60 protein-coding genes and 1 tRNA gene (1 of these 61 only partly in view) are annotated in these 53,739 nt (G+C 62.0%); 33 read left to right on the forward strand and 28 right to left on the reverse strand.

Annotated elements, in window-relative coordinates; all coding sequences use genetic code 11:
* Positions 1–173 precede the first annotated feature (173 nt).
* The 4 genes from dnaN to purF all read left to right on the forward strand — a co-directional run bounded on the left by dnaN (position 174) and on the right by purF (position 5,939).
* Complete coding sequence (gene dnaN, locus SynTAK9802_RS00005) at positions 174–1,331, forward strand: DNA polymerase III subunit beta (protein ID WP_186496578.1); 1,158 nt, start codon at positions 174–176, stop codon at positions 1,329–1,331.
* A 1-nt stretch (position 1,332) separates the two neighbouring features.
* Positions 1,333–2,088 (forward strand): RNA methyltransferase, encoded by a 756-nt coding sequence (locus SynTAK9802_RS00010; RefSeq protein ID WP_186496580.1) that lies wholly within the window; start codon positions 1,333–1,335, stop codon positions 2,086–2,088.
* Between the two features lie 40 nt (positions 2,089–2,128).
* Positions 2,129–4,435, forward strand: a complete 2,307-nt coding sequence (gene purL, locus SynTAK9802_RS00015) for a phosphoribosylformylglycinamidine synthase subunit PurL (protein ID WP_186496582.1) — start codon at positions 2,129–2,131, stop codon at positions 4,433–4,435.
* A 61-nt stretch (positions 4,436–4,496) separates the two neighbouring features.
* Positions 4,497–5,939: an amidophosphoribosyltransferase gene (purF, locus tag SynTAK9802_RS00020; RefSeq protein ID WP_186496584.1), complete on the forward strand. Its 1,443-nt coding sequence runs from the start codon at positions 4,497–4,499 to the stop codon at positions 5,937–5,939.
* A 22-nt stretch (positions 5,940–5,961) separates the two neighbouring features.
* On the opposite strand, the gene SynTAK9802_RS00025 is transcribed toward purF, so the two are convergent.
* From SynTAK9802_RS00025 to queG, 3 genes are read right to left on the reverse strand one after another with little or no spacing between them, the layout of a single operon-like run.
* Positions 5,962–8,430, reverse strand: a complete 2,469-nt coding sequence (locus SynTAK9802_RS00025; RefSeq protein ID WP_186496586.1) for a DNA topoisomerase (ATP-hydrolyzing) subunit A — start codon at positions 8,428–8,430, stop codon at positions 5,962–5,964.
* A 45-nt stretch (positions 8,431–8,475) separates the two neighbouring features.
* Positions 8,476–9,357, reverse strand: a complete 882-nt coding sequence (locus SynTAK9802_RS00030; RefSeq protein WP_186496588.1) for a tetratricopeptide repeat protein — start codon at positions 9,355–9,357, stop codon at positions 8,476–8,478.
* Positions 9,358–9,376: 19 nt separating this feature from the next.
* The gene (queG, locus tag SynTAK9802_RS00035; RefSeq protein WP_186496590.1) at positions 9,377–10,342 is read right to left on the reverse strand and encodes a tRNA epoxyqueuosine(34) reductase QueG; all 966 of its coding nucleotides are present in this window, start codon (positions 10,340–10,342) and stop codon (positions 9,377–9,379) included.
* A 36-nt stretch (positions 10,343–10,378) separates the two neighbouring features.
* On the opposite strand from queG, the gene SynTAK9802_RS00040 reads away from it, so the two are divergent.
* The 7 genes from SynTAK9802_RS00040 to SynTAK9802_RS00070 all read left to right on the forward strand — a co-directional run bounded on the left by SynTAK9802_RS00040 (position 10,379) and on the right by SynTAK9802_RS00070 (position 17,528).
* Positions 10,379–11,026, forward strand: coding sequence for an HpsJ family protein (locus tag SynTAK9802_RS00040; RefSeq protein WP_115009725.1), 648 nt, complete (start codon positions 10,379–10,381; stop codon positions 11,024–11,026).
* A 50-nt stretch (positions 11,027–11,076) separates the two neighbouring features.
* Positions 11,077–11,811: a DUF502 domain-containing protein gene (locus tag SynTAK9802_RS00045; RefSeq protein WP_006849770.1), complete on the forward strand. Its 735-nt coding sequence runs from the start codon at positions 11,077–11,079 to the stop codon at positions 11,809–11,811.
* Between the two features lie 3 nt (positions 11,812–11,814).
* Positions 11,815–12,450, forward strand: a complete 636-nt coding sequence (nusB, locus tag SynTAK9802_RS00050; RefSeq protein ID WP_186496592.1) for a transcription antitermination factor NusB — start codon at positions 11,815–11,817, stop codon at positions 12,448–12,450.
* Positions 12,450–13,976, forward strand: coding sequence for a signal recognition particle-docking protein FtsY (gene ftsY, locus SynTAK9802_RS00055; protein WP_186496594.1), 1,527 nt, complete (start codon positions 12,450–12,452; stop codon positions 13,974–13,976). The genes nusB and ftsY overlap by 1 nt, the downstream gene beginning before the upstream one ends.
* 35 nt (positions 13,977–14,011) lie before the next feature.
* Positions 14,012–15,424: a PP2C family protein-serine/threonine phosphatase gene (locus tag SynTAK9802_RS00060; protein WP_186496596.1), complete on the forward strand. Its 1,413-nt coding sequence runs from the start codon at positions 14,012–14,014 to the stop codon at positions 15,422–15,424.
* Between the two features lie 28 nt (positions 15,425–15,452).
* Complete coding sequence (gene argH / locus SynTAK9802_RS00065; protein ID WP_186496598.1) at positions 15,453–16,871, forward strand: argininosuccinate lyase; 1,419 nt, start codon at positions 15,453–15,455, stop codon at positions 16,869–16,871.
* A 126-nt stretch (positions 16,872–16,997) separates the two neighbouring features.
* Positions 16,998–17,528: an RNA-binding protein gene (locus tag SynTAK9802_RS00070; RefSeq protein ID WP_186496600.1), complete on the forward strand. Its 531-nt coding sequence runs from the start codon at positions 16,998–17,000 to the stop codon at positions 17,526–17,528.
* A 13-nt stretch (positions 17,529–17,541) separates the two neighbouring features.
* On the opposite strand, the gene dusA is transcribed toward SynTAK9802_RS00070, so the two are convergent.
* Complete coding sequence (gene dusA / locus SynTAK9802_RS00075; protein ID WP_186496602.1) at positions 17,542–18,537, reverse strand: tRNA dihydrouridine(20/20a) synthase DusA; 996 nt, start codon at positions 18,535–18,537, stop codon at positions 17,542–17,544.
* A 40-nt stretch (positions 18,538–18,577) separates the two neighbouring features.
* Here dusA and msrB point away from each other — a divergent pair, with 40 nt between their 5' ends.
* Both msrB and SynTAK9802_RS00085 read left to right on the forward strand, forming a co-directional pair.
* Positions 18,578–19,081: a peptide-methionine (R)-S-oxide reductase MsrB gene (gene msrB, locus SynTAK9802_RS00080; RefSeq protein WP_115131434.1), complete on the forward strand. Its 504-nt coding sequence runs from the start codon at positions 18,578–18,580 to the stop codon at positions 19,079–19,081.
* Positions 19,053–20,321 carry an NAD(P)/FAD-dependent oxidoreductase gene (locus SynTAK9802_RS00085; protein WP_186496604.1) on the forward strand — a complete coding sequence of 423 codons (1,269 nt, stop codon included), beginning with the start codon at positions 19,053–19,055 and terminating at the stop codon, positions 20,319–20,321. Before msrB ends, SynTAK9802_RS00085 begins: the two co-directional genes overlap by 29 nt.
* Here SynTAK9802_RS00085 and SynTAK9802_RS00090 read toward each other — a convergent pair.
* From SynTAK9802_RS00090 to SynTAK9802_RS00100, 3 genes are read right to left on the reverse strand one after another with little or no spacing between them, the layout of a single operon-like run.
* Positions 20,296–21,555 carry a type II secretion system F family protein gene (locus tag SynTAK9802_RS00090; protein ID WP_186496606.1) on the reverse strand — a complete coding sequence of 420 codons (1,260 nt, stop codon included), beginning with the start codon at positions 21,553–21,555 and terminating at the stop codon, positions 20,296–20,298. The genes SynTAK9802_RS00085 and SynTAK9802_RS00090 overlap by 26 nt on opposite strands.
* Positions 21,556–21,574: 19 nt before the next feature.
* Positions 21,575–22,651, reverse strand: coding sequence for a type IV pilus twitching motility protein PilT (locus SynTAK9802_RS00095; protein ID WP_186496608.1), 1,077 nt, complete (start codon positions 22,649–22,651; stop codon positions 21,575–21,577).
* Positions 22,652–22,661: 10 nt separating this feature from the next.
* On the reverse strand, positions 22,662–24,524 hold the full coding sequence (locus SynTAK9802_RS00100; protein WP_186496610.1) for a GspE/PulE family protein: 1,863 nt from the start codon (positions 24,522–24,524) through the stop codon (positions 22,662–22,664).
* Positions 24,525–24,614: 90 nt separating this feature from the next.
* Here SynTAK9802_RS00100 and grpE point away from each other — a divergent pair, with 90 nt between their 5' ends.
* The 4 genes from grpE to rsgA are packed head-to-tail and all read left to right on the forward strand — an operon-like array spanning position 24,615 to position 27,559.
* Positions 24,615–25,292: a nucleotide exchange factor GrpE gene (grpE, locus tag SynTAK9802_RS00105; protein ID WP_186496612.1), complete on the forward strand. Its 678-nt coding sequence runs from the start codon at positions 24,615–24,617 to the stop codon at positions 25,290–25,292.
* Positions 25,292–26,428, forward strand: a complete 1,137-nt coding sequence (dnaJ, locus tag SynTAK9802_RS00110) for a molecular chaperone DnaJ (RefSeq protein ID WP_186496614.1) — start codon at positions 25,292–25,294, stop codon at positions 26,426–26,428. The genes grpE and dnaJ overlap by 1 nt, the downstream gene beginning before the upstream one ends.
* Positions 26,425–26,652: a sulfurtransferase TusA family protein gene (locus tag SynTAK9802_RS00115; protein ID WP_186496616.1), complete on the forward strand. Its 228-nt coding sequence runs from the start codon at positions 26,425–26,427 to the stop codon at positions 26,650–26,652. Before dnaJ ends, SynTAK9802_RS00115 begins: the two co-directional genes overlap by 4 nt.
* A 25-nt stretch (positions 26,653–26,677) precedes the next feature.
* Positions 26,678–27,559, forward strand: coding sequence for a ribosome small subunit-dependent GTPase A (gene rsgA, locus SynTAK9802_RS00120; RefSeq protein WP_186497896.1), 882 nt, complete (start codon positions 26,678–26,680; stop codon positions 27,557–27,559).
* On the opposite strand, the gene SynTAK9802_RS00125 is transcribed toward rsgA, so the two are convergent.
* From SynTAK9802_RS00125 to SynTAK9802_RS00140, 4 genes are read right to left on the reverse strand one after another with little or no spacing between them, the layout of a single operon-like run.
* Positions 27,534–27,875 (reverse strand): YbaB/EbfC family nucleoid-associated protein, encoded by a 342-nt coding sequence (locus tag SynTAK9802_RS00125; RefSeq protein WP_011363068.1) that lies wholly within the window; start codon positions 27,873–27,875, stop codon positions 27,534–27,536. The genes rsgA and SynTAK9802_RS00125 overlap by 26 nt on opposite strands.
* 24 nt (positions 27,876–27,899) lie before the next feature.
* Positions 27,900–28,802 (reverse strand): UDP-N-acetylmuramate dehydrogenase, encoded by a 903-nt coding sequence (gene murB / locus SynTAK9802_RS00130; protein WP_186496618.1) that lies wholly within the window; start codon positions 28,800–28,802, stop codon positions 27,900–27,902.
* A complete protein-coding gene (gene murC / locus SynTAK9802_RS00135; protein ID WP_186496620.1) occupies positions 28,799–30,208 on the reverse strand; it encodes a UDP-N-acetylmuramate--L-alanine ligase in 1,410 nt (469 codons plus the stop codon). Before murC ends, murB begins: the two co-directional genes overlap by 4 nt.
* Positions 30,209–30,217: 9 nt before the next feature.
* Positions 30,218–30,370 carry a hypothetical protein gene (locus SynTAK9802_RS00140; RefSeq protein ID WP_170951323.1) on the reverse strand — a complete coding sequence of 51 codons (153 nt, stop codon included), beginning with the start codon at positions 30,368–30,370 and terminating at the stop codon, positions 30,218–30,220.
* Here SynTAK9802_RS00140 and gap point away from each other — a divergent pair.
* Complete coding sequence (gap, locus tag SynTAK9802_RS00145) at positions 30,369–31,394, forward strand: type I glyceraldehyde-3-phosphate dehydrogenase (RefSeq protein ID WP_038556735.1); 1,026 nt, start codon at positions 30,369–30,371, stop codon at positions 31,392–31,394. The two genes, SynTAK9802_RS00140 and gap, sit on opposite strands and share 2 nt — an antisense overlap.
* A gap of 90 nt (positions 31,395–31,484) precedes the next feature.
* On the opposite strand, the gene thiL is transcribed toward gap, so the two are convergent.
* Together thiL and SynTAK9802_RS00155 are read right to left on the reverse strand one after the other, a co-directional pair.
* Positions 31,485–32,471: a thiamine-phosphate kinase gene (gene thiL / locus SynTAK9802_RS00150; protein WP_186496622.1), complete on the reverse strand. Its 987-nt coding sequence runs from the start codon at positions 32,469–32,471 to the stop codon at positions 31,485–31,487.
* Positions 32,468–33,544: a peptidylprolyl isomerase gene (locus SynTAK9802_RS00155; protein WP_186496624.1), complete on the reverse strand. Its 1,077-nt coding sequence runs from the start codon at positions 33,542–33,544 to the stop codon at positions 32,468–32,470. The genes thiL and SynTAK9802_RS00155 overlap by 4 nt, the downstream gene beginning before the upstream one ends.
* Positions 33,545–33,608: 64 nt before the next feature.
* Between SynTAK9802_RS00155 and efp the strand changes: the two genes are divergently transcribed.
* Positions 33,609–34,172 carry an elongation factor P gene (gene efp, locus SynTAK9802_RS00160; RefSeq protein WP_011363074.1) on the forward strand — a complete coding sequence of 188 codons (564 nt, stop codon included), beginning with the start codon at positions 33,609–33,611 and terminating at the stop codon, positions 34,170–34,172.
* Complete coding sequence (gene accB / locus SynTAK9802_RS00165; protein WP_114988838.1) at positions 34,169–34,645, forward strand: acetyl-CoA carboxylase biotin carboxyl carrier protein; 477 nt, start codon at positions 34,169–34,171, stop codon at positions 34,643–34,645. The genes efp and accB overlap by 4 nt, the downstream gene beginning before the upstream one ends.
* Position 34,646: 1 nt before the next feature.
* On the opposite strand, the gene pdxA is transcribed toward accB, so the two are convergent.
* Entirely contained in the window at positions 34,647–35,663 is a 1,017-nt protein-coding gene (gene pdxA / locus SynTAK9802_RS00170; RefSeq protein ID WP_186496626.1) for a 4-hydroxythreonine-4-phosphate dehydrogenase PdxA, read from the reverse strand.
* Here pdxA and SynTAK9802_RS00175 point away from each other — a divergent pair.
* The gene (locus SynTAK9802_RS00175; RefSeq protein ID WP_255487782.1) at positions 35,644–35,853 is read left to right on the forward strand and encodes a hypothetical protein; all 210 of its coding nucleotides are present in this window, start codon (positions 35,644–35,646) and stop codon (positions 35,851–35,853) included. The two genes, pdxA and SynTAK9802_RS00175, sit on opposite strands and share 20 nt — an antisense overlap.
* On the opposite strand, the gene SynTAK9802_RS00180 is transcribed toward SynTAK9802_RS00175, so the two are convergent.
* Entirely contained in the window at positions 35,807–36,760 is a 954-nt protein-coding gene (locus tag SynTAK9802_RS00180) for an SDR family oxidoreductase (protein WP_186496628.1), read from the reverse strand. The genes SynTAK9802_RS00175 and SynTAK9802_RS00180 overlap by 47 nt on opposite strands.
* A gap of 32 nt (positions 36,761–36,792) precedes the next feature.
* Here SynTAK9802_RS00180 and SynTAK9802_RS00185 point away from each other — a divergent pair, with 32 nt between their 5' ends.
* Positions 36,793–36,960: a hypothetical protein gene (locus SynTAK9802_RS00185; RefSeq protein WP_170950894.1), complete on the forward strand. Its 168-nt coding sequence runs from the start codon at positions 36,793–36,795 to the stop codon at positions 36,958–36,960.
* 3 nt (positions 36,961–36,963) lie between these two features.
* Here the strand turns inward: SynTAK9802_RS00185 and SynTAK9802_RS00190 are convergent, their stop codons facing one another.
* Positions 36,964–37,359: an HNH endonuclease gene (locus SynTAK9802_RS00190; RefSeq protein ID WP_186496630.1), complete on the reverse strand. Its 396-nt coding sequence runs from the start codon at positions 37,357–37,359 to the stop codon at positions 36,964–36,966.
* A gap of 179 nt (positions 37,360–37,538) precedes the next feature.
* Between SynTAK9802_RS00190 and SynTAK9802_RS00195 the strand changes: the two genes are divergently transcribed.
* On the forward strand, positions 37,539–39,125 hold the full coding sequence (locus tag SynTAK9802_RS00195) for a DEAD/DEAH box helicase (protein ID WP_255487783.1): 1,587 nt from the start codon (positions 37,539–37,541) through the stop codon (positions 39,123–39,125).
* Here SynTAK9802_RS00195 and SynTAK9802_RS00200 read toward each other — a convergent pair.
* The 3 genes from SynTAK9802_RS00200 to SynTAK9802_RS00210 are packed head-to-tail and all read right to left on the reverse strand — an operon-like array spanning position 39,080 to position 40,418.
* On the reverse strand, positions 39,080–39,439 hold the full coding sequence (locus SynTAK9802_RS00200) for a hypothetical protein (RefSeq protein ID WP_255487784.1): 360 nt from the start codon (positions 39,437–39,439) through the stop codon (positions 39,080–39,082). The two genes, SynTAK9802_RS00195 and SynTAK9802_RS00200, sit on opposite strands and share 46 nt — an antisense overlap.
* A 22-nt stretch (positions 39,440–39,461) precedes the next feature.
* The gene (locus SynTAK9802_RS00205) at positions 39,462–39,872 is read right to left on the reverse strand and encodes a DUF6554 family protein (protein ID WP_186496634.1); all 411 of its coding nucleotides are present in this window, start codon (positions 39,870–39,872) and stop codon (positions 39,462–39,464) included.
* 33 nt (positions 39,873–39,905) lie between these two features.
* A complete protein-coding gene (locus tag SynTAK9802_RS00210; protein ID WP_186497902.1) occupies positions 39,906–40,418 on the reverse strand; it encodes an AbrB family transcriptional regulator in 513 nt (170 codons plus the stop codon).
* An 83-nt stretch (positions 40,419–40,501) separates the two neighbouring features.
* On the opposite strand from SynTAK9802_RS00210, the gene SynTAK9802_RS00215 reads away from it, so the two are divergent.
* From SynTAK9802_RS00215 to SynTAK9802_RS00225, 3 genes are all read left to right on the forward strand, one after another.
* A complete protein-coding gene (locus tag SynTAK9802_RS00215; RefSeq protein WP_186496636.1) occupies positions 40,502–40,825 on the forward strand; it encodes a chemotaxis protein in 324 nt (107 codons plus the stop codon).
* 38 nt (positions 40,826–40,863) lie between these two features.
* Entirely contained in the window at positions 40,864–41,082 is a 219-nt protein-coding gene (locus tag SynTAK9802_RS00220) for a hypothetical protein (protein WP_038551887.1), read from the forward strand.
* Positions 41,083–41,190: 108 nt separating this feature from the next.
* Positions 41,191–41,412, forward strand: a complete 222-nt coding sequence (locus SynTAK9802_RS00225) for a hypothetical protein (RefSeq protein ID WP_186496638.1) — start codon at positions 41,191–41,193, stop codon at positions 41,410–41,412.
* A 21-nt stretch (positions 41,413–41,433) separates the two neighbouring features.
* Here the strand turns inward: SynTAK9802_RS00225 and SynTAK9802_RS00230 are convergent.
* Both SynTAK9802_RS00230 and SynTAK9802_RS00235 read right to left on the reverse strand, forming a co-directional pair.
* Positions 41,434–41,505 (reverse strand) — tRNA-Gly (locus SynTAK9802_RS00230).
* A gap of 32 nt (positions 41,506–41,537) precedes the next feature.
* Positions 41,538–42,686 (reverse strand): alanine--glyoxylate aminotransferase family protein, encoded by a 1,149-nt coding sequence (locus SynTAK9802_RS00235; RefSeq protein ID WP_186496640.1) that lies wholly within the window; start codon positions 42,684–42,686, stop codon positions 41,538–41,540.
* Between the two features lie 38 nt (positions 42,687–42,724).
* On the opposite strand from SynTAK9802_RS00235, the gene cbiD reads away from it, so the two are divergent.
* From cbiD to mrdA, 5 genes are all read left to right on the forward strand, one after another.
* A complete protein-coding gene (gene cbiD / locus SynTAK9802_RS00240; protein WP_186496642.1) occupies positions 42,725–43,831 on the forward strand; it encodes a cobalt-precorrin-5B (C(1))-methyltransferase CbiD in 1,107 nt (368 codons plus the stop codon).
* Between the two features lie 32 nt (positions 43,832–43,863).
* Positions 43,864–45,450 (forward strand): glutamine-hydrolyzing GMP synthase, encoded by a 1,587-nt coding sequence (guaA, locus tag SynTAK9802_RS00245; protein ID WP_186496644.1) that lies wholly within the window; start codon positions 43,864–43,866, stop codon positions 45,448–45,450.
* Positions 45,451–45,528: 78 nt separating this feature from the next.
* Complete coding sequence (locus tag SynTAK9802_RS00250) at positions 45,529–46,140, forward strand: hypothetical protein (protein ID WP_114988848.1); 612 nt, start codon at positions 45,529–45,531, stop codon at positions 46,138–46,140.
* 9 nt (positions 46,141–46,149) lie between these two features.
* Entirely contained in the window at positions 46,150–46,539 is a 390-nt protein-coding gene (locus tag SynTAK9802_RS00255; protein WP_186496646.1) for a hypothetical protein, read from the forward strand.
* Positions 46,536–48,323 (forward strand): penicillin-binding protein 2, encoded by a 1,788-nt coding sequence (mrdA, locus tag SynTAK9802_RS00260; RefSeq protein ID WP_186496648.1) that lies wholly within the window; start codon positions 46,536–46,538, stop codon positions 48,321–48,323. Before SynTAK9802_RS00255 ends, mrdA begins: the two co-directional genes overlap by 4 nt.
* On the opposite strand, the gene SynTAK9802_RS00265 is transcribed toward mrdA, so the two are convergent.
* The 4 genes from SynTAK9802_RS00265 to SynTAK9802_RS00280 form a co-directional block, all read right to left on the reverse strand.
* On the reverse strand, positions 48,320–49,465 hold the full coding sequence (locus tag SynTAK9802_RS00265; RefSeq protein WP_115009694.1) for a glycosyltransferase family 1 protein: 1,146 nt from the start codon (positions 49,463–49,465) through the stop codon (positions 48,320–48,322). The genes mrdA and SynTAK9802_RS00265 overlap by 4 nt on opposite strands.
* Positions 49,466–49,478: 13 nt before the next feature.
* Positions 49,479–50,675 (reverse strand): NAD-dependent epimerase/dehydratase family protein, encoded by a 1,197-nt coding sequence (locus SynTAK9802_RS00270; protein WP_186496650.1) that lies wholly within the window; start codon positions 50,673–50,675, stop codon positions 49,479–49,481.
* Between the two features lie 74 nt (positions 50,676–50,749).
* The gene (gene psb34, locus SynTAK9802_RS00275; RefSeq protein ID WP_114988853.1) at positions 50,750–50,923 is read right to left on the reverse strand and encodes a photosystem II assembly protein Psb34; all 174 of its coding nucleotides are present in this window, start codon (positions 50,921–50,923) and stop codon (positions 50,750–50,752) included.
* A gap of 77 nt (positions 50,924–51,000) precedes the next feature.
* Positions 51,001–51,834, reverse strand: coding sequence for a thiazole synthase (locus SynTAK9802_RS00280; RefSeq protein WP_186496652.1), 834 nt, complete (start codon positions 51,832–51,834; stop codon positions 51,001–51,003).
* A gap of 51 nt (positions 51,835–51,885) precedes the next feature.
* On the opposite strand from SynTAK9802_RS00280, the gene SynTAK9802_RS00285 reads away from it, so the two are divergent.
* Positions 51,886–52,431 carry a hypothetical protein gene (locus SynTAK9802_RS00285; protein ID WP_186496654.1) on the forward strand — a complete coding sequence of 182 codons (546 nt, stop codon included), beginning with the start codon at positions 51,886–51,888 and terminating at the stop codon, positions 52,429–52,431.
* Positions 52,432–52,473: 42 nt separating this feature from the next.
* Here the strand turns inward: SynTAK9802_RS00285 and SynTAK9802_RS00290 are convergent, their stop codons facing one another.
* Genes SynTAK9802_RS00290 through rpmI form a run of 3 tightly spaced genes read right to left on the reverse strand, consistent with a single transcriptional unit; the run spans position 52,474 to position 53,605 of the window.
* Positions 52,474–52,992: a hypothetical protein gene (locus SynTAK9802_RS00290; protein WP_186496656.1), complete on the reverse strand. Its 519-nt coding sequence runs from the start codon at positions 52,990–52,992 to the stop codon at positions 52,474–52,476.
* Between the two features lie 11 nt (positions 52,993–53,003).
* On the reverse strand, positions 53,004–53,351 hold the full coding sequence (rplT, locus tag SynTAK9802_RS00295; protein ID WP_011363098.1) for a 50S ribosomal protein L20: 348 nt from the start codon (positions 53,349–53,351) through the stop codon (positions 53,004–53,006).
* 56 nt (positions 53,352–53,407) lie between these two features.
* A complete protein-coding gene (gene rpmI / locus SynTAK9802_RS00300; RefSeq protein ID WP_006852081.1) occupies positions 53,408–53,605 on the reverse strand; it encodes a 50S ribosomal protein L35 in 198 nt (65 codons plus the stop codon).
* A gap of 57 nt (positions 53,606–53,662) precedes the next feature.
* Here rpmI and SynTAK9802_RS00305 point away from each other — a divergent pair, with 57 nt between their 5' ends.
* Positions 53,663–53,739, forward strand: the 5' end (the start) of a protein-coding gene (locus SynTAK9802_RS00305; RefSeq protein ID WP_186496657.1) for a SpoIID/LytB domain-containing protein. It continues 1,483 nt past the right edge of the window; the window shows 77 of its 1,560 coding nt (coding positions 1–77); it begins with the start codon at positions 53,663–53,665; the stop codon falls past the right edge of the window.

A 53,739-nucleotide genomic window follows, 5' to 3' on the forward strand; every position in this document is an offset into this window, starting at 1 on the left:
TCTGAGCTCCTTTCCCCCTTTTCCCCAGGCCCTACGACGGCTGTTTTTGTTTTTTATTTTTAAATCCATAAAAACCAAACAGCCGAACAGAGGCTCCCAAGGCGTTGGCCATTGCACTTCCCCTCAGCCTGTGAAACCGTGGGACACCTCAGCGCGCTCAGGTCTTCAGGACGATGAAGGTGGTCTGTTCACAGTCCGAACTGAATAGCGCTCTGCAATTGGTGAGCCGTGCAGTCGCCACACGCCCCACGCACCCGGTTTTGGCCAATGTGTTGCTCACCGCCGATGCCGGCAGCAACCGCCTCAGCCTGACCGGTTTTGACCTGAGCCTGGGAATTCAGACGTCCCTCGCCGCCAGTGTGGAAACCAGCGGGGCCATCACACTGCCGGCCCGGCTGCTGGGAGAGATCGTGTCCCGCTTGTCCAGCGATTCTCCGGTCACCCTCGCCGTAGACGATTCCGGTGATCAGGTTCAGCTCACCAGCCTCAGCGGCAGCTATCAGATGCGCGGCATGAGCGCTGACGACTACCCCGATCTTCCGATGGTGGAGAGCGGCATGACGCTCAAGCTGCAACCTGAACGGTTGGTGCAGGCGCTCAAAGGCACCCTGTTTGCCAGCAGTGCTGATGAAGCGAAGCAACTGCTCACCGGCGTGCATCTCAAGTTCAACCAGCGGGCTCTGGAAGCGGCTGCCACCGATGGTCACCGCCTTGCCGTGCTGAATGTTGAGGATGCCCTGCAGGATGCGGCCGTGACCGATGCGGTGGACGACGAGGGGTTCGCTGTGACACTTCCATCGCGCTCACTGCGGGAAGTGGAGCGGCTGATGGCCTCCTGGCGGTCCGATGAACCGGTCAGTTTGTTCTGTGATCGCGGCCAGGTGGTGTTTCTTGCGGCCGACCAAATGGTCACCAGCCGCACCTTGGAAGGCACCTATCCCAATTACGGCCAGCTGATCCCCGATGGTTTCACCCGCACCTTTGGAATGGACCGTCGCGCCCTGATTGCTGCTTTGGAGCGGATTGCTGTGCTCGCTGATCAACACAACAACGTTGTGAAATTCAGCAGTCAGCCCGAGGACGGTGTTGTCCAGATCAGTGCTGATGCGCAGGATGTGGGCAGTGGCTCTGAATCGCTTCCCTCCAACTTGGAGGGTGACGCCATGCAGATTGCCTTCAATGTTCGCTATCTGCTGGATGGCCTGAAAGCCATGGGCTCTGATCGGATTGTTCTGCACTGCAACGCGCCCACCACGCCGGCTGTGCTCCGTTCCGAGGAAGCGTCCGAAGCCTTCACCTATCTGGTGATGCCTGTTCAGATTCGTTCCTGATGTGTCGCTACCGGATCAGCTGCTTCTCAGTGATCTTCTGAGTCATACGGTTCGTTGTGATCTGGGTCTGGATCACGGGCCTGGGGTCATGGCCTGGATGCATCCGCCGGTGCATCGTCTTCTGGGCTGGGTCAGCCGTCCTTCGGCCCTGCGCATGTCACGGGATGTCTGGCGTTTGAACCAGTGTTGTGGTTTGAGCGATCAACAAGTGTTTGTACGTGGCGAGCCAGCGGTCACCGATCAGGTGACCCTGGAGCGCTTGCCCACGCTGATGGACGCAGCCTTGCTGGGCCGTGACGGTGAGCGGATCGGCAGCGTTGTGGACCTTGATTTTCGACCTGCCGATGGCGCGATTCTTCACTACCTGATTGCCCGCAGCGACCCGCGTTTGCCGGGGAGTTCCCGATGGCGTTTGGCTCCCGATCGCATCCTTGATCAACAACCGGGTCAGATCCAAACCGGCCTGATGGGATTGGACGATCTGCCCATGGCCCGCGCCAGCGTTCGGCACGATCTACTCCAACGCACCCAACACTGGCGGGACCAGTTGCGTTCCATGGGTGATCGGGCCAGCGATCGCCTGGAGGGTTGGTTGGACGACTCGCCCATCGATGAGCTGCGACCGGAAAGCGTGCGCTTCAGATCCGACGTCGAGGACGAACCAAGAGAGGTGTCGGCACCTGAGGTCTGGGACGACGAAAGTTGGGATGAGACCCCCTCTCGCCGCCGTCGTGAGGACGAAGATCCCTGGGTCTGACGGGCGGTCGGCAACACTGGGGGGAGGTGCTCCGCGATTCGTGGTTTCCTCCCCTGCGTACGACATAGCTGCAGCCCTGAAGCAGGAAGGGCTCAAGCCCAGTGACTGGGATGAGATCTGTCGGCGTCTCGGCCGCGAGCCGAATCGAGCCGAACTGGGCATGTTCGGTGTGATGTGGTCCGAACACTGCTGTTATCGCAATTCCCGGCCTCTGCTGAGTGGCTTCCCCACGGAGGGACCACGCATCCTTGTTGGACCCGGCGAAAACGCTGGTGTGGTGGATCTCGGTGGGGGCCATCGGTTGGCCTTCAAGATCGAAAGCCATAACCACCCCTCCGCCGTCGAACCCTTTCAGGGGGCGGCCACAGGGGTGGGCGGCATCCTGCGTGACATCTTCACGATGGGGGCCCGTCCGATCGCGCTGCTGAACGCTCTGCGCTTCGGCCCTCTTGAGGATCCCGCCAACGTAGGCCTGATGGAAGGCGTTGTGGCCGGCATTGCCCATTACGGCAACTGCGTTGGGGTGCCGACGGTGGGTGGCGAGGTGGCTTTTGATCCCTCGTATTCCGGCAATCCGCTGGTGAATGCCATGGCCCTTGGCCTGATGGAGACCGAGGAGATCGTCAAATCCGGTGCGATCGGCGTCGGTAATCCTGTGGTGTACGTGGGCAGCACCACCGGTCGGGATGGCATGGGGGGAGCCAGCTTTGCCAGTGCTGAGCTCAGTGCCGATTCCTTGGACGATCGCCCTGCCGTTCAAGTGGGCGATCCGTTTCTGGAGAAAGGGCTGATCGAAGCCTGCCTTGAGGCCTTCGCCAGTGGTGATGTGGTGGCCGCTCAGGACATGGGCGCCGCTGGTCTCACCTGCAGCTGTTCGGAAATGGCTGCCAAAGGGGGCCTGGGGGTGGAACTGGATCTGGACCGTGTTCCGGCCCGTGAAACCGGGATGACGGCTTACGAGTTCCTGTTGTCGGAATCCCAGGAACGGATGTTGTTCGTGGTGAAGGCCGGCCGGGAGGACGCCTTGATGCAGCGCTTCCGTCGCTGGGGCCTGCAGGCGGCGGTTGTGGGCAAGGTGCTCCAGGAACCGATTGTGCGGGTGTTGCATCACGGTGCTGTCGCCGCCGAGGTGCCGGCCACAGCTCTTGCCGATGACACCCCAATCGAAAAACATGCCCTGTTGCAGGAGCCCCCGGCCGACCTTCAGGCGCTCTGGAGTTGGACCGAGCAGGAGCTTCCGGAGCTGAGCGATGCAGCGACAGCCTTGCTTCAGCTTCTGGATGACCCCACCATTGCGAGCAAGCAGTGGGTTCACCGTCAGTACGACCAGCAGGTGCTGGCCAACACGGTGGTCTCCTCTGGAGCCGCTGATGCCGCCGTGGTGCGGTTGAGACCTCAGCAAGGCGATGGATCCATGGCCGCATCCAATCGCGGTGTTGCTGCCACGGTGGACTGCCCCAACCGTTGGGTTGCCCTGGATCCCGAACGCGGTGCTCAGGCGGCCGTGGCCGAAGCGGCACGCAACCTGAGTTGTGTGGGGGCGGAGCCTCTGGCGGTGACCGACAACCTCAATTTCCCCTCACCGGAGACACCCAAGGGCTTCTGGCAGCTGGCCATGGCCTGCCGCGGGATCTCGGATGCCTGCCGTGCCCTCAACACCCCGGTCACTGGCGGCAATGTCTCGCTCTACAACGAGACCAAACAGGATGACGGCACGATGCAACCGATTCACCCCACGCCGGTGATCGGCATGGTTGGTGGTGTGGATGACATCAGCCGTGTGACTGGCTTGGCCTGGCAACAGCCCGGCGATGCGATCTTCCTCATCGGTGTTCCGCCGGAGGATGGTGCCGATCCCAGCCTTGGTTTGGCCGGTAGTGCCTATCAGCAGCAGACCCTTGGCTCCTTGGCCGGACGACCGCCTAAGCCCGATCTTGCCGTCGAAGCAGCGGTGGGACATTTGGTGCGTGAGGCCATTGCTCAAGGTTTGTTGGCCTCCGCCCACGATTGCAGTGATGGAGGCTTGGCCGTGGCGTTGGCTGAGTCCTGCATCGCCTCTGATCTGGGCATCAGCGTGACCCTGTCCACAGGCTCAGCGCGCCTGGCGCGGGTTCTGTTCGCCGAAGGCGGCAGCCGGGTGATTGTGTCGGTGAATGCAGCATCCCTCCCTGCATGGGAGCAGTTGAGCGCATCCAATCCAGCGCTTTGCGTCACCCAGCTGGGCAGCGTGACCGCGGAGTCTCGACTGGTGATCCGATCCGAATCGGCTGTTCAGCTCGATCTTGAGGTGCAACGCTGTGCTGCTGTTTTCCGTGATGCGTTGCCCCGACGGATGCATTCGGAGTGATTGAGTCAGGCGTTGCCTGACGGTCGTTTCTCTTCCTTATCTCTCTGACTTCGGATTCATCATGTGCGGCATTATCGGAATGTTCTGTGTTGACTCGGTCAACCAACAGATCTACGACAATCTGCTTCTGCTTCAGCACCGCGGTCAGGACTCGGCAGGGATTGTCACGATGGACAATCACACCTTCCATGTGCACAAACAAAGGGGACGTGTGCGTGAAGCCTTTCGCACAAGAGACATGCGAAAGCTGCTGGGAAATGCCGGAATTGGCCACGTTCGTTATGCCACTCGTGGTGCTGCTGCGTCAGAAGAGGAAGTTCAGCCGTTCTATGTAAATGCCCCCTATGGCATCACTTTCGTTCACAACGGCAATCTCACCAACACCCTTCAGCTTGAGCAGGATCTGTTCAAGATTGATCGTCGTCACACCAATTCCACCAGCGATACGGAGATGCTGGTCAATGTGTTGGCCACGGAGATTCAATCTCAGCTCACAGGACGTGATCTCACACCGGATCAGTTGTTTGATGCGGTGGCGTCACTCCATCACCGCGTTCAGGGCTCCTATGCGGCGATCGCTTTGATTGCGGGCCACGGAATGCTGGCCTTCCGGGATCCCTACGGAATTCGGCCTTTGATTCTCGGCAGGCGGTTGTCTGACCAAGGTCGTGAGGAGTGGATTGTCGCTAGTGAATCGCTGGTGATTGAAAACAGTGGCTATGAGATCGTTCGCGATGTTGATCCCGGCGAGGCCGTGTTCATCGACGCTGATTCGAACTTGCACCAGCGTCAGTGTGCTGAGTCTCCTCGCTTAATTCCCTGTGCTTTTGAGTACGTGTATTTGGCGCGGCCGGATTCCGTTATGAACGGCATATCGGTGTACGAGTCGCGTTTACGAATGGGTGATCGTCTGGCTCAAACCATTGCTGAAATATTGCCGGCTGGTGATATTGATGTTGTGATGCCGATTCCTGATTCAGCACGACCTTCGGCGATGCAGGTGGCCAAGCAATTGGGTCTTGAGTATCGAGAAGGGTTTTACAAGAACCGCTATGTCGGCCGAACCTTCATCATGCCGGGTCAAGCTGAAAGGAAGAAATCAGTGCGGCAGAAGCTCAATGCTCTCGGAACTGAATTCGCCGGGAAGAATGTTCTAATTGTCGACGATTCGATTGTTCGTGGAACAACATCCCGCGAGATTGTTCAGATGGCACGCAGCGCTGGTGCCAACAAAGTGACGTTCACGTCGGCTGCTCCACCGGTTCGCTATCCCAATGTTTATGGGATCAACATGCCAACCCGGGCTGAGCTCCTTGCCCACGGCCGAACAAGTGAGCAGATCTCAGATGTTCTCGGGGCTGATCATGTTGTCTATCAGACCGTTGAGAATCTGCTGGAAAGTATTGTTGATAACACTGAGATCAAGGATCTCGAGATGTCTTGTTTTGATGGTCACTATGTGACCGGTGGAATCGACGAAGATTATTTCCAGTGGTTGGAGTAGAACTGCCGCTCCTGATCGGGGGTTAGGAATTCGGTTGAATGGCGTTGATCACATTAACAATGGCCTCTCCTTTCTGAAGAGACGCCTGCTGCGTAGGTTTATCTCCGGGTTTTGAGATGTTGATGTTGTCCGGATCCAAGCGCCCGTGACGATCCTTGCTGGTGCGCACACCCACAAGACCGGGTCCAGTGCTGATGCCCACCAGACGATCAGATTCCGCAACAATCTGCACCGCCATGCTGCCGAGATCGCCCCGTTGGTTGTAACGCAGGCCTGAGCAGTCGATTCGCCCGATCATTCCCTGCCTGGTGATCAGCATCAGTGGTGCCTGTTCCGTGCAGACGGCTCCAACGATCTGTTCCCCGGGTAGCAATCGCATGGTCATGGGTCCCTGTGCCAATCGACCCATCAACGGAAGTGAATCTTCAGTGACTCGCAGTCGCAGCAGGCGACCGATGTCGCTGATCAGCACCAGTGTTCCCTGATCGCGGCAGATCACTGCACTGTTGAGCTCGACTCCCTCTTTCAACTTGAGAACGCTGGTGGCCCGACCGGAAAGGTCCACCACTTCGCTGAGGGGGAGCCGCTTAAAGCGTCCATCGCTGCTGAGCAAGCCCAGACTCAGGTCGTCGATGTTCTGGCTGGGCAGTGACAGCAGCGAAACGATGGGGTCTCCGTCGAGGCCCGTGGGCAGGAATCGGTCAATCGGGCCGGGTTGCTGTCCAGCAAATTCCCAGCGCACCTGGGCGATGCGTCCCCCCGCACTCACTGCCAACAGTCGTGGTGGTGGCTCGATCGGCAGGATCACCCGTGCCGGAGATGGTGCATCACCAATGGGGCATGGATCATTGAGGTGCAGTCGGCCCAGCACCTGAGGGGTGACGATCTTCACTTGGCCATCGGCCTGGATCAGCACCCGACCATCTCCGGGCAGTGCAGCCAGGGCTTGCTGACGCAGCAGTTCAGTGTTCGGCCGTTGGCTGGCTGCCCGCTCGGCCATCAGGGCATCACCGCCTTCCACCAGGCGGGTTCGCCGCGGGGTGCTGAAGCGTTTTTTCAACGCCTTGAGTTCTGTCACCATCGCGTCCAGTAGCTGATCCCGGTTGTCCAGGAGCAACTTCAGGCGTTGACGTTCCGCTCGAAGCTCATCCAGCTCCTGGCGCAGGCTTTCCTGTTCGAGTCCGGTCAGGCGCCTCAGGGGCATGGCCAACACCGCATCCGCCTGCCGTTCGCTGAGGTCGAGCCGCACCATGAGGCTGGCGCGGGCTGAGGCGGCGTCATTCGCCTCCTGAATCATGGCGATCACCGCCTGAAGGTTGTTCAGAGCTGTGATCAGTCCTTCCACTACCTCAAGCCGGTCTTCGGTCTTGCGCAGGGCATGGCTGGTGCGTCGGATCAGGGTCAGTTCCCTGAAATCGAGGAAGGTCTGCAGCAGTTGGCGCAGCGACAGTTGCTGGGGTTGTCCATCCACCAGGGCGAGAAGGATGGCTCCGAAGTTGCTTTGCAGTGCCGTTCGCCGTTGCAGATCCTTCAGCACCTTCTCGGGATCTGCATCGCGACGCAGCTCCACCACCACACGCATGCCTTCGCGGTCGCTTTCGTCGCGGATGTCGGCTATTCCGCCGATTTTTCCGTCGTTGACGGACTCCGCCAGTTTTTCAATCCAGCCGGCTTTGCTGAGCTGGTACGGCAGTTCGGTGACGACCACGGCATTGCGTTTGTGGCGCCCTTTGCCCGGTTGCACCTCTTCGGTGTGGGCCACGCCGCGCATCGGGATGCTGCCCCGTCCATGCAGGTAAGTGTCCCGCAGGCCTGAGCTGATTAGTACTTCACCGCCTGTGGGGAAGTCGGGCCCTGGGATCAGCTCCAGCAGTTTTTCGTCACTCAGCTCCGGTTTGCGGATCAGGGCGATCAGGCCATCCACCACCTCTCCCAGGTTGTGCGGGGGAATGCTGGTGGCCATGCCAACGGCGATGCCGGAGCAGCCGTTCAGCAGCAGGAAGGGAAGCTGGGCTGGAAGAACGGTGGGTTCCTGTTGGGACCCATCGAAGTTCGGTGCGAAATCAACCGTGTCCTCACCGATCTCCTCCAGCATCGCCTGGTGAGAGATCGGCGCCAGGCGGGTTTCGGTGTACCGCATGGCCGCCGGTGGGTCGTCATCCACCGAGCCGAAATTGCCATGGCCGTCGAGCAGTGGATGACGGCTGGAGAAGCTCTGAACAAGCCGCACTAAGGCGTCGTAAACGGCCTGATCACCGTGGGGGTGGTATTTGCCGAGGACGTCACCGACAACCCTCGCGCATTTCCGATAGGGACGGTCTGGGGTGAGCCCCAGTTCCTGCATCGCGTACAGAATCCGCCGCTGGACGGGTTTGAGACCATCGCGGGCATCGGGCAACGCCCGACCCACGATCACGCTCATCGCGTATTCGAGGTAGGAGCGCTGCATCTCCTGATGCAGGGCGATCGGTTCAACGCGCTCCTCAGCCATTCGGTCTATCGCTCTCCGACCGGAAGGCGCTCAGCCTACAGATGATCACTGGCTTTTCTTCCACGTTGCGTTGGCTTGGGCTCGTTCCACGCTGTTGGTGAGCTGCGGCTCGCTCAGCAATTCTGCCGTCGCCTCACGGATGCGCACACCCCAAAGCTGTTCGGCTTGATGCAGGGGCAAAACGTAGTTGGGGTTCTTGGCTAATGCTGTGGATGCCAGCTGGATCGCCTCGGTCTGCTCACCCTGTTGATGCAGCGCTGCGGCCAGGGCCAGCATCGGTTCTGCGTTGGTCTCCAGCTTCAGCACCCGGCGCCAACGCCGCACGGCTTCCTGCAGCTGGCCCAGCTCAAAAAGCACCAGGGCCTGGTTGTTCAGGGCTTCCCAGAACTCCGGCTTCAGGGCCGTGGCTTGTTCGAACGACTTCAGGGCCAGAGGGAGTTCGCCCTGCATGATCCTGGCGTTGCCGAGGTCGAAATAGGCCGAAGCGTTGTTCGGATCCAATTGGAGTCCGCGGGTAATCAAGGGAACGGCATCGTTCGGTCGCTCCGCCCGCAGGGCGATCGCTGCTTCGGCGAACCACAGGCCGGCTTTTTCAGGATTCAGCTGCTTGGCCCGGGCCAGAGATCGGCTTGCGTCCTTGAGGTCGTTGTTGCGCAGTTGAGCCTCCGCAAGGATCGACCAGAACCGTTCGTCATTGGGGTTGAGCCGCACCGCCAGAGCCGCCAGTCGTGCTGCGTCCTTGGCTTGCCCCAGCTGAAGCAGCTGTGCAGCGGTCCGACCGATGCCGATTGATGAGCCCTTGAGTTCCGTTTCGGTGGGCAGATAGACGTAGGGGATCAGGGCGTTGGCTGCTGGGGCGCCGAACCAACCCCCCAGAACGACCAGTGCAGCCGCCAGCGTTCGACGCAAGCCAATTCGACGCAGCACTGGAGCGAGGGTGGAGTCGCTAAAGCGTAGGTGTGGGATCCGGTTGTGCTGCAGCGGCGTTGCGACGCCACATCCAGGGTTTGATCCGTCGCAACGCCGATCCCCGCAGGTTTTGGTCCCAGACGCTGTCGTCCCAGCTCTGGATCTGCTCCTTCTGCAGATTCAGTAGCCATGGGCGTGGCTGCACCTCGGGATCACTGCTTTGGGGCAAGCTTCGGTGGTTCCAGGGGCAGACGTCCTGGCAGATGTCACAGCCCGCCACCCACGGTCCAAGGGCGGCGCGAATGTTTTCCGGTAAGTCGTCCTCACGGTTTTCGATCGTGTGAAAGGCCAGGCAACGCCTTGCATCCACCACAAAAGGTTCACGGATCGCATGCGTGGGGCAGGCATCGATGCAGGCAGTGCAGCGTCCACAGAGGCTGCGGGCTGGTGGGTCGGCGTTCAAGGGCTCCGTTGTCAGCAGATGGCCGATCACCATCCAGGAGCCCCGTTCGGGGTGAATCAGGTTGCTGTGCTTGCCGATCCAGCCCAGGCCGGCTTCTTCAGCCCAGGCCTTGTCCAGCAGCGGTGTGGAGTCAACACAGGCGCGCCAGCCGCAGTCGGGCCGTTGTTCCGTAAGCCAGCGACCGATTCGTCGCAGCCTTTGATCCACAACACGGTGATAGTCCCGCCCCCAGCCGTAGCGGGCGACTTTGAGGGAGCCTGGGGAGGGTTGAGCTTCGACGTAATAGTTGAGGCCAACGGCGAGCACGCTGTTGGCTCCGTCCAACAGAAGCCTGGGGTCTTGCCGACGGGGGGCGGCCATCCAGGCCATGTCAGCTTGATGACCATGGTCCAACCAGCGCTGCAGGGCGTTGGTGCGCAGCTGCAGCCGCGAACTTCCCGGGATTCTGGCAATGCCAACGGGATTGAACCCTTCCTCAGCGGCGCGGCGCTTCAGAGCCTCGCTTAAACGAGTTTGTTGATCGGTGACATGCCCTTGCATCGACCTTAAGGTTGGGCGCTTATCAGCATCTTCTCTGTGACCGGCACTGAGATAGGACGGCTTGCTCCCTTGCTGCGCTGGCTTGGTTTGACCCTCGTGGTGATCCTCGTCCTACAGATGCTGGCTGTTCTTGTCGGTGTCGACTGGGGTGCGGATGCTCCACGCCCGCAGGTCACCGGACCGCTGGTGGCCCTTGCTCCTCTGGGATTTGCCGGTTTGTTGATCTGCCTGATCGGATCACGGCTGGATCACCCCCATCAGCAGCGCACTCCTTTGCGTCTGCTGATCGCCGTCCTTTCAGCGCTGTTGGCCCTCGGCATGGTGATTGCCGTGCCCATGTCCCTGGATTGGGGTGCGGGTGACGTGGCCCGTCAGCGGAATCTGGATCAGGGCCGCGAAGCGCTGAAGGATGCTCGAGCCTTCCGAGCCGATGCAGCGCAAGTCACCTCCCTTGGTGAGCAGCTGGCCCAGGCCGGTCAACTCGCTGCCGATGCCACCGAGGACGACAAGCTGCGGGCGGCACAAAAGATGGTGGACGATCAGATCGCCCAGATGGAGGCCCAGCTCAAGACCGTTGAGGCTGGCCAGGCCCGTGAATCCCAGCAGCGGTTCATCGGTGGAACCATCACAGCTGTGGTTCTTGCGATTGCCTTTGCGCTCCTTGCGTTCACGGCAGTGCTCTGACCGCTGGTTAGGTTGGTCAGACTTCACTCAAAGCTGGGCGCAGTAGCTCCTTGGTCCAGTCCAATCCCAGACCTGATCTGCCGCTGTCCGCAAGGCTTCGGCAGGATCTGAAAAACGACCTGATTGCAGGGTTGCTGGTGGTCATCCCGCTGGCGACGACGATTTGGCTGTCAACGATTGTCAGTCGCTTTGTTCTGGCGTTCCTGACCTCGATACCGAAGCAGTTCAATCCGTTCATCACCCTGAATCCACTGCTTCAGGATCTGATCAATCTGGCTCTCGGTCTCACGGTGCCTCTGATGGGCATCCTTCTGATCGGCCTGATGGCCCGAAACATCGTGGGTCGCTGGCTGTTGGAGTTCGGTGAAGGCACCTTGAGCCGGATTCCCCTGGCTGGATCGGTTTACAAGACGCTGAAGCAGCTGCTTGAGACCTTTTTCCGCGACAACTCCTCCCGCTTCCGTCGTGTTGTTCTCGTTGAGTACCCACGTGAGGGATTGTTCAGCGTTGGTTTTGTCACAGGGGAGGTGGGGCCTTCCCTTCAATCCGATCTGAAGGAGCCCCTGTTAAGTGTCTTCATTCCCACCGCTCCGAATCCCACCACCGGTTGGTACACCCTTGTTCCAGCTGGATCCGTCCGAGAGCTTGAGATCAGCGTTGAAGAAGCTTTCCGAACGATTATTTCGGCCGGCATCGTCAACCCCGATGATCGTGAAGCTCCTGTGAATCGGAGTTTCTCCAGCCTCATGGCCCAGTTACGGGCTTCTGCATCTCCTTCCAGCTGAGTCATGGCCACACGATCTCTTACACGCGAGCTGGCCTTGCTGGTGCTTGGTCAGGTGCCGGAACAGAAGTCAGCCTTAGTCGCTGACCTGGCCCTTGATTCGATCCTGGACCAGGCCCTCGACACCCTCACCCAGCACTGGCGTGAGTCGCTTGATGCCAGTGCTGCCGAGCTCGATCAGGCGCAGCAGTCCCTGCTGGACAGCGAGCTACAGCAGGGAGAACCAGGAACCCATGACACCGTCCGCACCCATCTGCGCGCCTCTTTGAGTTCCGCTGAACAGGTGCTGAATGGTTTGTCAGCCAGCCTTGAGTTGCCTCGGCTGTTGCTGCTTGGCGACCAGGAGCAGATTCGTCGCGGCGCCATGGAGCGGGTTCAGAAGGTGCTCACCCAGCGCGAGGGCATCGACAAACGGTTGGATCAGGTGATGGAGGGCTGGAGACTGACCCGGCTTCCGCGGATCGATCGAGACATCCTCCGGTTGGCTGTCGTTGACCTGGAAAGCCTGCGTACTCCCGCTCCGGTGGCGTTCAACGAGGCGGTTGAGCTGGCCAACCGTTACAGCGATGAGCAGGGTCGCCGGATGATCAATGGTGTGTTGCGTCGCTTCCATGACGCTCAATCGAAAGCATCGGCCTGATGGTGTTCAACTGGTTCGAACGACAGGCTGAGGAGTCACCGACGCCGGAGCCGACGCCCACCCCCGCGCCGACGCCGGAACCGATGGCTGATGGGACTGATGCCCCCGTTTCAGCGGCGCCGGAGCCGACTCCAGCTCCTGCAGCCAGTGAGGAAGAGGATGAGGCTCTGGTTTGGGCCCGTGAGGCCTATGCCCGGCTGAAGGCTCAACAACAGGCCGCGGCCTCTCTCGCCGAAGCGGCCCCCCAGCCCACCCCTGCGCCCAGTCCAGAACCAGCGCCTACACCTTCACCAACACCAACTCCAGGACCGGCACCGTTAGCAACGCCGTCTCCATCACTTCTACCCACGCCGTCTGCAGCACCAGCCCCTGGACTGTCGCTGTTGGAGCAGGCCGCGGCTCAACGCCAGCAGCGTCAGCAGGATCTGGATGAACGGGCTCTCGAGGCTCCCCCTGCACCCACGCCGGCTCCCACCCCTGCGCCAGCTGCCGACTCAGAAGAGCCGCAGTTGGGTGACTTTGATCAGGATTTCACCTGGTCTGCCGAAGTGCTTGCAGCCCAGGGCCGTCGCGTCGATCAGGTTTCTCTCGAGGAAATCGATTGGTTGGGTCGGCTTCGCCGCGGTCTTGAAAAGACCCGTCAGGGCTTTGTCACCAGCCTTTTGGAAAATCTCGGTGACGACCCGCTGACGCCGGAGGTTCTCGATGATCTCGAAACCCTCCTACTGAGGGCGGACGCTGGCGTCCAGGCCACCGATCAGGTGCTGGATGCCTTGCGACAGCGGATGAATGAGGAGGTGGTGGATCCTGCGGAGGGGATTCGCTTCCTCAAGGATCAACTGCGTGGCCTGCTGGATGCCCCGATCCAGGCCAGTGGTGTTCCTCTTCTGGCGCCAGAACGGGATCGCCTCAACATCTGGTTGATGGTGGGGGTGAATGGGGTTGGTAAGACCACCACCCTTGGAAAACTTGCCAACCTTGCTGTTCGCAGCGGCTATTCAGCTCTGATCGCGGCCGCCGACACCTTCCGGGCTGCAGCTGTCCAGCAGGTTGAGGTCTGGGGAGAGCGCAGTGATGTTCCAGTGGTGTCCAACCCCAGCAGCAATGCTGACCCCGCTGCCGTTGTCTTCGACGCGATTGGTGCCGCTCGCTCGCGCAAGTCTGATCTGTTGTTGGTGGACACCGCCGGACGCTTGCAGACCAAGCACAACCTGATGGAGGAACTCCAAAAAGTCAGAAAGATCATCGACCGTTTGGCGCCGGAGGCGAAGGTTGAATCCCTGCTGGTTCTTGATGCCAGTCAGGGTCAGAACGGGCTTCGCCAGGCCATGGCCTTTGCCCAGGCGGCCGGTCTTACCGGCGTTGTGATCACCAAACTCGATGGCACGGCCCGTGGCGGCGTCGCGCTGGCGGTGTCGTCTGAGGCTGGATTGCCGATTCGTTTCATCGGCGCTGGGGAAGGGATTCGCGATTTGCGCCCCTTCAACAGTTTTGAATTCGTTGAGGCTCTGCTGGCTGGACGCTGAAGCGTTGCTACCTTGCGGACCCTGGGGGTGCGAGGTTGAGCAGCAAGCCGCCCGGACGTCATCCCAGCTCTGCGCAGCGGACCGGGAACCCCTCGCCAGAGGCGATGGCCTCGTTGCGTCAGCTGTTTGACAGCCTCAGCAGCGAACAGCGCCGCAATCAGGATCTGTTGGTCTCCCTGGGGTTTGCCCTCCGCAGCTTCACCAACCTCCAGCGCTTTCTTGAGCTTGTGCCTGTGGTGGCATCGCGTCTGGTGGGTGTAGAGGGGTCCTTGCTTGTTCCGTTTCAGTCGGATGGTCGCCTCTGGCGTGATCAGCTGCAGGGGAGTCCAGCAGAGCCGTCCCAGGATCTGCTGCGGCGTTTGGCAGCCTTTGAACCCGGCTCTGCCGTGGGCTTCGGCAGCGACGATCAGCAGCTGTTGGCGCTTGACCGGCTGGTGCAACGCTGCCTTCCCAAAGCGGCTTTGTTTGCCACGTCTCTGACGGCTCGTGGTCGGACGCGGGGCCGCCTTTACGTGTACGCCCGCAACGGCTCGATGGTCTGGACCGAGGTGCACCGTCGGCACGTTCAGTTGGTGGCGGATCTTGCTGGCGTTGCGATCGAAAACGATCAGATGCTGCAGGACGCCCGCCGCCATGAGCGGGTGGATCGACAACTCAGCATCGGTGCAGAGATTCAGGCCCAGTTGTTGCCGGACCGTTGCCCCGTGATCGAGGGCGTTGATCTGGCCGCGCGCTGTCGGCCTGCATTTCAGGTGGGCGGTGACTACTACGACTTCATTCCCACCCGTCCGGAACTCATCGGTCGACGCCGTGAGCGGGGTCGCTGGGCCCTGGTGATGGGTGATGTCATGGGCATGGGCGTGCCCGCTGGTTTGCTGATGACGATGCTGCGCGGAATGCTGCGCGCGGAGGTTCTCAGCGGTCTGCCACCGGATCGGATTCTTCACGACCTCAACCAGCTGGCGCAGGAAGACCTGGCGCAGTCGCACCGGTTTGTGACGCTGTTTTATTCCGACCTGGATCCGCGCACGCTGCGGCTGCGTTATGCCAATGCGGCCCACAACCCGCCGCTGCTTTGGCGTGCCGAGCGACGGGTGATCATGCGGCTCGATGCGGCTGGGCTGCTGATCGGTCTCCAACCCGAAGCTGAGTTCGCCCTTGGCGAGATTCGCCTTGAACCGGGAGACGTGTTGCTCTATTACACCGATGGCGTCACTGAAGCACCGGGGATCACGGGCGATCGTTTCGACGAAGCGCGGCTGATTCGTGCCCTTGAAACGGCCTGTCGCAGTGGTCAGGGAGCGCAGGGAATTCTTGAAAGGCTGTTTGAACGCTTGGACCGTTTTGTTGGTCCGGATCGTCAGCTGGAGGACGACGCGTCGCTTGTGGTGCTGAAAGTTCCGGAGGCGGTCACGCTGCCGAGTGTGCAGGGACGGTCAATCGCCTGACAAGCTGAGGAAATCGACGGATGAATTGATGGCTGGTGGGGTGACCGGTGGTGCAGCAGGCACCTGGAGCGATCGTTTTGAGCAGGGTCTGCATCCCTTCATCGAGGCGTTCAACGCCTCCATCGGTTTTGACCTGACCCTTCTTCAGGAGGATCTTGATGGGTCGATCGCCCATGCCCGGATGCTCGCCAGCGTGGGAGTGATCACGGAAGCGGAGGCTGAGCAGCTGGTGGAGGGTCTGGAGGCCGTTCGTGCTGAGGCGGCATCCGGCAGTTTCCAGCCCGGCCTGGCAGATGAGGACGTTCATTTCGCCGTGGAACGCCGGCTGATTGCCTTGCTCGGTCCCGTGGGCAAGAAGTTGCACACCGGACGCAGCCGCAACGATCAGGTTGGGACTGACCTCCGCCTCTGGCTGCGGCGACGGCTGGATGGCCTGGATCAGGATCTGCAGCGGTTGCAGGGGGCGTTGTTGACCCAGGCGGATCGCCATCGCCGCACCATGATTCCTGGGTACACCCACCTTCAGCGGGCCCAGCCACTCTGCCTCGCCCATCACCTGCTCGCCTATGTCGAGATGCTGGAGCGCGACCGTGAGCGACTTCAGGATGTGCGCAAACGCGTGAACATCTGCCCGCTTGGCGCTGCCGCCCTGGCGGGTACGCCGGTCCCGATTGATCGCCAGCGCACCGCGAAGGAGCTCGGTTTTTCAGCGGTTTATGCCAACAGCCTCGATGCGGTCAGTGACCGCGATTTCTGCGTTGAGTTCTCCGCTGCCGCCTCCTTGGTGATGGTGCACCTCAGCCGTCTGGCGGAAGAGGTGATCGCCTGGGCATCCGAGGAATTCGGCTTCGTGCGGCTCAGCGACCGCTGTGCCACGGGCAGCAGCCTGATGCCCCAGAAGAAGAATCCCGATGTGCCTGAGTTGGTTCGGGGCAAGACCGGACGCGTCTTCGGACATCTCCAGGGATTGCTGACCATGATCAAGGGTCTTCCTCTGGCTTACAACAAGGATTTTCAGGAAGACAAGGAGGCGCTGTTTGATGCCTTCCGCACAACCCGTGATTGTGTTGAGGCGATGGCGATTTTGTTTGAGGAAGGCCTTGATTTCAGGGTCGAGCGCCTCAATGAAGCGGTGGAGCAGGATTTCTCCAACGCAACGGATGTTGCCGACTATCTGGTGTCTCGCGGTGTTCCATTTCGCGAGGCTTATCAATTGGTCGGTGCTGTCGTCCGGCGCTGTCTGGAGCAGGGATGTCTGTTGCGGGACCTTGATCTGAGTGCCTGGAAGGAACTCCACCCGGCCTTTGAGGCAGATCTGCACGACGCCTTGGCTCCCCGTGCTGTTGTGGCCGCCCGTCGCAGTGAAGGGGGGACAGGATTTGAGCGTGTTGATGAACAGCTTCAGCGCTGGTTACAGCGTTTCAACGGAACTCAGCCGGTGGGATGACTCTCACCCATAACCGGGTCTACGCTTGATCAGCCAGAGGTATGTCACTTCGTTCCGGAGTCATGGCCCGATGGCAATGTTCAAGGCCTCATCGGTCCACTGTTTCGTACCCGGTCCACGCAAAACGTGAGCATTTTTGTCGGCAACCTTCCCTTCCGCGCTGAGCAGGAAGATGTGATCGAACTGTTTGCCCAGTTCGGTGAAGTGACCAACTGCGCGCTGCCCCTCGAGCGGGATACAGGCCGCAAGCGTGGTTTTGCCTTCATTGAGATGGCCGATGAGTCCACCGAAGAGGCAGCGATTGAGGGGCTGCAGGGTGCCGAACTGATGGGTCGTCCTCTGCGGATCAACAAAGCGGAGCCCCGCGGCAGCGCCCCCCGTCGTGGCGGCGGCGGTTATGGCGGTGGTGGTGGCTACGGCGGTGGTGGTGGCGGCTATCGCGGCGGTGGCGGCGGCGGTTATGGCGGTGGTGGTGGCTACGGCGGTGGTGGTGGCGATCGTTCCTCCGGTGCACGGGGCTGGGAAGACCGCAGCTATGGCGCCCGCGATAACGCTGGGGAGGGCAATGCTTACGACGAAGGTCGCAGCCGTCGTCGCCGTGGATCGTCCAGTGGCGGTGGCGATGACTATTCCGGTTACGGCGGAGCTGAGGGCTGACCTCAGCCGTTGATCAGAGGCCTGCGTCCTTGAGCTGCTGCCCGGCATTGAGCAGCACATCCAGATCGGCACCGGGGCGCTGGGCTTTCTCCCCCAGCTCCCGGCGCCAGTGCCGCGCTCCTCGGACGCCTTCCACCAGTTGCACCAGGTGACGGCAGAGGTCCCAGATTCGGCCTCCTCGCTCCAGATGGGCGGCCGCATGGGGAAGCAGCCCGTTCACAACGTCTGACGCCAGGATCTGGCGTGATTCCTCCCCGAAAATGAGGGCATCGACGCTGGTCCAGCGCAGGGGATGGCTGTAGGCCGCTCGGCCCACCATGGCCCCATCGCACCCTTCCAGTGCCTGAAGGCAGTCTTCAGGGGATTCCAGCCCCCCGTTGAGTTCAATCACCAGGTCGGGGCGGCGTTGCTTCAGAGCCATCACGCGCTCATGCTGCAGCGGAGGAATCGTCCGGTTCTGCTTGGGATCGAGGCCCTCCAGCCAGGCCTTACGGGCATGAACAGCGAAGCGGCTGGCCCCCGCCAGCGCCACCCGATCCACGAAGTTCGTCAGCAGCGCATCGCTGTCGAGATCGTCAATGCCGATCCGATGCTTCACGGTCACGGGGAGTCCCCCTGCATCCACCATGGCTTCCACGCAGCGGGCGACCAGATCCGGTTCCGCCATCAGGCAGGCTCCGAAATTTCCGGCCTGCACCTTCTGGCTGGGGCAACCCACATTGAGGTTGATCTCGTCGTAGCCCCAGTCCTGCGCCAGTCGTGCCGCTTCGGCCAGCAGGGCTGGGTCGTCCCCCCCCACCTGCAGGGCGATGGGATGCTCCACAGGATCGAAGTCCAGCAGCTTGTTGCGTCGCTTGCTGTGGTGCAGCGCCTGGGCCACCACCATTTCGCTGTAGAGCAGGGCCCTGCGGCTGATCTGCCGCATCAGCACCCGGAAGTGGCGGTCGGTGCAATCCAGCATCGGGGCCACACTGAAGCGGTAGGCAGCGGTGGATCCGGAGGCAGTCATCAATCCATTAGAACCGCCCGAGATTCCCGCTTCAGCACCGATGAGCTTGAGTGTCGCCGTTCTGTCCCGTCGATCGTTGCTGTTGGCGGCAATGGCAGGGGTGTTTGGCAGTCTCTGGAGACCTCAGCCTGTGCTGGCCGCATCCAAAGCTGGCGATCCCTCGTGGGATCTCAAGGCTGACCAGTGGCGTGAGCGGTTGTCTCCCCAGGCCTATGACGTGTTGCGCAATGAGGGAACGGAGCGCCCCTTCACCAGTCCGCTCAATGGGGAGAAGCGTTCCGGCACTTATCACTGCGCTGGTTGTGATGCAGCCTTGTTTTCGTCGGAGGCCAAATTCGACAGCGGCACCGGCTGGCCCAGCTTCTGGCAGCCCCTGGATGGAGCCATCGCCACGAAAGTAGATTTCAAACTGATCCTGCCGCGCACGGAATACCACTGCAGCCGTTGTGGTGGGCACCAGGGCCACGTGTTCAATGACGGACCGCGACCCACCGGCAAGCGCTATTGCAACAACGGTGTCGCCCTCCGCTTCCAGCCCGCTTGATCTGATCGTTGTTGGAGGTGGTCCTGCCGGCTATATGGCGGCGATCACTGCAGCCGAGCAGGGGGTTCGGCGGGTGCTGGTGCTGGAAGCCACCCCTGAGCCCCTCCAGAAGGTGCGCATCAGCGGTGGCGGTCGCTGCAATGTGACCCATGCCTGCTGGGACCCCCGTGAATTGGCGACCCATTACCCCCGTGGCAGTCGACCCCTGCGGGGTCCCTTCAGTCGCTTCGCCTGCGGCGATGCGATCGCATGGTTTGACGAGCGTGGGCTCACGCTGGTGGAGGAACCCGATGGACGGATGTTTCCGCAGCAGAACCGTTCCGAGGCTGTGATTCAGTGCCTGCAGAAGGCGGCAAGGGCGTCGGGTGTTCAGCTGCGCACGAAGGCGATGGTCCAGCAGGTGCGCGTTCACCCCGAGGGGGGTTTTGTGCTCGAGGGCCGCGGCCTCGAGCCTTTGCATGGGGGCTGCTTGATGTTGGCTACGGGTGGGCATCCCAGTGGCCGAAACCTGGCGGCAGCCCTCGGCCACCAGGTGGTGCCGCCGGTGCCATCGCTGTTCAGCCTTGCCCTGCAGGCACCGGCCCTGGCGGCCTGCAGTGGCATCGCCATCGACGATGTGGGCCTTGATCTCAAGCTGGGCGATCAGCGCTTCCGCCAGACCGGGCGGGTGCTGATCACCCATCGCGGTCTGAGTGGACCCGCCACGTTGCGCCTCTCAGCCTTTGCCGCCAGGGCCCTGCATCAGAACCGCTACAAGGGTGAGCTGAAATTGGATTGGAGCGCTGGCTTGGGACGGTCGGGGCTGACCGAGCGGTTTCAGCAATGGCGACAGGAGCAGGCCCGGCGAACCCTTGCAGCCGCGAAGCCCTTCGACCATCTGCCTCGGCGGTTGTGGCAAGCCTTTTTGACCATGGCTGGGGTGGAGCCAGAGCGCCGTTGGGCGGATCTGCCGATCAAGGCAGAGCGTCGATTGGTGGAGCTGCTCTGTGCGCAGAGTGTGCCGATCCAGGGACGTGGACCCTTTGGGGAGGAGTTCGTCACCGCCGGCGGTGTCGCCTTGGGGGAGGTCAACCTGGCAACGATGGAGAGCCGCCGCTGTCCCGGTCTTTACCTGGCGGGTGAACTGCTGGATGTGGATGGGGTGACCGGCGGTTTCAACTTTCAGGCTTGCTGGAGCGGTGGTTGGCTGGCGGGCCAGGCCATCGCTGCAGTGCTCACTGGATCTGATCAAACACGGTGAACATCGGCAGGTACATCGCCAGCAGGATGGATCCCACGATTCCGCCCACCACCACAATCATCGCGGGCTCGAGCATCGAGGTGAGCGCCTTGACCATGGCGCCGACTTCGTCTTCGTAGAAGTCCGCCACCTTGCTGAGCATTTTGTCCATCTCACCGGTTTCCTCGCCAATGGCCAGCATGTTCAGGGCCATGTCGGGCAGCACCTTCTGACGGATCAGCGCATTGCTCAGGAGCACCCCCTCCTGAACCATGCCCCGCGAGGCAAGGATGGCATCGGAAATGATCGCGTTGCCGGCGGTTTCGCTCGAGATCTCCATCGACATCAGGATCGGCACACCGGCTCGCGTGAGCGAACTGAAGATCCGGCAGAACTGAGCTGTCGCTGTCATCAGGATCAGTTCGCCGAACAGTGGCAGCTTCAGCATCAGGCGGTCGATCGTTCGACGACCGTTGTGGGTGGCGTAGAACCGGTTCAACATCCAGATCGCCAGCAGGATCACTCCGACTGCATAAAGCGAGGCCGAGGAACGCAGCAGGGCGCTCAGATCAACGAGCAGCCTGGTGAAGGCCGGCAGCTCGGTGCCCAGATCTTCGAAGATCCCCGCGAACGTCGGGATCAGAAAGATGGTCATCCCCAGAAACACCAGGATGGCGATCACCAGCACGGCGATGGGGTAGCCCAAGGCTCCCTTGATCTGGTTATGAAGTTTGGCGTTGTCTTCCAGCAACTTGGCCAGTCGCTTCAGGGCCTCATCCAGGACGCCGCCAGCTTCCCCGGCTTCCACCATGGCGATGCTGAGCTGATCAAACACTTTCGGCCACTGACGCAGGGCTTTTGCCAGGGCAATGCCCTCATTGACGTCGAGGCTCACCTTGGTGAGCGCACGTTTGAACATCGGCAGCTTCTGCTGCGTCGCCATCAGATCGAGGCTGCGCACGATCGGCACGCCGGCATCGATCAGGGCCGCCAGCTTGCTAGCGAACACCGCCTTCTCCTTGACGCCCGGCGTCTTCTCAAACATGCGGTTGAGGTCGATCGATTTGAGCCCTGCCGTGTCGGCCCCGTCAGCGTTGCCGTCCTGGGTGTTTCCAGCGCTGACGGGCCGCAGCTCTTCGGAGCGAATGCCCCGACGCCGCAGCAGCTTTCTGGCTTCAGCCTGGTTGGCTGCCTTGATCGTCACCGTTCGTGGTTGTCCGGTGGGTCCGGCGTAGGAGGCAATGAAGGCGGCCATCGATGCTTACCCCCTGGCTTCAGATTTCACCGATCAAGCGCTGCAATTCGCTTGGTTTGCTGGCTTTGCCCATCGCTTCAGCGCGGGACACATCCCCGTTGAGCACAAGGTTGGCCAAGGCTTTCTCCAGGGTCTGCATGCCCTGTTCTCCCCCCGTCTGGATTTGGGAATAGAGCTGGGCTGTTTTTCCTTCGCGGATCAGGTTGGCGGTGGCGGGTGTGTTGATCAGGATCTCCTGGGCCATCACCCGACCGAACTGTCCTTCTGCCGGGTTCTGCCGCCGGCAGAGGGTCTGGGAAAACACAGCGACCAAACTGCCCGAGAGCTGCACACGGATCTGCGTCTGTTGTTCCGGTGGGAAGACGTCGACCATGCGGTCCACGGTCTGGGCGGCGGAGCTGGTGTGCAGGGTTCCGAAGACGAGATGTCCGGTTTCGGCGGCACTCACCGCCAATTGAATGGTCTCCAGATCCCGCATCTCCCCGACCAGGATCACGTCAGGGTCCTCCCGCAGGGCGGCGCGCAGGGCGTTGGCGAAGCTGCGGGTGTCTTCGTTCAGTTGGCGTTGGTGCACCAGGCTTTTGTCGCTCTGGTACACGAATTCGATCGGGTCTTCGATCGTGAGGATGTGTTCGCTGCGGGTGTGATTGATGTGATCCAGCAGCGCCGCCAGGGTGGTGGTTTTTCCTGATCCGGTCGGACCGGTCACCAGCACAAGCCCCCGGGGCCGCGCGCTGGTCTCCAGCACCACAGGTGGCAGGTTCAGCAGTTCAACGCTGGGAATCGTGCTGCCAAGGGCCCGCAGGCAGGCGGCATAGCTGCCTTTCTGGCGATAGACGTTGACGCGGAAGCGTGCAATGCCTTTCAGGCCATAGGCGCAGTCCAGTTCCCAGGTCTGCTCCAGGGTCTTGCGCTGGCTGTTGTTCAGCATCGAGAAGATCAACTTGTTGCAGTCCTCCTCGGCCAGGGGTCGGTCCGTCATCGGACGCAGTTCACCGCTGAACCGGCCATAGGGCGGTTGACCGGTGGCGAGGTGCAGATCACTGCCACCGCCCTGCACCAGCTGTTCCATCAGGTCTTCGATCATCAGATCCATGACCGGCTCCTCAGTGGCGTGGTGTCAGGCAATAGGGACACTCGAGCCAGCCTTCCTGTAGACCGGCACCGCATCCTTCACAGGTCATTGTGCTGAGAGCACGGGCTTTGCGCTCGGACTCCAGTCCGGAATCCGTCAGCACCATCCGTCCCACCTCCTCAAGTGTGGTCTCGCCCCGTCGCACCAGTTCGAGGCTGTAGCCGAGCAGGGTCACCATTCCTGATTCCAGGGCCAGCTGGCGGATCACATCGGTGCTGGCGCCCTTGGAGATGGCGGTGGCCATGTCCTCCTGGATCCGCAGCACCTCATAGATGCCGACGCGGCCCTTGTATCCGCTCCCCTGGCAATGGGGGCAAACCTGTTCGTTGGGGCCTTGATGATGCGCCCGGTAAAAGGTGACATCCGCTTCTCGGCTGGCCATCAGCCCGAAGCGGCCCAGTTCCCGTTCCTCCGGCCGGTAGGGCTCGCGGCAGTGGGAGCAGACCCTGCGAAGCAACCTCTGGGAAATGATCCCAAGCAGGGATGCCGACACCATGAAGGGCTCCACGCCCATCCTCTCCAGTCGGGCAATGGTGCTGGCGGCATCGTTGGCGTGCAGGGTGCTGAGCACCAGGTGACCAGTCAGTGCGGCTTCAATCGCTGTTTTGGCGGTTTCGAGATCACGGGTTTCTCCCACCAGCAGAACGTCCGGGTCCTGGCGCATGAAGGCTCGCAGCGCGGTGGAGAAGTCGAAGCCCTTGTCTCGGTTCACCTGGCACTGTGTGATGCCCGGCAGGGTGTATTCGATCGGGTCCTCCACCGTGGAGATGTTGATGCCCGGATCGTTGCGCTCGGCGAGAAGTGAATAGAGGGTGGTCGACTTGCCGGAGCCCGTTGGTCCGGTGACCAGGATCATTCCGAAGGGTTTGGACCCCAGCTCTCGGACAAGTGCCAGGGCGTCTGGATCGCTGATCAGTTTGTCCAGCCCCAGTTGAGTCGTCCCACTGTCCAGCAGGCGCAAACAGACCTTTTCACCGAAGCGACTGGGCAGGGTATTGACACGGAACTCGATCACCCGGTCGCGGTACTTGCGGCGGATCCGGCCGTCCTGGGCTTGGCGTCGTTCGGCGATGTCGAGATCTGCGAGGATTTTGAACCGGGACGTCACCGCAGGAACCAGGCGACTGGGGAGCGGCTCGACGTATTGCTGGAGCACGCCGTCCTGGCGGAACCGCAGACGCAATCCCTTCTGCTGCGGCTCCACGTGGATGTCACTTGCCCCAACTGACATGGCCTGCAGAAGGATTCGGTCCACCAGCGTCACCACCGGCGAGGCTTCTGCATCGTTGAGGCTGGCCTCAAGGTCAAGGGCATCCCGGGCCAGCTGGGCGTCGCTGTCCTCGTCGCTCTCCAACACCCCATCGGGGTTGAAGTCGTGCAGAAAGGACTCAGCCTTCAGATCGAGAGTGCTTGCTGTCTCTGCTGGAGCAGGGTTGCTCAACTCTTCTTTGGCTTGTTCTGCGGCTGCCGGGTTTCGTTCCGTCGTTGGCTGGTCTGTTTCTGTGGCCAAGGCCCGCTGCAGATCCGCTTCGATGGCGGGGTGCAGGCGGATTGTGCGGTGTTGGTCCGGCAGCTGATCGATCAGCTGCTGCCATTCCTGGTCTCGCCACTGGCTGGGGATCGCGATGTCCAGGTGGTCAGCACCGATGGCGATCGGCATGGCCTGCAGGGCCCGCCATTGATCCGGGCCGACGTCCGGGAGGGCGTCGTTGAGCAGGTTGCGGCTTACCAGCAGTTGCTCTGGGCCTGGAACCGGTTGCTGCAAAAGCAATTCAAGGGCGAAACGCTGCCGTGCCGTGTCGCCGGCATCGGGGGTGGGCAGCGTCAAAGTCATGGATGGCGACCGAGGTGCGGGCTTCCGCAGCTTGTGGGAGGTAAGCGTTGCCCTTCAACATGTTTAGACAGAAATCCCTGAGCGGTCAGCATGAGCGGCGACTCCTCCAACCCAGAGCAGGACCAGACCGTTGAGTCCGGTGCTGTTCCAGTCACGCCGGAGCCCGCTCCTGATGCGCCCGAGGCGACGTCTGAACAGGCTCCTGCAGCGGTGGATCCGGCCGATCGGATGCAGCAGCTCGAGCAGGAGTTGAGCGCGTTGAAGAAGGAGCACGAGACGCTCAACAGCCAATACATGCGCATTGCGGCGGATTTCGACAACTTCCGCAAGCGCCAGAGCCGCGACCAGGACGACATGCGTCAGCAGCTGGTCTGCTCGACCCTCACGGAGATTCTCCCCGTCGTCGACAACTTCGAGCGGGCCCGTCAGCAGCTGAATCCTGAAGGTGAGGAAGCCCAGGCGCTTCACCGCAGTTACCAGGGTCTGTACAAGCAACTGGTGGAGGTGCTGAAGCAGCAGGGGGTGGCCCGGATGGAAGTGGTTGGCCAGGAGTTCGATCCCAACCTGCATGAGGCCGTGCTCCGGGAGGAAAGCAACGAGTTTGCTGAGGACGTGGTGTGTGAGGAGCTCCAGCGCGGCTACCACCGCGATGGGCGTGTGCTGCGCCACGCCATGGTGAAGGTGTCGATGGGTCCAGGACCATCCGATCCGGCGTCAGCGCCCGCTGAGACCGCAGCGGCACCGGATCAGACGGCGGAGGAGGCCTGATGGCCGACTTCTACGACCTGCTCGGTGTCAGCCGGGATGTGGATCCCGACAGCCTCAAGCGGGCTTATCGGCGCATGGCGCGTCAGTACCACCCCGACATCAACAAGGATCCGGGAGCTGAAGACCGTTTCAAGGAGATCGGCCGCGCCTACGAGGTGCTCAGTGATCCCCAGACCAGGGCCCGTTATGACCAGTTCGGCGAAGCCGGACTTGGTGGTGCGGCCGGTGCCCCCGACATGGGGGACATGGGCGGATTCGCGGATCTGTTCGAGACGTTTTTCCAGGGCTTTGGTGGACCCGGGGGTGCTGGAGCTGGTCGGCCGCGGCGTCAGGGCCCTCAGCAGGGGGATGACCTTCGTTACGACCTGACCATTGATTTCGAGCAGGCGGTGTTCGGTCAGGAGCAGGAGATCAAGATCCCTCATCTGGAGACCTGCGACACCTGCGGCGGCAGCGGTGCCAAAGCGGGCAGTGGACCCACCACCTGCGGAACCTGTGGCGGCGCCGGGCAGGTGCGCCGTGCCACCCGAACTCCCTTCGGCAGTTTCACTCAGGTCGCTGAGTGCCCCAACTGTGGAGGCACGGGCCAGGTGATTTCGGACCCCTGCGGGTCCTGTGGTGGCCAGGGTGTCAAACAGGTGCGCAAGAAGCTACGGATCAACATCCCTGCCGGGGTCGACACCGGAACACGGCTGCGTGTGACCGGCGAAGGCAACGCCGGACCCCGGGGAGGTCCGTCCGGTGACCTTTACGTGTTCCTCACCGTTCGCAATCACCCGCGCTTGCAGCGGGATGGCCTGAACATCTTCTCGGAGGTCAAGGTCAGCTACCTCCAAGCGATTCTTGGCGACACCATTGAGGTGGAAACCGTGGATGGCAGCAAGGAGCTGGAGATCCCCGCCGGCACCCAGCCCGGCACGGTGCTCACCTTGCCGAACTTGGGCATTCCCAAGCTCGGGAATCCAGTCGCACGGGGCGATCAGCGCGTGACGGTCACCGTGGATCTGCCGAAGCGGATCAGTGATGTGGAGCGGGAGCTCCTCGAGCAGTTGGCGGGTCACCATTCCGCCCGCGGCAAGCAACACCACCACCACAACAGTGGTCTCTTCGCTCGCTTGTTCGGTCAGAAGGGATGAGCAAGCGTTCCCTGGATCTGCGGGGAACGCCCTGTCCGGTGAATTTCATTCGCTGCAAGCTCACCCTCGAGCAGATGAGCAGCGGTGACTGTCTGGAGGTCTGTCTTGATCGGGGTGAGCCTGAGGCCATGGTTCTTCCAGGTCTGAGGGATGCAGGCCATCGTGTGGAGTGCATTGATCAAACGCCGGATGCCATCACCATCGAGGTGATCTGCGGTGGCTGACACCGGCCGTTCGGTGGCATCCGGGATGGTGGTGGCCCTCCAGGCCAACTACCTGGAGGTGGAGCTGGATGTCGCACCTGATGGATGCCCAGGGCGGCTGCTCTGCACCCGTCGCACCCGGCTCAGCCATCGGGGTGAAGCCGTTTATGTGGGCGATCGGGTTCGCGTCGAGGCGATTGATCCAGGCCAGGGGCGTGCCGTGGTGGCCGAGGTCGAGCCACGCCACAGTTTTCTCACACGCCCACCGGTGGCCAACGTCTCCTTGGTGGCTGTGGTTTTGGCAGTGGAACAGCCCAGCTTTGACCCTGATCAGGCCAGTCGCTTCCTGTTGACGGCGGAACGGACCGGCTTGGAGGTGATCCTTCTGCTCACCAAGACAGACCTTCTTTCAGCTGCAGCGCTCGAGCGGCTTGTGACCCGGTTGAAAGGGTGGGGCTATGACCCGCTGGCGCTGTCCAGTGCAGCCGGAACGGGCATTGATGCTTTACGGCAGCGTTTGGCTGGTGCGCAGCTTTCGGTGCTGTGTGGGCCTTCTGGGGTGGGCAAGAGCAGCCTGCTGAACCAGTTGCGCCCTGACCTTCAACTGCGTACGGCTGCGGTGTCCGGTCGACTGCAGCGCGGGCGCCACACCACCCGCCACGTGGAGCTGTTTCCCCTGGGGCCGAGCGCGAGGGTGGCTGATACCCCCGGGTTCAACCGCCCCGATCTGCCGGATGACCCCCAGGAACTGGGGGTTCTCTTTCCGGAGCTGCGTCAGCAACTTGATCCCTGGCCCTGTCGCTTCCGCGACTGCCTGCATCGCGGTGAGCCCGGCTGCGGTGTGTCCACGGACTGGGAACGCTATGCCCTGTACAAGGCCGCGTTGATCGAGCAGAGCAGCCTCAGCCGCCCATCCCGGGGAGGTTGAGGTTCAGGCCACCGGTGAGTTCTTCCATCCGGCCCTTCATCGTGGCGGTGGATTGCTCATAGGCCGCCTGCAGGGCTTCCAGGGTGGCCGTTTCGCTGGCCTGTTGGCCCTCCTGCAGCAGGGCTGGGTCCAGTCGTACCCGCAGCGGTTGCTGGTTGCCCGACAGCCAAACGCTGGCGCGGCCATCGCTGCTCTTGCCTTCGATCTCCATCCCGTCCAGTTCGTCCTGCAGGGCCTGAGCGTTCTGCTGAATCTCCTGAGCCTTCTTGAAGGCCTCGGTGAGCTGGCCGAAATTGGGGAGTCCGAACCCTGCCATGGCGATTCTGTGGGAGCCGGAAGGTTAAGCCGCCGAAGCGAATCCCAGCCGCTTCACTTCGGGGTGCAGACGGATTCCGTGTTCGGCTTCGATGCGATCCTGCACCAGCTGGATCAACTGGGAGATGTCCTTCGCCTCGGCATCACCGGTGTTGACGATGAAATTGGCATGCACGGTTGAGATTTCGGCGCCGCCGATCCGGGTTCCCTTCAGTCCTTGCTCTTCGATCAGCCGTCCGGCCTTGAGCGGTTCGGGATTGCGGAAAACACTGCCGCAGCTGGGTTGTTGGTAGGGCTGCGTGGTGGTGCGGTGACTGAGGTTCGCCGTGGTGACCCGCTTCAGTTCATCCGGATCGTGACCGGGCTGCAAGCGGAATCGTGCCGACAACACCACGAGGTTGTCGTCTTGAAGACGGCTGTGCCGGTAGGCGAAGTCCAGTTGATCCCGCTGCAGCTCAAAGCAGTTGCCCCCCTCCAGGGGCATGACCCGCACCGACTCCAACCATTCCGCTGTGCTGCCTCCCTGGGCTCCTGCATTCATCACAGCCGCACCGCCAGCGGTTCCCGGGATGCCAACCGCCCACTCCAGACCATGCAATCCAGCGCGGGCAGCGCGTCTTGCCAGCGATGGGATCGGTTCGCCGGCGAGCACCTCCACGGTCCCCGTGGTGGCATCAAGCTGCAGCCCCTGAAGTTTGCGCAGACAGAGCGAGAGCCCCGGCAGGCCGTCATCGTGAATCAGCAGGTTCGACCCAGCGCCGATGACGCGGCAGGGCATGCCCTGGTGAGCGGCCCATTCGATCCAGGCCTGGGTTTCTTCAAGGCTGGCGGGTTCGGCCAGCCATTCGGCCGCTCCTCCCACCCGCCAGGTGGTGTAGTCCGCCAGCTTGACTCCGGCCTGCGGCAGGCGGGCATCGCATTGGGTCATGACGTCAGCCTTGACCACAGTCCATTCACGTCGCCAGCACCCATGGCCAGAACAAGATCGTTCTCGCGGCTGTGCTGGATCACCAGCTCGGTGAGTTGATCGAGGTTGTCTGCGACGGCGATTTCAAGATCCGGTTTCAGCTTGCGCACCCGATCCGCCAGGGCGTTGCTGCTGATGCCCTGCAGCGGTTGCTCGCCTGCGGGATAGACGGGAGCCAGCAGCAGCAGATCACAGTTCTGTAGGGCTTTGGCGAAGCCATCGAGGAACTGCCTGGTGCGGCTGTAGCGGTGCGGCTGGAACACCGCCAGGAGCCGTTGTGGTGCTGTGGGGAGCGGACTGCGGCCGCTGCGCACCATCAGGCGTGCCATCTCAAGGGTTGCCTGCACCTCACTGGGATGGTGGGCGTAGTCATCAACGATGTGACGGCCCTTCCAGGTGCCTCGAAGATCAAATCGGCGGCCCGGTGCTTTCAGGCCAGCCAGGCCTTCCACCAATTGGTCAAAGGGGAGACCTTCCATGCGGCAGGCGGCCAAGGCGCCTGTGGCATTGCTCAGGTTGTGCAGCCCGGCCATCGGCAGGGTGAAGTCGCCGACGGGGTGGCCGGCTTCATAGAAACGGGCGACGCAGCGATCGCCTTCCAGGCTCAAGGGCAGGGCGGCGAAGTCAACGGATTCGGCGCTCTGGTTGGACCACCAGGCCGTTTGCTGGAAGTGTTCCTGCAGGATCGGGCAGTCGTGATTGGCCAGCACGCGATCGCAACCCCCTGCGAAGCGTTGCAGGGTGGAGATCAGCTCGTCGAGGCTGGAGTAGTGATCGGTGTGATCCAGTTCCAGGTTGGTGATCACCCCCAGGCTGGGGCTGAACTTCACCAGGGACCCGTCGGATTCATCCGCCTCGGCCACGAGCAGCTTTCCCTGGCCGGCGTGACCATTGCTGCCGAGGCTGGGGACGATGCCTCCAATCACAGCTGTTGGGTCCTGATCGGCCTCCAGCAGCAAGGTGGTGATCAATGTGCTGGTGGTGGTTTTGCCGTGGCTGCCGGCCACTGCGATGGAGGGTTGCTGCTCGATCAACGCCGCCAGGAGATCGGAGCGATGCCAGATCTCCAGCCCCTGCTGTCGGGCCCGCTGCAGTTCCGGATTGCTCTCAGGGATGGCTGTGCTGATCACCACCACCGGTGAGCCAGCGGCTGTTGCTTCCGTGACGGCATCAATGCAGGTGGCGTCCTGCTGACGGAAGACCTTCACTCCGAGGGTCTTCAGTTGTTGTGTTGTTGCATTGTCACGCGGATCCGATCCGCTGACCAAGTGACCGCGGTCAACGAGAATCCGGGCCAAGGCCGACATGCCAATTCCGCCGACACCGATGAAGTGGACTGGTGTCTGACGGTCGAGCAGGCGCGGCAACGGAGGGCTTCAGTCGGAAGAAAGATAAGTCAGCTGCCGCTGCTTGTCTGCCGTGCTGAGGGCCGGATCGAGCTGATTGAAGCGGGGGGGAACAAGGTATTTCTGCTGATTTCTGTATGATCGGCGGCCAAAACCCTTGCGCGGCTTTGCCGCTTCTGCCATGACCCTGCGCGTTGCGATCAATGGATTCGGCCGGATCGGTCGCAATGTTCTGCGGGGATGGATCAGCCGGGGTGCTGACACCGGCCTGGAAATCGTGGGGATGAACTCCACGTCCGACCCCGCCACCAGCGCTCACCTGCTGACCTACGACTCCATCCTTGGGCGTCTCGATCCCTCCGTGGACATCAAGACCACAGACAGCTCGATGTTCGTCAACGGTAAGGAGATCAAGTTCTTCGCTGACCGCAATCCCCTCAACTGCCCCTGGAAGGAGTGGGGCGTTGACCTGGTGATCGAGTCCACCGGTGTGTTCAACACCGATGAGAAGGCCAGCATGCACATTCAGGCTGGCGCCAAGAAGGTGATCCTCACCGCCCCTGGTAAGGGTGATCGCGTCGGCACCTTCGTTGTGGGCGTCAACGACGACCAGTACCGCCACGAAGACTGGGATATCCTCAGCAACGCCAGCTGCACCACCAACTGCCTGGCACCGATCGTCAAGGTTCTGGATCAGAACTTTGGCCTCGACTGGGGTCTGATGACCACCATTCACAGCTACACCGGCGATCAGCGGATCCTGGACAACAGCCACCGCGACCTGCGCCGCGCCCGCGCTGCAGCTCTGAACATGGTTCCCACCACCACCGGTGCAGCCAAGGCCGTGGCTCTGGTTTACCCCGAGGTGAAGGGCAAGCTCACCGGCTTCGCCATGCGCGTTCCCACCCCGAACGTCTCCGCTGTTGACCTCACCTTCGGCCCCTCCCGCGCCGCCAGCGTCGACGACATCAAGGCCGCCATCAAGTCGGCTTCCGAGAACGGCATGAAGGGGATCATCAAGTACAGCGATCTGCCCCTGGTGTCCACCGACTACGCCGGCACCAACGAGTCCACCATCTTTGATGCCGACCTCACCTACGCCATGGGTGACAAGGCTGTGAAGATCCTGGCCTGGTACGACAACGAGTGGGGCTACAGCCAGCGTGTTGTTGACCTCGCCGAAGTGGTGGCCAAGAACTGGAAGTGATCGCCCGTTGATCGCTTTTTTGATCCCTCCCGACCTGGGGGGGATTTTTTTTGGTCAGGCACGGTCGCTTAGGGGGTCGCTCAGGGCTGCTCAGGGCTGACCGAAGTGATCAAATCCGTTTGTGTCCACTGGCTCGTGGTTGTGGGCCCAGCGGATGACGCCCGCTTCAGCATTGATCTGGCCGATGCGCTGGCTTTCGGGGATGCATCGCTGCCATGCATCGGCCCAGGCTTCGGGAAGGCTCAGCACCAACTCAAAGTCCTCACCTCCGGCGAGGCACCAATCCGTCCATTGAGCTCCCTCAGGCCAGCCTTCGGCCGTTGGAAGCTGGTCGTTGTGCAGCACTGCTCCGCAGCCGCTGCTGCTGCAGAGACCTGCGACGGCAGAGAGCAGTCCGTCGCTGCTGTCGGTTCCCCCAGCCCGCCAGGGCAGATGCTCCGGTTTGCAGGCCAGCAGCTGCTGGACGTCCTTCAGCCGAGGTGTCGGGCGTTGGTGGCGTGTGATCGCCTGGTCCCGCAGGGTTGAGCACAAAGCGATGTCACGCACGTTTGGATCGTTCTGGAGGAGGGCGAGGCCCAGTCGGCTGAGCCCATGGGGCCCACTGGTGACCAGCACATCGCCAGGGCGGGCTGCGTTGCGATGCAGACGCAGGGGTCCGAGACGGCCGAGTGCCGTGATCGAGAGCAGCCTCTGCTCTCCTTTGGAGCAGTCACCCCCCAGCAGAACGCCGCCGTATTGCCCCAAGGCGGCACTGATGCCTTGATACATCCCGTCCACCCAGTCCCAACGGGTGTGGCCTGGGGCGACCAGGGCCACGGTGATTCCATCGATGTCGACGGCACCACTGGCGGCCAAGTCGGACAGGTTGGCGGCAACGGCGCGCCAGCCCACATCCATGGCGGTTGTGGTGGCATCGCTGAAATGGATGCCATCCACCAGAACGTCGGTGTTGATCAGCAGCGGTCGGGCGTCTGCGGCCAGGGCTGCGGTGTCGTCACTGAGCTGATCGGGCGGAGCGAAGCGAGCCAGCCGCCTGAGCAGCTCCGCTTCAGTCAGCTCCGCCAGGGTCGGGCTCATGCGTGGGCTTTGAGTTGCTCCGCTCCCTCCACCACCTTCACGGCGGTGATCCGGTCATCGACGCCCAATTCCTCCACAACATCGAATCCATCCACCACGTAGCCGAAAGCTGCATTGCGGCCATCCACGAGGTTCAGACCAGCCGGGGTGAGCTCTGCCTCGTAGAGAAACATGAAGAACTGCGAGGATCCGTCGTCGAGGGCCTGGTCTGAATGGGCCCAGCCAAGGGTGCCCAGGGTTGCGAACGGAAGGGTTGGTGTGGCCATGAACAGGCCCACGTCTTCAAAGGTTTCGTTGTAGATCGTGTCGTCTTCGCCCGGCACGCGGATCTCCAGGGGCACATGGCGCTCCTGCTTGGTCTTGGGATCCACGTAGCCGATCTCCGGACCTTCCGGATCACCGCTCTGAAGCACGTAGAAGTCTTCGGCCCGGATGAAGGGCAGTCCGTCATAGAAGCCCTTGAGGGCGAGATCCACGAAGGCGCCTGCGGTGAGTGGGGCGTTGTAGCCATCCACCACGGTGGTCAGCTCCCCCTGGGTGGTGCTGATGTTGAGGGTGGCTCGTCCCTGCAGCCGTGGCAGTGCATCGAAGTCTGCGGGGATCTCCCGTTCAAAGCCTTCGGGCACCAGCAGGGCCTCCACATCACCGATGAAGCTCAGCGTCCGGCGTCGATCGGCGATGAAGCCTGGTTTGTCGGTGACTTTGACCTTCTCTTTGAGGTCTTCAAGGCCCTGATCCACGCGCTCAAACAGTGCTTCAGCTGTACCGCGTTTGGCTTCAGGGACCGCGTTCAGGATGGTGCCGCGGCGGGTGTTGAGCAGCGATTCAGTGCGTGACACCGTCTTGCCGAGGGCTGTCCAGCGTTTGGCCCGCAGATCGTCACTGGTGAGTTCCAGCCGATGCTGCAGTTCGCGGATGTCGTCCTGATCGAAGGGAAGCGCGTCCCGAAGAATCGCGGCAGGGTCCTTCACAGCATTGCCCTGGGGCAATGCGGCCCAGGCAGGGGCGGCAATTGTGATCAGAGCAAAGCTGATCAGAAGAGCAAGGACGGCGTTCAAACGCTGATGGACCAAGGGGGAACCCAGTGCTGACGGGACTTTGGCACAGCCGTATAGTCCGATGAACCGTTCGGTGGGAATGATCTCCAGTAACGACTTCCGCACTGGCACCACGATTGAGATCGATGGGGCCGTCTGGCGTGTTGTCGAGTTCTTGCACGTCAAGCCCGGCAAGGGATCTGCCTTCGTGCGCACCAAGCTCAAGGCGGTGAAGTCCGGCAACGTGGTGGAGAAGACCTTCCGCGCCGGGGAAATGCTTCCTCAGGCGATGTTAGAGAAATCCTCGCTTCAGCACACCTACATGGAAGGTGAGGACTATGTCTTTATGGACATGGCCACCTACGAGGAGACCCGCCTCAGCGCCGACCAGATCGGCGAGAGCCGCAAATACCTCAAAGAGGGTATGGAGGTGAACGTGGTGTCCTGGAACGACACCCCCCTCGAGGTTGAACTGCCCAACTCCGTGGTTCTGGAGATCAAAGAAACCGACCCTGGCGTCAAAGGCGACACCGCTACCGGTGGCACCAAGCCCGCCATTCTTGAGACCGGTGCACAAGTGATGGTTCCGCTCTTCCTTTCTGTGGGAGAAAAGATCAAAGTGGACACCCGCAACGACAGTTACCTCGGGCGCGAAAACGGATGACCATGCAGCTGGATCACGAACAACTGCACCGCTTGCTGGAGGCGCTCGGGGAGAGCGACATCCAGGAGTTCCGATTGGAAGGGGACGACTTCCGTCTGGAAATCCGTCGCAACCTGCCGGCCCAGGCCGTTATGGCCCCGGTCATGCCTGCTCCCGTTGCTGCTGCACCAGCGCCCGTTGCGCCCGCTGAGCCTGCAGCTGCACCTCCTGCATCCACTGCAACCCGCAGTGACCTGCTTGAAGTCACGGCTCCCATGGTGGGCACCTTCTACCGCGCTCCCGCGCCGGGCGAACCTGCTTTTGTTGAGGTGGGCAGTCGTATCAATGTCGGCCAGACCGTCTGCATTCTTGAGGCGATGAAGCTGATGAATGAGCTGGAATCTGAGGTCGGCGGTGAAGTGGTGGAGATCCTGGTGGACAACGGCACGCCCGTTGAATTCGGTCAGGTCCTGATGCGGGTCAAGCCGGCCTGAGTCAGCTCAGGTCCCAGGCGGCCTGAATGGCGGCCGTCGTGCTCTCAGGGCTGGCGATCCCTTGGCCTGCGATGTCGAAGGCGGTGCCGTGGTCGGGGGAGGTCCGGAGGAACGGCAGTTCCAAGGTGGTGTTCACCGCTGCGTCGAAGGCCAGCAGCTTCACGGGAATGAGCCCCTGGTCGTGATACAAGGCCAGGATCCCGTCAGGACCAGGCTGGTTTGGTAACTGCCAAGCGCGAGCAGCGCTGATCCAGCAGGTGTCCGGAGGAACGGGACCCACCAGCTGCACCTGAGGATGGTCCTTCCGCCATTGATCCAGCAGCGGCAGCAGCCATTCGGCTTCTTCGTGGCCCAGCTGACCGGCTTCACCGGCATGGGGATTCAGGCCGGCAATGCGCAGATGGGGTGTGCTCGTGAAGCGACGACAGAATCCCTCCAGCACGTTCAGTTTGTGCTGCACCAGGTCTGGGCTCAGCGCCTCAGGGACCTGGCTGAGGGGCATGTGCGTAGTGGCCAGCAAGGTGTTCAGGCGCCAGCCGCTGGTGGGAGAGACGGCGGTGAACAGCATTGAGGAGCGCTGGCGTCCAGCCAACTCAGCCAGCCGTTCGGTCTGCCCGGGATAGCGGTGGCCGGCCGCATGCCAGAGGTGTTTGGCGATGGGCGCGGTGACCAGGGCGCGGGACCCCCGTTCCTGCAGCAGTTCGACGGCGCGGGTCAGCCAGCGAAACCCTGCATCGGCTCCGCTGGTGGTGGGCTGTCCTGGCTGAACGCTGGCCTCCAGCGGTTGGTCGTCGATCCTGAGGGCTGCGGGGTTGGCAAGGGGGTGGCTCGTTTGCCGCTGCAGTCGCGCGTGGGTGCTGATCAGCGTGCGTCGGCAACCCACCAGTAGGGGTTGGAGCTCTGGGGGGAGCGTGAGTGAGGCGAGGGCTTTGAGCACCACTTCCATGCCGATGCCCGCGGGATCGCCGAGAGCGATCACCAGCTCATGCCTAGGGTTCGTGGAATCGTGGGGGCCCATCGCTGTGCTGCGTTTGCTGCTGCTGGGGTGTTTGTTGGTGGGATTGGCCGCTGGCCTGAGCAATGGCTGGATCGAACTGCATCTCTCCCGTTTCCTTGAGGATGTGGGGCTTTCCCTGCCTGAGGAAGGCGAGGGTTTCGATTTCAACCGTTGGCGGATTGAGGGGGAGAACGCAGGTCAGACGGATTGAGTTTGTCCTGGTTCAGGCAATCCTGCAGCCCAACGCGGTAGTTCGGATGCAGCAATGCGTAACCGAGCTCATGGCAGAGCTTGTGGTTGCTGACGCGGCGGTTCTCGCTCCAGAACGACTGCGCCATCGGACTCATGCTGTCCACGATCTGGTCGAACGGCTCCAGCGGCGGCAGGGCACAAGCCAAGAGGTCTGCCGCATACCGCATCAGTTCGGCGGTGGGAGCCGGGAGGTCATCCACCACATTCACGATGCTTCCATTGCCCGGGCTTGCCGGAGCGTCCTGTCCGGCGCGATGCATCAGGTGCCAGCAGGCCCCTGCGATGTCTTCCACATGGATGCGGCAGAACACCTGGCCAGGCTTGTCGATCAAGCGTGCCCGCCCTTGGTGCAAGCCATTGAGCACTGACCGGCCCGGTCCATAAATGCCTGGCAGACGAAGAATCTGGATCGGCAGACCTGAGCGCAACCAAGCTTGTTCGCAGTTGAGGCGCCGCATGCTGCGGTCCAGCGCTGGTGCCGGGTCGTCCTGTTCCGACACCCAACCGCCCTGACGATCGCCGTAAACCCCTGTGGTGGAGAGATAGCCCGCCCAGCGCAGCGGCAGGCTTCTGAGCGTTGGCAGCAGCTTCAACAAGACCGGATCGTTGCCTTCGCGATCCGGGGGGATGGTGGACAGCAGATGGGTCACGCCCTCCAGGGCAGCAGGATCGAGCTGGTCCTGACCGTTGCTGTCGAAGAGCAGATCCGCCTCGGTAGAGTCGAGGGAACGGCGGGTGCAGAGCACCGGTGTTCCCAGGGCTCGAGCCAGCCCGGCCAGACAACGTCCGCTGTATCCGCCGCCCAGCACCAGCAGCTTGGTGTCAGCCGCCAGCGGCTGCGACCGCTTGACAAGATCAGCAAGCATCAGTACACCTGTATTAGGTCAAATGTACTGTCGTGACGTCGTCGTCTCTCCATCGTTCCCGCTCCGGGCCCATCCTGCTCCGGGCCATCCTGACGGCTGCCCTGCTTGCCGGTGCTGTGGTGTTGGCCCCTGAAGACCCTGGTGTTCAGGCCTCCATCTGCCAGCGTCACCACTCCTCGGATGTCTGCCGGGTTTGGTGAGCCTCAGGCAGCCTGAGCCGCGATTGAGATGTCGTCCGCCTCGTTGATGGGCTGATCCGGTTGGGCCCACTGCAGCAGGCGAACGGCGAGCCGCAGGTCACCATCCATCCAGGCCCGGATCGCCATGGCGCGGCGTGGGTCATAGAAGCGCTGTCGCCGGTACCAGTCAAAAACGTCGGCGTCCGATTTGCGACCATTGCAGGATAAGCAGGCCGGCACACAGTTTTCGGTAACGCTTGAACCCCCTTTGGCCTGGGGGTGAATGTGATCAATTGATTCGGAAGGTTTGCCGCAGTAAATGCAACTTTGTCCGGTAAATGTGTGAAGAGACTGTCGCCATCTTCGAACGCGTAATTTGGGACAGAGTTCGTCGAGAAAAACCGCGTCCCTGCTATGCATCCGAATGCATCGGTTGCGGCAATTCTGCCTTGAACGAAAAGTCCGTCAATGTGTCGAGCGCTGCATTTTCGACAATTTTTTAGCCTGTGATGTGAATCTTGATCTCAATGCTTGCGCGCTGATCTGAGTTCACTAAAGTGATTGTTTGTGGGGGCCTGTTGGTGCCGCCAGAACCCACATTGACCTGTTGCCTGGACCTCTCTCCAGCAGGGCTGATCCGGGTGGTCAGCCCGTTTGATGCGGTGACCCAGTCCCAGTTGCGTCGGATCAAGCCCCGGGGCCGTTGGAACGGCGCTGGCCAGGGGTGGGATTTTCCCTTGGCCGCAGCCGATGCGCTTCAGCAGGCCCTGGGGTGCCGTTTCCCCGTCACCTCCTCATTGCAGCAGTGGCTCGATTGGTGTCAGCAGCCGCTGCCACCGCTGCCACCGCACCGGACCCTTGTGGCTGCAGCGGATCTCGACGAAGTCCTGCAGGATGGCCGTCAGCCTATGCGCCATCAACGCTCCGGGGTCCGCTGGCTCCTTGCCCGTCGCGGTGCTGTTCTGGCCGATGAGATGGGGCTGGGGAAGACCCTCACAGCTCTGTTGGCGGCCCGTGCCCTGATGCGTTGCGCTGAGCTGCGGTTGCTGGTGGTGGCTCCCGTCGGCCTGCATCCCCACTGGCGCCGGGAATCAGAGGCCCTTGGGGTTGAGCTTGAGTTGGTGAGTTGGGCTCGGCTTCCCGACACCCTTCCACCAGCTGGGACGCTCCTGGTGGTGGATGAAGCGCACTACGCCCAGTCGCTTCAGGCGCAGCGCACGGCCGCTTTGCTGCGTCTGGCCCGTCATCCCCGTCTGCGGGCGATCTGGATGCTCACGGGAACCCCGATGAAGAACGGTCGCCCGTCCCAGCTGTATCCCCTGCTGGCGGCCATGGATCATCCGATTGCTCGGGATCAACGCCAGTTCGAAGAGCGGTATTGCCAGGGGCACTGGCGGGAGGGTCGAACCGGTAAGCGCTGGCAGGCGTCCGGCGCCAGTCAGCTGGAGGAGTTGCGGCGCTTGACTCGACCGTTGATCCTGCATCGCCGCAAGCAGCAGGTGGTAGACCTTCCTCCCAAGCAGCGACGGCTTCACCCCGTGGAGCTGTCGGAGGCTGCGCTCACAGGTTTCGACCATCGTGTCGAGCTGGTGCTGGATGACTACCGGCGTCGGGTTCAGCTCGGAGAGGTGCGACGGGATGCCGAGCACCTGGCTCTGCTCACCTCCATGCGTCAGATCGCTGCGGAATTCAAATTGCCGGCGGCCCGGCAGCTGGTGGAGTCACTGCGCCGGCAAGGCGAGGCTGTGGTGCTGTTCAGTGGCTTTGTGGCTCCATTGCAGCTGTTGCAGCAAACCCTTGGCGGCGAGTTGTTAACCGGTCGCCAGCGCCCTGCTGAACGCCAGGAGAGTGTGGATCGGTTTCAGCAGGGTCAGAACGACTGTCTGCTGGCCACCTTCGGCACCGGTGCCCTTGGCTTCACCCTGCACCGGGCCCGTCATGTGGTGTTACTGGAACGCCCCTGGACGCCAGGCGATCTCGACCAAGCTGAAGACCGCTGTCATCGTCTGGGAATGGGGGATGGCCTGACCTGCCATTGGCTTCAACTCGGCGCAGCCGACCAGCTGGTGGATGGCTTGTTGGCGAGCAAGGCGGAACGGATCGAGGTGTTGCTGGGGCCCCGGCGCTTGTCGCTGCAACGTCAATCACTCCCCGCCATGGTGCGGGATTGTTTGCAGCTGCTCTGACGCACCTGGAGTTCGTGCTGCAGCATCGGGTCGACCGGCTGGCCCGAACGCTTCAGCAGCGACACTGCCGTTGCGACGTCGTCGCAGGCTTTCGCTTGATCGCCAAGCAGGGTCAAGACAAGGGCGCGGTCCCGATGCAGATCGGCCTGATCCGGTGTCTGTTCGATGGCCTCATCACAGCGTTTGACCATCAGCTCAAGGTCATCCCTACGGAAGCCGCTGAGGCAACTGGAGACGAGCGGCGTCGGTGTGTTGGCAGGCGTCGCGGGTTGCTTGCTCTGGCAGCCAGCCACCAACATGGTAGTCAGAAGCACCAGCCCCAGAAGCCCTGAGGGCTCAGTAGCTGTATCGCGTGGTGTCGTCGCTACTCTCGATGCTGCTTTCGGTGTCGGATGAGGAGTTTGCAAGGGCGGCAGCGGTGGCTGGTTGAGTGTTCCCGCCGAACAGATCACCAAGGAACTGGCCACAGTCGGGGAAATTGCCGGGGTCCTGGACGACGGCTTCGGTAATCATTACCGAGGCATGCTCCGGGGATGTTTTGAACAGGCCACTGCGCTGCCGTTTGATGACCGCATAGGCGGCATTCCAACTGACCTTGTGGTCGTTGCCGCTGGACCGCATGAAGCAATAGATCTTGGCTCCTTTCACCTCTCCGGTTCCGGCCGCTTGCAGGGGGGAGGTGATGGTGCTGAGAGTGCCGATCAGGGCCGCGGCGGAGAGAACCAGCGATGACCTGATTGGACCCATGACGTCAGTTTTGGATTGGGCTTAGGGTATCGATCAGCTTCCAGTTGTCGAGGGCAAGATCAGCCGCACCACCAACGGCAGCACCAGCAGCACGGTGATCAGCCGCACGGCATGGAGGGCGGCCACCGCGGCACCGACGCCGAATTCGGCACCGACCAGGCTCATGCCACTGATGCCACCCGGGGCAGCGCCGAGCAAGGCCACGACCGGATCAATGCCTAGCAAGCGGCTGGTCCAGAGGCCGACGACCAGTCCTGTCAGCACCAGCGCCAGGGTGATCAGAACCGCTGGTTTCCAGAGAAGTTGCAGTTGCTCCAAGGACGCTCGGGTCAGGCCAGTTCCGATCACGGTGCCGATGCCGATCTCCAGAACCGTGCGCGTTCCCGCTGGCCATGTGGCTGGTTCCAGATGGCCGCTCATGCTGACGATGCCAGCACCCAGCAAGGCTCCCGCCAGAGGTGCGGCGGGAATGCCGCTGAACAGAGCCAGCAGTCCCATGGCGGTTCCAGCCAGCAGGTACAGCGCCAGCGTTGCCAAGGAAGGCATCGGTTTCGAACGCGTCATGTCAGCTTGATCTTGAGACAGCGGCGCTCCTGTGTTGTCATCAGCGCAACCATCAGCTCTCGGTGATGACGTCCTCCGTGTCCTTTCGGATCACCCGCACAGCGGAAGATCTCGCTCAAACAATCACGGCTCTGTCGCAGCGCTTGGTGAAACTGGAACAGCGTCAGGAAGCGCTCGAGCTCCAACTGCGCCATCAGCAGCAGAATCTGAATGCTGTCCCAGACGAAGAGATCTCCACGCTCGAGGGCGTAGAAGCTCTGCTGCGGGAAACGCGGGAGCTGTTGCAGAGCACAGCTCCGATGCCAGAGCCTGAAATGGCTGAGGAGTCCTCCCAGAACCATGCCTGGGGTCAGGAGGCCGAAACAGAAGCGGGCCGCGATGTCGCGTAGGGGTGGCGTGCGGTGCCAAAATAAAAAGAAAGGCAACTATGGCGACCACCATCCCTGCCTCCAATGCGTGTGCCTCTCGCACCTTGCATGGCATGACCATCTGGACTCGGTCAGGTTTCCTTGAAGGTGGTCATCAGCTCGAGAAGCTGGAATTCGCGCTTGCCCTCGCTGAAGCCAAAGGCGATCAGCGCCGTTGCTCGCAGTTGCGCGACCGAATTGCCGATCTGGGGGGCAATGCAGAGGAGCCGGGTACCTGATCGGAATCCAAGCAATCGACAGCGTTGATCGGCAATCGTGCAGATCGCGTGTGGGATGGTCTAAATATCAATTAAAGCTAATCTTTTGTTGATACGGGAATTCGAACGTTGACCCTGACGCTTACGAAAACAAAAAAATCGGAGCCGGCTGCTCATCAACGTCAGGACCATGAATCAGCAGCCCAGGCTCTGTTTATCAAGGCCCGCCACTGCGCAGAAGATGGACGCATCAATGAGGCGGGCTCGTTGATCTTGCAGGCCCTGGAACACGAGCGCCGTGCTGGATCTGCCGGGCCTCAGGTTCTTCAGCTCGTCAAGTCTCGTTCTTGATGAGCGTTTGAAATTTGTTCAAGCGGGTGACCGGACTCGAACCGGCGACGTTCAGCTTGGGAAGCTGACATTCTACCACTGAATTACACCCGCAAAGGGACGAGATCGCTCTCGCCACCTGTGTTTTAGCTAAGAGCAGCAGAGGCTGCAGCAACCCCTGCTCCCATGCTGCCTTTGTGCAGACCAAGGGACTGAAGGGTGGATTCGATCGCAGCGACGGCGGTCAGAACATCCCGGTCGCAGACGTAGCCGAGATGGCCGATGCGGAACACCTGACCTTTTAGGTGGTCTTGTCCTCCAGCCAGAAGAATGTCGAACTTCTCCTTCACGGCTTTGCGCAACTGTTCGGCATCGATGCCTTCAGGGGCCACTGCGGTGATGGCCGGGCTGCCGCAACCCTCGGCGGCAAACAGGGGCAGGCCTATTGCCTTCATGCCTGCCTGGGCGGCGGCGCGATGGCGGTCGTGGCGGGCAAAGATTGCGTCTAGGCCTTCCTTCTGCATCATGTCCAGAGCAGCCTCCAGGCCGAAGTAGAGGTTCACGGCCGGGGTGAAGGGGTTGCTGTCCTTCGCCGCTGTTTTCCGGTAAGGGCCCAGATCCAGATAGAACTTGGGCAGATCGGAGCGCTCATAGGCCTCCCAGGCCCGTGCACTCATGGCCACAAAACTCAGGCCCGGTGGAAGCATGTAGCCCTTCTGAGCGCCTGATGCCACCACATCCAGTCCCCACTCATCCATCGGGACGTTGGTGGCGCCAAGGCTGGTGACGCAGTCCGCCAGGGTCAAGGCCGTGCCGTGGGCCTTCACGTGACGGGCAATGCTCTCCAGGTCATTGATCACCCCTGTCGAGGTTTCCGAGTGGGTGAGGATCACGGCCTTGATCGCTTTAGCGCTGTCGGCTTCCAACGCTGAGCGGAAGGCCTCTGGATCGAGGGGTTGGCCCCACTCCGCCTTGATCACCTCAACATCGAGTCCGTAGGCGCGGGCCACCTTGACCCAGCGTTCGCCGAACTTGCCGTTGTCACCGCAGAGCACCTTGTCGCCGCGGCTGAGGGTGTTGATGATCCCCGCTTCCATGGCAGCGGTTCCGCTGCCGGTGATCACCAGCACGTCGCTTGTCGTCTGGTGCAACCACTTGAGCTGTTCGGTGGTGCGCCGCACGATGGCCTGGAACTCCCCGCTGCGGTGGCCGATGGGGTGACGACCCATCGCCTTCAGCACCGTTTCCGGCACCGGGGTCGGGCCCGGAATCATCAGGGTGAGCTTGTCCTGCATGGCGCGGGGGATGCCAATCGGCGACTCTAGAAAACAGCTTGTCCGGTCCCATCGCCCCCTCCAGTCCTGGATTGACCCTGCCGGTGTGGGTGGCGGCGGCGGCCAAGGTGGCCCTGCAGGTGTTGCTTGGTGAGCCGTTTGAGCCTGAGCAGCAGTTGAGTCAGGGCTCAGATCAACCGTCTCTGCAGGTGCCGGTCTGCTCAGCGGCTCCTCTGGCCCCAGGAGAGGCCCTGGGCATTAGCCGTTGTGATCCAGGGCCTGGCCTTGATCTGACGCGAGATCTTGAGGTCTGGGTGCGGGTGGCCTGGATCGCTGCATCCCAGCCGCTGCTCGAGCTGCAGGCCGGAGAAGGGGTGGGTCGTTTTGGCGTTGAGGGGGACGTTTGCCTCTCCGGTTTTGCCCGTGAGCTGTTGGAGCGGAATCTGTTGCCCCTGGTGCCGCCGGGTCGGGGCTTGCTGGTGCAGCCGATTCTTCCGAGGGGCCGCGTCCTGGCCGAACGCACCAGCAATGCCGCCTTCGGTGTTGTTGATGGTCTGGCCTTGATCGGCACCCAGGCGGAGGTGCAGCGCAGCGCCGCACCGGATCAACTGCAGCAGGTGTTGGCAGACCTGAGGGCGCTTGCCGCGGATGCGGGGTTTCAGGGACGCCTCGTTCTGGTGATCGGTGAGAACGGCTTGGATCTGGCCCGCCAGCAGGGTCTGGGGCCCGTGCTGAAGGTGGGGAACTGGGTGGGCCCCGTGCTGGTGGCCGCGGCCGCGGCCGGTGTTCGCGATCTGCTGCTGCTCGGCTACCACGGCAAATTGATCAAGCTGGCCGGCGGCATCTTTCACACCCATCACCACCTGGCCGATGGCCGTCTGGAGGTGCTTGTGGCCCTTGGCCTGGATGCCGGTTTGTCGGTGGCTCAGTTGCTGCAACTGCGGGGTGCTGCATCCGTTGAGGACGCCTTTCAGGCACTGGAGGCCGATCAAGCCACGGCCCTCGGGCAACATCTGGCCGCGATCGTGGAGCGGCGCAGCCAGTCTTATGTGGATCGCTACGGCGCCTGGTCGATGCGGATTGGTGCTGCCCTGTTCGACCGAAGCCGCACCCTGCGCTGGTGGGGACCGGAGGGGGAGAAGCGCTTCTTTACATTGAGGGATTGACGCTCGTCCGCGAGCGATACCTCCCAGGATCGATGTCCCAGCCCTCGTCCGACGGTCAGCGTCAGCCGGCCATCGTCATCCTTGATTTCGGCTCCCAGTATTCGGAGCTGATCGCACGGCGCGTGCGCGAGACCGAAGTCTTCTCGGTCGTCCTCGGTTACAGCACGTCGGCCGAGGAGCTGCGACGCATGGCTCCGAAAGGAATCATCCTCAGCGGTGGCCCAAGTTCCGTGTATGCCGAGCATGCTCCGCTCTGCGATCCCGGCATTTGGGATCTGGGCATTCCCGTGCTGGGGGTTTGCTACGGGATGCAGCTGATGGTGCAGCAGCTCGGGGGCGTTGTGGAAGCCGCCACGGGCAAGGCCGAGTACGGCAAGGCGCCCCTGGAAGTGGACGACCCCACGGATCTGCTCACCAATGTCGACAACGGTTCGACGATGTGGATGAGCCATGGCGACTCAGTGCAGGCTCTGCCAGATGGGTTTGTGCGCCTGGCCCACACCGCCAACACGCCGGAGGCGGCGGTGGCGCACCTGCAACGCAAGCTTTACGGGGTGCAATTCCACCCCGAGGTGGTCCATTCCACCTGCGGCATGGCCCTGATCCGCAATTTCGTTTATCACGTTTGCGGTTGTGATCCCGATTGGACCACCGCGGCCTTCATTGATGAGGCCGTTGGCTTGGTGCGGGAGCAGGTGGGTGACAAGCGCGTCCTGTTGGCGCTCTCCGGTGGGGTGGATTCATCCACCCTCGCCTTTCTGCTCAAAAAGGCGATCGGTGATCAGCTCACCTGCATGTTCATCGACCAGGGCTTCATGCGGAAGGGTGAGCCCGAGTTTCTCATGGACTTTTTCGATCGGAAGTTCAACATCCATGTGGAATACATCAATGCCCGTCAGCGGTTCATCGGCAAGCTGAAGGGCATCACCGATCCGGAGGAAAAGCGCAAGATCATCGGAACCGAGTTCATCCGTGTGTTCGAAGAGGAGAGCAAGCGGCTCGGACCCTTCGATTACCTGGCCCAGGGCACGCTCTATCCCGATGTGATCGAAAGCGCCGGCACCAACGTGGACCCCAAGACGGGCGAGCGGGTTGCCGTGAAGATCAAGAGCCACCACAACGTGGGCGGTCTTCCCAAAGATCTGCAGTTCAAGCTGGTGGAGCCCCTGCGCAAGCTGTTCAAGGATGAAGTGCGCAAGGTGGGCCGCAGCCTCGGCCTGCCCGAGGAGATCGTGCGCCGCCATCCCTTCCCGGGGCCTGGTCTGGCCATCCGCATCTTGGGTGAAGTCACCGACGAGAAGCTGGATTGCCTGCGTGATGCCGACCTGATTGTTCGCCAGGAAATCAAGGAAGCAGGGCTGTATCACGACATCTGGCAGGCCTTTGCCGTGCTGCTGCCCGTGCGTTCGGTTGGGGTGATGGGGGACAAACGCACCTACGCCTGGCCGATCGTGCTGCGTTGTGTGTCCAGTGAGGACGGCATGACCGCCGATTGGTCCCGACTTCCCTACGACCTGATGGAGACCATCTCCAATCGGATCGTGAATGAGGTGAAGGGGGTGAACCGGGTGGTGCTCGACATCACGAGCAAGCCCCCCGGCACGATCGAGTGGGAGTGACTCGCGGCTGACGCAGGCTGTATCACGGCTGGCGATGGCCCTGCATCACCGATACCTTGGGCCACCGGCCTTTGGGATATGACGGCGACACAACAGCAGGATGTTCAGCTGCAGCGTCGGCTGCAGCAGGACAGCATTCAGCTGGGTGGCCGCACGATCTATCTGAACCCCTTCCTTTACTGGCGGCGGTTCGATAGCAACACCGATCGCTGGCTGCGGGAGCCCGGCCAGCTGACGGAGGATCAGATCACGGCCAACCGCAGCCGTTTTTATCCCGAACTCGACTGGGGACAGCTGGATGATCACGCCACCGCAGTCCACGATGGCGCTGTTGAGATGTTTCTCAAGAGCCTGGAGCTGATCAGCACCTTCCATCCCGAACTGGGTTCCGGGCAGATGCTCGAGGTGGAACGCAAGATGACGATCACCAAGAAGCGGGCCTTCGAGCGCTGGGTGGACAAGGCGATCCGGCGGCGTCAGCGCGATGAAACCCGTGAGCACCGCAGATTTGAGCGCAGCCGCTTCTGGCGTGCCTGGCGCGAGTGGATCCTGCTGGACACCACCCAGAAAGCCCTGGTGCCTGTGGTGATGCTGATGGTGCTCAGCGGGGTGATGGGGTGGTCCCTGGCGGCGGACCGTGCCGCTTGTCCGACATTGGCGCTTCCTTCGGGACAGACTGGGGTCCGTTGATCTGGCCCCATGGCCGCTGATTCCAACTCCGACAACCCGCTCGACCAGTTGCGTCTGTCCTTGATGCAGGACGTGCTGCCTGTGGGGCTGGCCGTGCTGGAACGGGCACGGCAGGGTGGTCCCGGCAAGGTGGTGGAGGTGTTCACGGCCGGCTCGGAGGACCCCATCGCTGATTTGCGGCAGGAGGGTGAGCCCGTGGCGCGTGATGTGAGGGAACAGCTGGATGCCGTGAGCCCCGGGCTGGGCAATCCGGTGATGCCGGTCTCGGTGTCCGTCGAGGAACCAGGAACGGTTGAACAACGTCAAGACGACTCGGAGGACTTGCTGCCGACCTTGCGGCGGATCGAAGAACGCCTTGAGGAGTTGCGCCGCCGTTTGCCAGCGCAGCAGCAGGAATGACCCGTTCCGCCCAGCAGCGTCAGACCGGTCTGCGTCAGCAACCACTGGTGCTGCTGTTGCTGGTGTTGCTGTTCTGCGGCGCCATGGTCAGCCGCCTGGTCTGGATGCAGCTGCTGGAGGGGTCGCGTTTCCGTGAACTGGCGGATGAAAACCGCATCCGTTTGGTGCCCCGCTCGCCCATTCGCGGTCGGTTGCTTGATCGCAAAGGCCGGGTGCTGGCCACCAGCAAACTCACTTACTCCCTGTACCTGGAGCCGCGCCTGGTCAGCGAAGACGACTGGCCTGATCTGCGTGATCGCTTGGCACGGCTTCTGAATTTGAAGCCTGATCTGCTCGACCAGCGCCGGCAGAAGGGCCTGGATCGGGATGGTTACCGCACCACGTTGGCCCTCGATCTCAAGCCGGAACAGGTGCTGCGCTTCCGGGAACAGGCCCTGGGGTTGCGTGGCGCCCAGGTGGATGTCGACATCCTGCGGTCCTATCCCAACGGAACCCTGGCGGCCCATGCCCTCGGCTACACCCAGCCGATCACGGACAGCGAATTCGAAATCCTGGCGGAGAAGGGATACAAGATCCGCGACCGCATTGGTCGCACCGGTGTTGAGGCGGCCTACGAGCGCCATCTGCGTGGCAAGTGGGGCGGCCAGATGCTCGAGGTCAATGCCATGGGCGAGGTGCAGCGCAACCTGGGCGATCGACCGTCTCAAGCAGGAAAGGATTTGGTGCTCACCCTTGACCTGGATCTGCAGCGGGTGGCGGAGCAGGCGCTGGCCGACAAGCCCGGTGGCGCTGTTGTGGCGCTGGAGGCCGCAACGGGTGCTGTGTTGGCTCTAGCCAGCCGTCCCAGCTTTGATCCGAATTTCTTCTCCAAGCTGATCACCACCCAGAAGGAGTACGACGCCCTCTTCTCCAATCCGAAGAAGCCATTGCTGTCCCGGGCCATGAATCCTTATGACCCCGGCAGCACCTGGAAGCCGGTGACGGCGATGGCGGGCATGGAGTCGGGCCAATTCCCGCCCGACACCAAGCTCCACACCACGGCCTGCATCACCTACGGCGGCCATTGCTTCCCGGATCACAACGGGGCTGGCTTCGGCCACATCGGCTATGCCGATGCCCTGCGTTTCTCCAGCAACACCTTCTTCTACCAAGTGGGCGTTGGGGTCGGCTCCAAGGCCCTCAAACAGGCGGCTGATCAGTTGGGCTTCCAGAAGAAAACCGGCATTGAGATCGGCTGGGAAGAGAGCGTCGGACTGGTGGGAGATGAAGACTGGGCTGCCCGTGGCCGCGGCTGGACCGATCCCGGCACCACTCCATGGATCCCCGAGGACATGGCCAGTGCCTCCATCGGCCAGTCCGTGGTGCAGATCACTCCCTTGCAGTTGGCCCGCGCCTATGCGGTGTTCGCCAATGGCGGTTGGTTGGTGACGCCGCATCTCGCCGCCGGCGACATCGACTGGATGAGTCCGGAGCACCGCACCAAGGTGGCGATGAAGCCATCAACGTTGCAGACGATCCGGGAGGGCCTGCGCAAAGTGGTGGAGGCCGGAACCGGTGCCGGACTCAATGGCCCTGGCATTCCTGCTGCGGCGGGCAAAACCGGAACGGCTGAAGACAGCACGGGAGGGCCTGATCACGCCTGGTTCGGCTGCTATGCCCCCTATCCCGACGGCAAGATCGTGGTGGTGGCCTTTGCCCAGAACACCCCTGGAGGGGGATCGGTCCACGCTCTGCCCATGGCTAAGAAGGTGCTGGCGGAGTGGAAGCGGACCCGGCAGCGCTAGGCAGCCGTGAGTTGAGGCGCTGACAGCACCGTGCGGTAGTAGGTCCGCAGTTGTTCGGTGGCGCCTGCCCAGCCCCAGCGCTCGGCTTCGGCGCGGGCAGCGCTGCGTAGGGCCTGGCGTTCCAGGTCGTTCCCCAGTAGGCGGCGGGTGGCTTCGATCAGGCTTGCAGCGCCACCATCGGCGCCGTCGGGTTCATAGAGGCAGCCGTTGACGCCGTCGGTGATGATGTCCGGTATGCCGCCACGGTTGGCGCCGACCACTGGACAACCGGCTGCCATGGCTTCCAGCAGCACCAGCCCCAGCGTCTCCGTGCTGGAGGGGAAGAGGAAGGCATCGCCGCTGGCGTAGGCCCCTGCGAGGTCGTCCCCGGCGAGATAGCCGACGAAGGTGGTGGCGGTTCCCTCGAAGTGCTTCTCCAGTTGTTGACGGTGGGGACCATCGCCCACCAGGGCCAGCCGTGCATCAGGAAGGGCCTCCAGCACGGGGCGGATCCGTTCGATCTGCTTCTCCGCAGAGAGGCGGCCGACGTAGAGCAGCAGCGCACCACGGTCGTCATGGCCCCCGAGAAGCCGCTGGCGCAATTCTGCGCTGCGCAGCTCGGGACGGAACAACTCCGTGTCCACACCCCGCTGCCACAAATCAGTGTGCTGAATGCCTTTGTCGCTGAGCTCTTTCACCATGGCGGTGGAGGTGCACAGATTCAGCAGGGCCTGGTTGTGGGCGGCCTTGAGCATCTCCCACAGGAGTGGCTCCAGCATTCCTAGGCCGTAGTGCTCGAGGTACTTGGGCAGGTGAGTGTGATAACTCGCCACTAGAGGGATGCCTTTGTTCTTCGCGAGCCAGATGCCGCCGAGACCCAGCACCGCCGGGTTCACAACGTGGATCAGATCGGGTTGAAACGCATCGATTGCGTCGGACACCGCCGGGCGAGGCAAGGCCAGTTTGAGCTCGGGATAGAGCGGCAATGGCATCGCCGGCACGCCGATCAGGCGTGCCCCCATGTACTCCTCGGGACAGCCTTCCGGGCAGAAGACCACCACCTCATCGCCGGCGTCCACCAGATGCTTCACCGTCTTGGTCAGACGGGTGACGATGCCATCGACCTTCGGCAGGAAGGTTTCGGTGAAGAAGGCGACTTTCAAGGATGAAGCTCGATCAGGACGCGGTGCCGATGGCCTGGGCCTGGGTTTTGGTCCAGGCGGAGGTGCAGAGGATGCGGTTACGGTCGCATCGGTCGGCGTAGCGGGTGGCGATCTCCACCACTTCCTTCAGCAGGCCGTCATCGAGGGTGGTGGGGTTGAGGCCCAGCTCGATGAAGCAGCGGTTGTCCACGATCAGGTCGTTTTCAACGGCCTCGTTGCGGGGGTTGGGCAGGTTGTTGACCTGAGCGCCGGTGAGGGCGGCCACCTTCTTGGCCAGTTCACCCACCTGATGGCTTTCGGTCATCTGGTTGAAGATCTTTACCCGCTCCCCTTGTTCCGGAGGGTTTTCCAGCGCCAGCTGAACGCAGCGCACGGAATCGCGGATGTGGATGAAGGCGCGGGTCTGGCCCCCGGTTCCATGAACGGTGAGCGGATAGCCGATGGCGGCTTGCATCAGGAAGCGGTTCAGCACCGTGCCGTAATCGCCGTCGTAATCGAAGCGATTGGTGAGCCGCGGGTCACGGTCGGTGGCATCGGTGTTGGTTCCCCAAACGATGCCTTGGTGCAGGTCGGTGATGCGGACCTTGTCGTTTTTGTTGTAGTAGAGGAAGAGCAGCTGGTCGAGCGTCTTCGTCATGTGATAGACGCTGCCGGGGCTTGCCGGGTGAAGGATTTCCTCTTCGAAGCGGCTGCCGTCGGGCTGAGGCACTTCCACTTTGAGGTATCCCTCGGGGATGGTGGCGCCGCGGTGGGAGCCATAGCCGTAGACGCCCATGGTGCCCAGATGCACCACGTGGATGTCTTGACCGCTTTCAACGATGGCAGCCAGCAGGTTGTGGGTGCCGTTGACGTTGTTATCGACGGTGTAGCGCTTGGTGGCGCTGCTCTTCATCGAATAGGGGGCAGCCCGCTGTTCCGCGAAGTGCACCACGGAATCCGGGCGTTCGTCCTGAAGCAGATCCAGCAACCGCTGGTACTCATGGGCGATGTCCATGTGGACAAACCGCATCGGCTTGCCGCCAGTCTCTTCCCAGGCTTTGAGGCGCTCGCCGATGCTCACGATCGGCGTCAGCGACTCAACTTCAAGATCGATATCGATCTTGCGGCGGCTGAGGTTGTCCACGATCAGAACGTCGTGGCCCTGATCCGCCAGGTTCACCGCACAGGGCCAGCCGCAGAAGCCGTCACCGCCGAGAACGAGAACTTTCACCCCAAACTCCTGCTGGAACGAGCATGATGCTCAGTCCTGGCAAGCTACTACAGGGATTTTCAGTGTGAACCGTCTCAGCTGATGGCAACGGTCACCGCCACCATCGCGGCCACGATCAATCCACCGCTCACCAACATCATCATTGAGCTGCGGTTGCGGCTCTGGCTGGTGGCGACGTCCATCACCTCCATGCGTGGCTCCTTGGCAAAGGCGTTGAGACGACCGCCGTCTTCCGTGGTGACCGACATGGGTCCAATGCGACTGGTCGGACCTTATGAGTCCAAATGCTCATTGCCTTCCTTTGTGAAGCAGGCTTCACCTCACTTCATGTCTCTTCACTACATTGGAGTGAGTGCACCAGGCCTGTGGTCGGTGAGCTGGCAGAGGCCTGATCCCTCCGCGGCAAGCGCCCGGAGAGGTGGGCGGTCCGCCCGGCTTTCACCGCCTGGCCCATGGCCTCGGCCATGGCGGCGGGGTCGCCCGCCAGGGCGATGGCGCTGTTGACCAGCACGGCATCGGCGCCCATTTCGAGGGCCTGTGCTGCCTCGCTTGGAACACCGATGCCGGCGTCCACCACCACCGGCACCCCGGCGTTTTCGATGATCAAACCGATGTTGGCGGCATTGTTGAGCCCCTGACCCGAGCCGATCGGAGAGCCCAGAGGCATCACCGTGGCGCATCCCACCTCCTCCAGCCGTTTGGCCAGCAGGGGATCGGCATTGATGTAAGGCAGCACTGTGAACCCTTCCCTCACCAGTTGTTCTGCGGCGTTCAGGGTGCCGATCGGATCGGGCAGAAGATGCCGGGAGTCAGGAATCACCTCCAGCTTCACGAAGGTGTTGTCCTCCTGTCCCGCCAGCTTGGCCAGCTCCCGTCCAAGCCGTGCCACGCGCACTGCCTCTTCGGCATCGGTGCAGCCCGCCGTGTTGGGCAGCATCCAGATCCGTTGCCAATCAATGGCTTCCATCAGGCCCTCATGGCCTGCCGCCACGGTCTGCACCCGACGCACAGCCACCGTGACCATGTCGCAGCCGGATCGCTCGATGCTCTGCTGCATCGACGTCATGGATGGATATTTGCCGGTGCCCGTGAACAGACGGCTGTTGAATTGACGCCCGCCAATGGTTAGGGGGTCGGAGCTGGGGGAGGGCGAATCCATGACGCGTCTGAGCAAAAGGGCCTACCGTTCCTTCATCATCCATCGTCTTCCATGCCGTTCCTGCTTGCCATGGATCTTCCGGCTGGCAGCCAGGTGCCGTTCCAGACCAATCCCCAGTTGCCTCTGGATCCGATTCAGTTGGCGGTTCCACTGGAGCTCAAGGAACTCGAAGTGGAGAGTTTCGATCCAGTCGCACGCGCTGCAGAGCTGGCCGAATCGCTGCCACGTCAGTGGTGCGGCACCTTTGAGCCTTTTGATGGCAATCCCACCGTCGACGTCACCTTGGACATCACCCAGATGACGGCGATGGGCCAGATGGTGGATCTCCGGGGCAAGATGACTCTTGGTTCCGTCACCACCCCGGTTCAAGGCAATGTCCATGCCAAGTCGGATCAGTTGGATCTCATCCCCTTGGCGGATCCCCTGATCGCTGGCGTTGAGCCTGGCGGGGTCTTCCTCGGCCTGCAGATGTTCAGTCCCACAAGCTGGCAGGCGCCTCGATTGATCAACGTGGCCGACCCCAGCACTGGAGTGGGTGGACGCTTGGCGATGACCGCAAGCTGCCAGGAAGAACCTTCGGTTCAGCCGCTCTGGTGACCCCAGTCTGTTGGGGTTCTGAGAGCACCTAACCAAAAGAACTCAGCCGTTCCGGCGCTTGAGTTTTTTCAGTCCTTTCTTTGCGGTGGTGTTGTCGGGTTCCAGTTGAAGCGTCTTCTCGTAGAGGGAAATCGCTTCAGCATCCTTCAGCAGCTTTTCCTGGGCGAAAGCCAGGTTGTTGAGGGCGACGGGGTAGTTCGCTTTTGCCTTCAGGGCGAGTTTGTAGTGCTTGGTGGCACCGGAGTAGTCCTTTTGTGCGGCCAAAGCAAAGCCAAGCGCATTTTCGATCACCGCACGGGCTTCATCCGGCTCACCACTCAGGCGTTTCAGGGCCTGTTTCAAGGTGGCTGCTGCTTGTGGATAAAGCCTTTTCCGTAGTTGAACGGATCCGAGCTCGTAGAGGTCAGATGCCTGTCGAGACGAGGCCGTGTCGGATTTTTCGAGCTCAATCAGGCGTGCTTCATCGCGACGCACACGCAAAAACTGTCGGCCCACCACCACCGCAACGATGGCAAGCAGGCCGACCAGGCCCAGCAGGTAGGTCTGGGGCAGCAGATTCACGGTTGGGAAATTCAGCTCTTGGCTGCAGCCACGACGTTGGTGAAGCTGCCGGGGTCAACGACCGCCAGCTGAGCCAGCATCTTGCGGTTCAGGCGCACATCGGCCTTCTTGAGACCGCCCATCAGACGGCTGTAGCTCACACCATTCAGGCGGGCTGCGGCGTTGATGCGGGCAATCCAGAGGCGACGGAAATCGCGCTTGCGACGACGACGATCGCGGTAGGCATTGCAGAGGGCTTTCATCACCCGCTGGTTTGCTGTACGGAACAGGGTTCCGTTGCCACCACGGAAGCCACGGGCCAGCCGCAGGATTTTGTTGCGGCGTTTACGGGCGACGTTGCCTCTCTTGACGCGGGCCATGAGGTTGGAAGGGTTGGATCAGGTCTTGTTGAACGGTCTCGTCTGAGCGGCTGTGCTCAGGCGTAGGGCATCATCAGAGTCACGCGCTCTTCATCGGTGCGGTCCACCACGGCCTTGGTGGCCAGATGACGCTTCTGCTTGGGGGTTTTATGGTCCAGCAGGTGGTTCCGAAAAGCGCGACGACGCAGAAATTTGCCAGTGCCGGTTGCTTTGAACCGCTTCGCGGCAGCTTTGCGGGTCTTCAGCTTGGGCATTGGTCTGCTCGTTCGGACACAAACAACAACAATACGTCCCGACGTGCCCCCCGCTGAATGATTCGGCTCCTGACGCTCACATTGCTGCTCTGCATGGGACTGGGCTGCCGCGCCCGTGAGCAGGCTGATTCTCT

Origin of the sequence: Synechococcus sp. TAK9802 (assembly GCF_014279535.1) — a bacterium.
In the GTDB taxonomy this organism is placed as follows: Bacteria; Cyanobacteriota; Cyanobacteriia; order PCC-6307; family Cyanobiaceae; genus Parasynechococcus.

What these genes read in the sequence shown, in the direction of transcription:
- dnaN (WP_186496578.1), top strand. Translation starts at nt 174, where the DNA reads ATGAAGGTGGTCTGTTCACAGTCCGAACTGAATAGCGCTCTGCAATTG.
- purF (WP_186496584.1), top strand. Translation starts at nt 4,497, where the DNA reads ATGTGCGGCATTATCGGAATGTTCTGTGTTGACTCGGTCAACCAACAG.
- SynTAK9802_RS00025 (WP_186496586.1), bottom strand. Translation starts at nt 8,430, where the DNA reads ATGGCTGAGGAGCGCGTTGAACCGATCGCCCTGCATCAGGAGATGCAG.
- queG (WP_186496590.1), bottom strand. Translation starts at nt 10,342, where the DNA reads ATGCAAGGGCATGTCACCGATCAACAAACTCGTTTAAGCGAGGCTCTG.
- nusB (WP_186496592.1), top strand. Translation starts at nt 11,815, where the DNA reads ATGGCCACACGATCTCTTACACGCGAGCTGGCCTTGCTGGTGCTTGGT.
- ftsY (WP_186496594.1), top strand. Translation starts at nt 12,450, where the DNA reads ATGGTGTTCAACTGGTTCGAACGACAGGCTGAGGAGTCACCGACGCCG.
- argH (WP_186496598.1), top strand. Translation starts at nt 15,453, where the DNA reads ATGGCTGGTGGGGTGACCGGTGGTGCAGCAGGCACCTGGAGCGATCGT.
- dusA (WP_186496602.1), bottom strand. Translation starts at nt 18,537, where the DNA reads ATGACTGCCTCCGGATCCACCGCTGCCTACCGCTTCAGTGTGGCCCCG.
- msrB (WP_115131434.1), top strand. Translation starts at nt 18,578, where the DNA reads ATGAGCTTGAGTGTCGCCGTTCTGTCCCGTCGATCGTTGCTGTTGGCG.
- SynTAK9802_RS00090 (WP_186496606.1), bottom strand. Translation starts at nt 21,555, where the DNA reads ATGGCCGCCTTCATTGCCTCCTACGCCGGACCCACCGGACAACCACGA.
- SynTAK9802_RS00095 (WP_186496608.1), bottom strand. Translation starts at nt 22,651, where the DNA reads ATGGATCTGATGATCGAAGACCTGATGGAACAGCTGGTGCAGGGCGGT.
- SynTAK9802_RS00100 (WP_186496610.1), bottom strand. Translation starts at nt 24,524, where the DNA reads ATGACTTTGACGCTGCCCACCCCCGATGCCGGCGACACGGCACGGCAG.
- grpE (WP_186496612.1), top strand. Translation starts at nt 24,615, where the DNA reads ATGAGCGGCGACTCCTCCAACCCAGAGCAGGACCAGACCGTTGAGTCC.
- dnaJ (WP_186496614.1), top strand. Translation starts at nt 25,292, where the DNA reads ATGGCCGACTTCTACGACCTGCTCGGTGTCAGCCGGGATGTGGATCCC.
- SynTAK9802_RS00115 (WP_186496616.1), top strand. Translation starts at nt 26,425, where the DNA reads ATGAGCAAGCGTTCCCTGGATCTGCGGGGAACGCCCTGTCCGGTGAAT.
- rsgA (WP_186497896.1), top strand. Translation starts at nt 26,678, where the DNA reads ATGGTGGTGGCCCTCCAGGCCAACTACCTGGAGGTGGAGCTGGATGTC.
- SynTAK9802_RS00125 (WP_011363068.1), bottom strand. Translation starts at nt 27,875, where the DNA reads ATGGCAGGGTTCGGACTCCCCAATTTCGGCCAGCTCACCGAGGCCTTC.
- murB (WP_186496618.1), bottom strand. Translation starts at nt 28,802, where the DNA reads ATGACCCAATGCGATGCCCGCCTGCCGCAGGCCGGAGTCAAGCTGGCG.
- gap (WP_038556735.1), top strand. Translation starts at nt 30,369, where the DNA reads ATGACCCTGCGCGTTGCGATCAATGGATTCGGCCGGATCGGTCGCAAT.
- SynTAK9802_RS00140 (WP_170951323.1), bottom strand. Translation starts at nt 30,370, where the DNA reads ATGGCAGAAGCGGCAAAGCCGCGCAAGGGTTTTGGCCGCCGATCATAC.
- thiL (WP_186496622.1), bottom strand. Translation starts at nt 32,471, where the DNA reads ATGAGCCCGACCCTGGCGGAGCTGACTGAAGCGGAGCTGCTCAGGCGG.
- efp (WP_011363074.1), top strand. Translation starts at nt 33,609, where the DNA reads ATGATCTCCAGTAACGACTTCCGCACTGGCACCACGATTGAGATCGAT.
- accB (WP_114988838.1), top strand. Translation starts at nt 34,169, where the DNA reads ATGACCATGCAGCTGGATCACGAACAACTGCACCGCTTGCTGGAGGCG.
- pdxA (WP_186496626.1), bottom strand. Translation starts at nt 35,663, where the DNA reads ATGGGCCCCCACGATTCCACGAACCCTAGGCATGAGCTGGTGATCGCT.
- SynTAK9802_RS00180 (WP_186496628.1), bottom strand. Translation starts at nt 36,760, where the DNA reads ATGCTTGCTGATCTTGTCAAGCGGTCGCAGCCGCTGGCGGCTGACACC.
- SynTAK9802_RS00190 (WP_186496630.1), bottom strand. Translation starts at nt 37,359, where the DNA reads ATGCATAGCAGGGACGCGGTTTTTCTCGACGAACTCTGTCCCAAATTA.
- SynTAK9802_RS00205 (WP_186496634.1), bottom strand. Translation starts at nt 39,872, where the DNA reads ATGGGTCCAATCAGGTCATCGCTGGTTCTCTCCGCCGCGGCCCTGATC.
- SynTAK9802_RS00210 (WP_186497902.1), bottom strand. Translation starts at nt 40,418, where the DNA reads ATGCCTTCCTTGGCAACGCTGGCGCTGTACCTGCTGGCTGGAACCGCC.
- SynTAK9802_RS00215 (WP_186496636.1), top strand. Translation starts at nt 40,502, where the DNA reads ATGACGTCCTCCGTGTCCTTTCGGATCACCCGCACAGCGGAAGATCTC.
- SynTAK9802_RS00220 (WP_038551887.1), top strand. Translation starts at nt 40,864, where the DNA reads ATGGCGACCACCATCCCTGCCTCCAATGCGTGTGCCTCTCGCACCTTG.
- SynTAK9802_RS00235 (WP_186496640.1), bottom strand. Translation starts at nt 42,686, where the DNA reads ATGCAGGACAAGCTCACCCTGATGATTCCGGGCCCGACCCCGGTGCCG.
- guaA (WP_186496644.1), top strand. Translation starts at nt 43,864, where the DNA reads ATGTCCCAGCCCTCGTCCGACGGTCAGCGTCAGCCGGCCATCGTCATC.
- SynTAK9802_RS00250 (WP_114988848.1), top strand. Translation starts at nt 45,529, where the DNA reads ATGACGGCGACACAACAGCAGGATGTTCAGCTGCAGCGTCGGCTGCAG.
- SynTAK9802_RS00255 (WP_186496646.1), top strand. Translation starts at nt 46,150, where the DNA reads ATGGCCGCTGATTCCAACTCCGACAACCCGCTCGACCAGTTGCGTCTG.
- mrdA (WP_186496648.1), top strand. Translation starts at nt 46,536, where the DNA reads ATGACCCGTTCCGCCCAGCAGCGTCAGACCGGTCTGCGTCAGCAACCA.
- psb34 (WP_114988853.1), bottom strand. Translation starts at nt 50,923, where the DNA reads ATGTCGGTCACCACGGAAGACGGCGGTCGTCTCAACGCCTTTGCCAAG.
- SynTAK9802_RS00280 (WP_186496652.1), bottom strand. Translation starts at nt 51,834, where the DNA reads ATGGATTCGCCCTCCCCCAGCTCCGACCCCCTAACCATTGGCGGGCGT.
- SynTAK9802_RS00285 (WP_186496654.1), top strand. Translation starts at nt 51,886, where the DNA reads ATGCCGTTCCTGCTTGCCATGGATCTTCCGGCTGGCAGCCAGGTGCCG.
- rplT (WP_011363098.1), bottom strand. Translation starts at nt 53,351, where the DNA reads ATGGCCCGCGTCAAGAGAGGCAACGTCGCCCGTAAACGCCGCAACAAA.
- rpmI (WP_006852081.1), bottom strand. Translation starts at nt 53,605, where the DNA reads ATGCCCAAGCTGAAGACCCGCAAAGCTGCCGCGAAGCGGTTCAAAGCA.